55 protein-coding genes and 6 tRNA genes (1 of these 61 running past the window's edge) are annotated in these 56,027 nt (G+C 65.9%); 38 read left to right on the forward strand and 23 right to left on the reverse strand.

Features of this window, described 5'->3' with window-relative positions; translation table 11 throughout:
- The first annotated feature begins 96 nt into the window (after positions 1-96).
- The 16 genes from O0K41_RS07035 to O0K41_RS07110 all read left to right on the forward strand — a co-directional run bounded on the left by O0K41_RS07035 (position 97) and on the right by O0K41_RS07110 (position 18,633).
- Positions 97-687: a hypothetical protein gene (locus O0K41_RS07035; RefSeq protein WP_005412402.1), complete on the forward strand. Its 591-nt coding sequence runs from the start codon at positions 97-99 to the stop codon at positions 685-687.
- A complete protein-coding gene (locus tag O0K41_RS07040; RefSeq protein WP_005412401.1) occupies positions 687-2,819 on the forward strand; it encodes a hypothetical protein in 2,133 nt (710 codons plus the stop codon). Before O0K41_RS07035 ends, O0K41_RS07040 begins: the two co-directional genes overlap by 1 nt.
- Positions 2,816-3,289, forward strand: a complete 474-nt coding sequence (locus tag O0K41_RS07045) for a hypothetical protein (RefSeq protein WP_005412400.1) — start codon at positions 2,816-2,818, stop codon at positions 3,287-3,289. Before O0K41_RS07040 ends, O0K41_RS07045 begins: the two co-directional genes overlap by 4 nt.
- A gap of 32 nt (positions 3,290-3,321) precedes the next feature.
- Entirely contained in the window at positions 3,322-3,720 is a 399-nt protein-coding gene (locus O0K41_RS07050) for a hypothetical protein (protein ID WP_032961812.1), read from the forward strand.
- A gap of 3 nt (positions 3,721-3,723) precedes the next feature.
- On the forward strand, positions 3,724-5,898 hold the full coding sequence (locus tag O0K41_RS07055; protein ID WP_164221372.1) for a hypothetical protein: 2,175 nt from the start codon (positions 3,724-3,726) through the stop codon (positions 5,896-5,898).
- A gap of 69 nt (positions 5,899-5,967) precedes the next feature.
- Complete coding sequence (locus O0K41_RS07060; protein ID WP_234500153.1) at positions 5,968-9,069, forward strand: hypothetical protein; 3,102 nt, start codon at positions 5,968-5,970, stop codon at positions 9,067-9,069.
- A gap of 39 nt (positions 9,070-9,108) precedes the next feature.
- Positions 9,109-11,646 (forward strand): phage tail fiber protein, encoded by a 2,538-nt coding sequence (locus O0K41_RS07065; protein ID WP_005412396.1) that lies wholly within the window; start codon positions 9,109-9,111, stop codon positions 11,644-11,646.
- Positions 11,647-11,671: 25 nt separating this feature from the next.
- Positions 11,672-14,476: a tail fiber domain-containing protein gene (locus tag O0K41_RS07070; RefSeq protein WP_049427184.1), complete on the forward strand. Its 2,805-nt coding sequence runs from the start codon at positions 11,672-11,674 to the stop codon at positions 14,474-14,476.
- Positions 14,476-14,961, forward strand: coding sequence for a hypothetical protein (locus O0K41_RS07075; RefSeq protein ID WP_126411773.1), 486 nt, complete (start codon positions 14,476-14,478; stop codon positions 14,959-14,961). Before O0K41_RS07070 ends, O0K41_RS07075 begins: the two co-directional genes overlap by 1 nt.
- Positions 14,962-14,987: 26 nt before the next feature.
- A complete protein-coding gene (locus tag O0K41_RS07080) occupies positions 14,988-15,257 on the forward strand; it encodes a hypothetical protein (protein ID WP_005412393.1) in 270 nt (89 codons plus the stop codon).
- 17 nt (positions 15,258-15,274) lie between these two features.
- Entirely contained in the window at positions 15,275-15,499 is a 225-nt protein-coding gene (locus O0K41_RS07085) for a hypothetical protein (RefSeq protein WP_005412392.1), read from the forward strand.
- Between the two features lie 8 nt (positions 15,500-15,507).
- Entirely contained in the window at positions 15,508-17,172 is a 1,665-nt protein-coding gene (gene terL / locus O0K41_RS07090; RefSeq protein WP_032961836.1) for a phage terminase large subunit, read from the forward strand.
- A gap of 8 nt (positions 17,173-17,180) precedes the next feature.
- Positions 17,181-17,372, forward strand: coding sequence for an LPXTG cell wall anchor domain-containing protein (locus tag O0K41_RS07095; protein ID WP_005412390.1), 192 nt, complete (start codon positions 17,181-17,183; stop codon positions 17,370-17,372).
- Entirely contained in the window at positions 17,369-17,866 is a 498-nt protein-coding gene (locus O0K41_RS07100) for a hypothetical protein (RefSeq protein WP_065426719.1), read from the forward strand. The genes O0K41_RS07095 and O0K41_RS07100 overlap by 4 nt, the downstream gene beginning before the upstream one ends.
- Positions 17,867-17,875: 9 nt before the next feature.
- Positions 17,876-18,184, forward strand: a complete 309-nt coding sequence (locus tag O0K41_RS07105; protein ID WP_005412388.1) for a hypothetical protein — start codon at positions 17,876-17,878, stop codon at positions 18,182-18,184.
- A complete protein-coding gene (locus O0K41_RS07110) occupies positions 18,181-18,633 on the forward strand; it encodes a hypothetical protein (protein WP_005412387.1) in 453 nt (150 codons plus the stop codon). The genes O0K41_RS07105 and O0K41_RS07110 overlap by 4 nt, the downstream gene beginning before the upstream one ends.
- Before the next feature lie 21 nt (positions 18,634-18,654).
- Here O0K41_RS07110 and O0K41_RS07115 read toward each other — a convergent pair whose 3' ends face one another.
- The 3 genes from O0K41_RS07115 to O0K41_RS07125 all read right to left on the reverse strand — a co-directional run bounded on the left by O0K41_RS07115 (position 18,655) and on the right by O0K41_RS07125 (position 20,022).
- The gene (locus O0K41_RS07115) at positions 18,655-19,041 is read right to left on the reverse strand and encodes a response regulator (protein WP_005409127.1); all 387 of its coding nucleotides are present in this window, start codon (positions 19,039-19,041) and stop codon (positions 18,655-18,657) included.
- A 103-nt stretch (positions 19,042-19,144) separates the two neighbouring features.
- Positions 19,145-19,477 carry a hypothetical protein gene (locus O0K41_RS07120; RefSeq protein WP_043033726.1) on the reverse strand — a complete coding sequence of 111 codons (333 nt, stop codon included), beginning with the start codon at positions 19,475-19,477 and terminating at the stop codon, positions 19,145-19,147.
- Between the two features lie 215 nt (positions 19,478-19,692).
- Positions 19,693-20,022, reverse strand: a complete 330-nt coding sequence (locus O0K41_RS07125; RefSeq protein WP_032961796.1) for a hypothetical protein — start codon at positions 20,020-20,022, stop codon at positions 19,693-19,695.
- Positions 20,023-21,097: 1,075 nt separating this feature from the next.
- Here O0K41_RS07125 and O0K41_RS07130 point away from each other — a divergent pair.
- The 11 genes from O0K41_RS07130 to O0K41_RS07180 all read left to right on the forward strand — a co-directional run bounded on the left by O0K41_RS07130 (position 21,098) and on the right by O0K41_RS07180 (position 26,905).
- Complete coding sequence (locus tag O0K41_RS07130) at positions 21,098-21,259, forward strand: hypothetical protein (RefSeq protein ID WP_154267699.1); 162 nt, start codon at positions 21,098-21,100, stop codon at positions 21,257-21,259.
- A gap of 68 nt (positions 21,260-21,327) precedes the next feature.
- On the forward strand, positions 21,328-21,498 hold the full coding sequence (locus O0K41_RS07135) for a hypothetical protein (protein ID WP_004154558.1): 171 nt from the start codon (positions 21,328-21,330) through the stop codon (positions 21,496-21,498).
- A 64-nt stretch (positions 21,499-21,562) separates the two neighbouring features.
- Positions 21,563-22,162, forward strand: a complete 600-nt coding sequence (locus tag O0K41_RS07140; protein WP_005412385.1) for a hypothetical protein — start codon at positions 21,563-21,565, stop codon at positions 22,160-22,162.
- A 52-nt stretch (positions 22,163-22,214) separates the two neighbouring features.
- On the forward strand, positions 22,215-22,538 hold the full coding sequence (locus O0K41_RS07145; RefSeq protein WP_005412384.1) for a hypothetical protein: 324 nt from the start codon (positions 22,215-22,217) through the stop codon (positions 22,536-22,538).
- Complete coding sequence (locus tag O0K41_RS07150) at positions 22,538-22,978, forward strand: hypothetical protein (protein WP_005412383.1); 441 nt, start codon at positions 22,538-22,540, stop codon at positions 22,976-22,978. The genes O0K41_RS07145 and O0K41_RS07150 overlap by 1 nt, the downstream gene beginning before the upstream one ends.
- The gene (locus O0K41_RS07155) at positions 22,975-23,157 is read left to right on the forward strand and encodes a hypothetical protein (protein WP_032961794.1); all 183 of its coding nucleotides are present in this window, start codon (positions 22,975-22,977) and stop codon (positions 23,155-23,157) included. The genes O0K41_RS07150 and O0K41_RS07155 overlap by 4 nt, the downstream gene beginning before the upstream one ends.
- Positions 23,154-23,414 carry a hypothetical protein gene (locus O0K41_RS07160; RefSeq protein ID WP_032961791.1) on the forward strand — a complete coding sequence of 87 codons (261 nt, stop codon included), beginning with the start codon at positions 23,154-23,156 and terminating at the stop codon, positions 23,412-23,414. Before O0K41_RS07155 ends, O0K41_RS07160 begins: the two co-directional genes overlap by 4 nt.
- Before the next feature lie 63 nt (positions 23,415-23,477).
- A complete protein-coding gene (locus O0K41_RS07165) occupies positions 23,478-24,098 on the forward strand; it encodes an antirestriction protein ArdA (RefSeq protein ID WP_032961789.1) in 621 nt (206 codons plus the stop codon).
- A gap of 241 nt (positions 24,099-24,339) precedes the next feature.
- Positions 24,340-24,480: a hypothetical protein gene (locus O0K41_RS07170; RefSeq protein WP_005412379.1), complete on the forward strand. Its 141-nt coding sequence runs from the start codon at positions 24,340-24,342 to the stop codon at positions 24,478-24,480.
- 739 nt (positions 24,481-25,219) lie between these two features.
- Complete coding sequence (locus tag O0K41_RS07175) at positions 25,220-25,594, forward strand: hypothetical protein (protein WP_005412378.1); 375 nt, start codon at positions 25,220-25,222, stop codon at positions 25,592-25,594.
- A gap of 66 nt (positions 25,595-25,660) precedes the next feature.
- Positions 25,661-26,905, forward strand: coding sequence for a site-specific integrase (locus O0K41_RS07180; RefSeq protein ID WP_049417433.1), 1,245 nt, complete (start codon positions 25,661-25,663; stop codon positions 26,903-26,905).
- Positions 26,906-26,964: 59 nt separating this feature from the next.
- Here O0K41_RS07180 and O0K41_RS07185 read toward each other — a convergent pair.
- The 8 genes from O0K41_RS07185 to O0K41_RS07220 form a co-directional block, all read right to left on the reverse strand.
- Positions 26,965-27,051 (reverse strand) — tRNA-Leu (locus O0K41_RS07185).
- 139 nt (positions 27,052-27,190) lie between these two features.
- On the reverse strand, positions 27,191-27,490 hold the full coding sequence (locus tag O0K41_RS07190; protein WP_049433212.1) for a hypothetical protein: 300 nt from the start codon (positions 27,488-27,490) through the stop codon (positions 27,191-27,193).
- 246 nt (positions 27,491-27,736) lie between these two features.
- Positions 27,737-27,812, reverse strand: a tRNA-Lys gene (locus tag O0K41_RS07195).
- Positions 27,813-28,009: 197 nt separating this feature from the next.
- Positions 28,010-28,085, reverse strand: a tRNA-Lys gene (locus O0K41_RS07200).
- Between the two features lie 78 nt (positions 28,086-28,163).
- Positions 28,164-28,240: transfer RNA gene (locus O0K41_RS07205), tRNA-His, on the reverse strand.
- Between the two features lie 193 nt (positions 28,241-28,433).
- Complete coding sequence (locus O0K41_RS07210; protein ID WP_149500750.1) at positions 28,434-29,171, reverse strand: BPL-N domain-containing protein; 738 nt, start codon at positions 29,169-29,171, stop codon at positions 28,434-28,436.
- Positions 29,172-29,314: 143 nt separating this feature from the next.
- Positions 29,315-29,391, reverse strand: a tRNA-Arg gene (locus O0K41_RS07215).
- Positions 29,392-29,430: 39 nt separating this feature from the next.
- A tRNA-Pro gene (locus O0K41_RS07220) sits at positions 29,431-29,507 on the reverse strand.
- A 180-nt stretch (positions 29,508-29,687) separates the two neighbouring features.
- Between O0K41_RS07220 and O0K41_RS07225 the strand changes: the two genes are divergently transcribed.
- Positions 29,688-30,446: a Bax inhibitor-1/YccA family protein gene (locus O0K41_RS07225; protein WP_164221381.1), complete on the forward strand. Its 759-nt coding sequence runs from the start codon at positions 29,688-29,690 to the stop codon at positions 30,444-30,446.
- Between the two features lie 60 nt (positions 30,447-30,506).
- Here O0K41_RS07225 and O0K41_RS07230 read toward each other — a convergent pair whose 3' ends face one another.
- From O0K41_RS07230 to grxC, 6 genes are all read right to left on the reverse strand, one after another.
- Complete coding sequence (locus O0K41_RS07230; protein WP_099605475.1) at positions 30,507-31,256, reverse strand: sulfite exporter TauE/SafE family protein; 750 nt, start codon at positions 31,254-31,256, stop codon at positions 30,507-30,509.
- 25 nt (positions 31,257-31,281) lie between these two features.
- Positions 31,282-32,190: a LysR family transcriptional regulator gene (locus O0K41_RS07235; protein ID WP_049449907.1), complete on the reverse strand. Its 909-nt coding sequence runs from the start codon at positions 32,188-32,190 to the stop codon at positions 31,282-31,284.
- A gap of 53 nt (positions 32,191-32,243) precedes the next feature.
- Positions 32,244-32,987: a cysteine hydrolase gene (locus O0K41_RS07240; protein WP_164221383.1), complete on the reverse strand. Its 744-nt coding sequence runs from the start codon at positions 32,985-32,987 to the stop codon at positions 32,244-32,246.
- A 245-nt stretch (positions 32,988-33,232) separates the two neighbouring features.
- The gene (locus O0K41_RS07245; RefSeq protein WP_005408261.1) at positions 33,233-34,237 is read right to left on the reverse strand and encodes an isocitrate dehydrogenase; all 1,005 of its coding nucleotides are present in this window, start codon (positions 34,235-34,237) and stop codon (positions 33,233-33,235) included.
- Positions 34,238-34,557: 320 nt separating this feature from the next.
- Positions 34,558-34,950 (reverse strand): carboxymuconolactone decarboxylase family protein, encoded by a 393-nt coding sequence (locus O0K41_RS07250; protein WP_005412372.1) that lies wholly within the window; start codon positions 34,948-34,950, stop codon positions 34,558-34,560.
- Positions 34,947-35,237, reverse strand: coding sequence for a glutaredoxin 3 (grxC, locus tag O0K41_RS07255; protein ID WP_004154541.1), 291 nt, complete (start codon positions 35,235-35,237; stop codon positions 34,947-34,949). The genes O0K41_RS07250 and grxC overlap by 4 nt, the downstream gene beginning before the upstream one ends.
- An 88-nt stretch (positions 35,238-35,325) precedes the next feature.
- Here grxC and O0K41_RS07260 point away from each other — a divergent pair, with 88 nt between their 5' ends.
- The 5 genes from O0K41_RS07260 (at position 35,326) to ppx (ending at position 43,166) form a co-directional block, all read left to right on the forward strand.
- Positions 35,326-37,026, forward strand: coding sequence for a M48 family metalloprotease (locus O0K41_RS07260; RefSeq protein ID WP_171968790.1), 1,701 nt, complete (start codon positions 35,326-35,328; stop codon positions 37,024-37,026).
- A 116-nt stretch (positions 37,027-37,142) separates the two neighbouring features.
- Entirely contained in the window at positions 37,143-37,832 is a 690-nt protein-coding gene (phoB, locus tag O0K41_RS07265) for a phosphate regulon transcriptional regulator PhoB (RefSeq protein WP_005408258.1), read from the forward strand.
- A gap of 106 nt (positions 37,833-37,938) precedes the next feature.
- Positions 37,939-39,270, forward strand: coding sequence for a phosphate regulon sensor histidine kinase PhoR (gene phoR / locus O0K41_RS07270; RefSeq protein WP_005412369.1), 1,332 nt, complete (start codon positions 37,939-37,941; stop codon positions 39,268-39,270).
- 4 nt (positions 39,271-39,274) lie between these two features.
- The gene (gene ppk1 / locus O0K41_RS07275) at positions 39,275-41,362 is read left to right on the forward strand and encodes a polyphosphate kinase 1 (RefSeq protein WP_005408256.1); all 2,088 of its coding nucleotides are present in this window, start codon (positions 39,275-39,277) and stop codon (positions 41,360-41,362) included.
- A 277-nt stretch (positions 41,363-41,639) separates the two neighbouring features.
- On the forward strand, positions 41,640-43,166 hold the full coding sequence (gene ppx, locus O0K41_RS07280) for an exopolyphosphatase (protein ID WP_005408255.1): 1,527 nt from the start codon (positions 41,640-41,642) through the stop codon (positions 43,164-43,166).
- A 77-nt stretch (positions 43,167-43,243) separates the two neighbouring features.
- Here ppx and O0K41_RS07285 read toward each other — a convergent pair whose 3' ends face one another.
- Complete coding sequence (locus tag O0K41_RS07285) at positions 43,244-43,417, reverse strand: hypothetical protein (protein WP_164221385.1); 174 nt, start codon at positions 43,415-43,417, stop codon at positions 43,244-43,246.
- 143 nt (positions 43,418-43,560) lie between these two features.
- On the opposite strand from O0K41_RS07285, the gene O0K41_RS07290 reads away from it, so the two are divergent.
- The 4 genes from O0K41_RS07290 (at position 43,561) to lpxH (ending at position 49,134) form a co-directional block, all read left to right on the forward strand.
- The gene (locus O0K41_RS07290) at positions 43,561-46,485 is read left to right on the forward strand and encodes a TonB-dependent receptor (RefSeq protein WP_099605473.1); all 2,925 of its coding nucleotides are present in this window, start codon (positions 43,561-43,563) and stop codon (positions 46,483-46,485) included.
- Between the two features lie 142 nt (positions 46,486-46,627).
- Positions 46,628-47,773, forward strand: a complete 1,146-nt coding sequence (locus O0K41_RS07295; RefSeq protein WP_164221387.1) for a glycosyltransferase family 1 protein — start codon at positions 46,628-46,630, stop codon at positions 47,771-47,773.
- Complete coding sequence (locus tag O0K41_RS07300) at positions 47,754-48,293, forward strand: phosphatase PAP2 family protein (RefSeq protein ID WP_005408251.1); 540 nt, start codon at positions 47,754-47,756, stop codon at positions 48,291-48,293. Before O0K41_RS07295 ends, O0K41_RS07300 begins: the two co-directional genes overlap by 20 nt.
- Positions 48,294-48,387: 94 nt before the next feature.
- Positions 48,388-49,134, forward strand: coding sequence for a UDP-2,3-diacylglucosamine diphosphatase (gene lpxH, locus O0K41_RS07305; RefSeq protein WP_005408250.1), 747 nt, complete (start codon positions 48,388-48,390; stop codon positions 49,132-49,134).
- Positions 49,135-49,221: 87 nt separating this feature from the next.
- On the opposite strand, the gene O0K41_RS07310 is transcribed toward lpxH, so the two are convergent.
- Positions 49,222-50,475 carry a zinc-dependent metalloprotease gene (locus O0K41_RS07310; protein ID WP_123958243.1) on the reverse strand — a complete coding sequence of 418 codons (1,254 nt, stop codon included), beginning with the start codon at positions 50,473-50,475 and terminating at the stop codon, positions 49,222-49,224.
- Positions 50,476-50,700: 225 nt separating this feature from the next.
- Between O0K41_RS07310 and O0K41_RS07315 the strand changes: the two genes are divergently transcribed.
- Complete coding sequence (locus O0K41_RS07315) at positions 50,701-52,158, forward strand: DUF2235 domain-containing protein (protein ID WP_149500745.1); 1,458 nt, start codon at positions 50,701-50,703, stop codon at positions 52,156-52,158.
- Positions 52,159-52,226: 68 nt separating this feature from the next.
- Here O0K41_RS07315 and O0K41_RS07320 read toward each other — a convergent pair whose 3' ends face one another.
- The 4 genes in view from O0K41_RS07320 to O0K41_RS07335 are tightly spaced (at most 46 nt apart) and all read right to left on the reverse strand, a layout consistent with a single transcriptional unit that may run on beyond the window.
- Positions 52,227-53,051, reverse strand: coding sequence for a ferritin-like domain-containing protein (locus O0K41_RS07320; protein ID WP_111117980.1), 825 nt, complete (start codon positions 53,049-53,051; stop codon positions 52,227-52,229).
- A gap of 9 nt (positions 53,052-53,060) precedes the next feature.
- Complete coding sequence (purF, locus tag O0K41_RS07325; protein ID WP_005408246.1) at positions 53,061-54,527, reverse strand: amidophosphoribosyltransferase; 1,467 nt, start codon at positions 54,525-54,527, stop codon at positions 53,061-53,063.
- Positions 54,528-54,557: 30 nt separating this feature from the next.
- Positions 54,558-55,337 (reverse strand): CvpA family protein, encoded by a 780-nt coding sequence (locus O0K41_RS07330; RefSeq protein WP_164221389.1) that lies wholly within the window; start codon positions 55,335-55,337, stop codon positions 54,558-54,560.
- 46 nt (positions 55,338-55,383) lie between these two features.
- Positions 55,384-56,027, reverse strand: partial view of an SPOR domain-containing protein gene (locus O0K41_RS07335; protein WP_005408244.1) — the 3' portion only. 400 nt of this gene lie beyond the right edge of the window; the window shows 644 of its 1,044 coding nt (coding positions 401-1,044); the start codon falls outside the window, past its right edge — the gene reads right to left on this strand; it ends in the stop codon at positions 55,384-55,386.

The raw sequence follows: 56,027 nt of genomic DNA on the forward strand, positions 1-56,027 counted from the left end.
GGCCCCAGTTTGTAGTCTCGACAACCACAATCTAGCGGGTCGGCCGTGAGCCTCTCCCCTCAGATGGGAGAAGAACCGTTTTTTTGCCCCGAATCCATGAACCTCGAACTCACTCCGACCACGGAACTCGAAGCCGTCAATGTGCTGCTCGGTGCTATCGGCGAAGCGCCGATCAGCGACCTCGAAGCGCTCGGCAACCTGTACGCCTCGCAGGCGCGCGACACCCTCCGCGCGGTGAGCCGCGAGGTCCAAACCGCTGGCTGGTGGTTCAACACCAGCGAGTCGTTCACCTTCACGCTCAACGCGGAAGGCAAGGTGCTGCCGCCGCAGTCGATCCTCAAGCTCGTCCCCGCACGCGGAAGCGAGCCGCTGGTGATCCGAGGCACGCGCCTCATCAACCCGCTCACCCTCGCCGACACGTTCTCGTCGGCCCCCACCGCCGACTTCGTGACCTGGTTCCTCGCCTACGAGGAGCTGCCCGAGTCGGCCCGCCGCTACATCGCCGTGCGCGCTGCGCGTCTGTTCCAGACGAGCGTGCTGGGTAGCGACCAGCTCTACGTGTTCACCGAGAAGCACGAGGAGGAGGCATACCTCATCTTCGCGCAGGAGCACGCCGACTTCACCTACGCCCGCGGCCACAACTTCCTCAGTGGCTCGACGGACGTGTCTGATATTTGGGACCGCTGATGCCGCTAATCACGGGGGACTATCCCTCGTTCCTGGGAGGCGAGTCGCAGCAGGACGATACCGTCCGCTCGCCGAACCAGCTCACCAAGGCGATCAACGCCTGGCTGCATGCCGCAATGGGCGCTGGCAAGCGCCCGCCCGCCGAGTTCGTTGCTGGCCTTGGCGTCACCCTCGATCACGACTGTGCCTTCCACTCCATCGTCCGCGATGAGAACGAGCGCTACATCGTCGCCGTGGGTCACCGCAGCATCCGCGTGTTCGACCACGAGACCGGCAAGGAATACACCGTCAACGCCACGGGCGACGCGCTCAACTACCTGGACACCCAGGGACAGCGTGCGTGGTCGTGCTTCGCGCTGGCGACGTTCTCCGACACCACCTTCATCGTCAACCGGCTGGTAGACGTGAAGCAGAGCGATGAGCTGTCGCCCGGTTCGCTGTACGGATCGGCGCAAACGATGTCCGACCTGCCGAAGCCCGGCGACAAAGGCTCGGCCGTTGTGCCGACCGGCGCGATCTACAACATCATCGGCTCGTCCGAATCGCAATTCGACGACTACTACGTCCAGAAGCAGTCCTCCTCGGTCTACCTGGAGGTCGCCCGGCCGGGCATCAAGCACCGCTTCGATGCCAAGACGATGCCGCACATCCTCAAGCGCATCCCCGATCCAGTGCATGCGGACGGCTTTTGGTTCTCCTTCGGTGGACCGGAGTGGACCGCGCGCCTCGCGGGTGACGAGCAAAGCAACCCGTTCCCGTCCATCGACGGCCAGCGCATCCGCGAGGTGTTCAAGCACCGGGACCGCCTAGGCTTCCTGGCCGGGGAGAACGTGCTGATGTCCGAGGTCTCCGATCCGTTCAACCTCTGGCGCACTTCGGTGACCCAGGTGCTCGACGCCGACCCCATCGACGTGAGCGTCAGCGGGTCTAACGGCGTCACCACGCTCTACCACGCAGTCCCGTTCCAGTCGGCCCTGTTCCTTGCCGCTGCGGGCGGCCAGTTCCTCCTGACCGCCGAGCCGTACCTGGCCGCCAAGAACGTCAAGAGCGATCCGGTCAACAGCTACAGCAGCTCGCCGTACATCCGGCCGAAGCTGATGGGCGAGTCGCTGTACTTCACCGAGGACAGCGGCGCATACGCCAGCGTGCGCGAATACTTCATCGACGACCTGTCGGTGACCGGCGACGCCGCCGACGTGACGGCGCATGTGCCCAAGCTGATGCCGGGCCGCATGCGAGCGATGGCGAGCGCAAGTGGTGCCGACTGCGTGTTCTTCGCTCCTGACGAGCCGACCGACGCGCAGCTCTACGTCTACTTCGTCCGCTGGATCGGCGACGAGAAGCAGCAGTCCGCATGGACGCGCTGGTCAATCTCCGGCGTCGGTCGCATCGTCCACATGCACGCCATCAACGACGTGCTGTACGCCGTCGCGGAAGCCCCAGGCGGCGGCTGCGAGCTGCTCAAGTTCCGCATGGTGCTCAACCAGCACGACACGGATGCCACGGGCGACTACAACTTCCTGCTCGACCGCATGCTGGTGGTGCAGCCCACCTATCAGCAGTTCGGCAACGAGACCTGGATCGACCTGCCCTACATCGTGCCCGATGGCATGACGGTCACCGTCCTCAAGACGGACGACTGGCAAGACCCCGGCGCGTACCTGGACATCACCAAGGCGCGCTGGGACAACGCCCGCACCCGCCTTGCGCTCCCCGGTAACCACACCGAGGGCCGCGTGGTCGTCGGCATGGACTACGAGCACCGCCTCACCCTGACCAAGCCCATCGTTCGCGGTGGGCAGAACCAGGCCGTGCTGGTGGGCCGCACGCAGGTGCGTGACATCGAGGTCGCCTACAAGGATGGCGCGTACTTCGAGCTGGAGGTCGAGCAGCACGGCAATGGCCGCGTCGAGACCTACGTGGCGTCGCACTCCGGTGCGTACACCGCGCGCGTCCTCAACGACTCGGTGTTCCGCACCAGCGCCCCGACGTTCCACTCCGGCTCTCGCCGGTTCCCCGTGCTGGGCGACGCCAACAGCGTCCGCATGCACCTCGTCAACCGCCTGCCGTTCCAGTGCTGGTTCCAGTCAGCACAGTGGCGCGGCATGTTCGTCTCCCGCAGCCGAGTATGACCCTGACCTATCGAAGCCCCACCGCCAGCGACATCCTCCACGTCGCCGAGAACATGCGGCAGGAGGACATCCTGGAGGTGGCGGCTTCGCATGGTCACACCCCGCTCCAGGCGCTCGCATTTGCAGTGACCGCGAGCGACCGCAGTTTCGCCGCGATGCACGACGGTTCCCCCGTGTGCATCTTCGGCTTCAGCCAGCACGCCGAGGGTATCGCCTCGGTTTGGCTGCTGGGCACCGACGCCCTGGTGGCTCCCACGTTCTGCCGCACGTTCCTCCGAGAAGCTCGGCGGATCAGCGACGAGTGGTCGGCCACCTTCGGCACCATCTTCAACTTCGTCGATGTCCACGCCGTCACCACGCGGCGATGGCTCGGCTGGCTTGGCTTCCGCGAGAGCGGCGTCGAGTCCGCCTACGGCTTCGCCAAGACACCCTTCGTCCGAGTAACCAAGACCCCATGTGCAACCCCGTAGCAGTCCAGGTCGGTATCGCCGCAGTCAGCGCGATGGCGACCATGTACGGCCAGGATCAGAACAACAAGGCCATCGAGGAAGCCGCGGAGCGTCAGCAGGAGCAGATCAACGACCAGGCCGCCGAGCGCACCCAACAGCGCATGGAGGAGGCCCGCGCACTGCGATCCGCGATGCGCGCCTCCGCAGCAGAAGCGGCAGTGTCCGGCAACTCGGTCGAGCTGCTGGCGAACGACATCATGGCCCAGGCTGGCCGTGACGTGGCCCTCATCGAGAAGAACCGCAGGAACGGAGTCGTCGAAAGCGGCTCCGAAGCACGCGCTCGTATCCGCACCGGCAATGCCGAGGCGCTGGGCGGCGTGATGCAGTCAGGCGCGAATGCCTACAGCAACATCCAAACCTACAAGCGCTATTCCATTCCCGGAGACGAGTAACCCGTGGCTCGCACGAAACCCCAAGAGATCATCCGCCGCGCGCAGGTGCCGCAGCGTCTCGCCGAGCGCCCCGTTCTGGCGGTGCAGGCTGACCAAGCGTCCTCCGCTGGTGCCGGTGTCCTCTCTCGCACCGCCGCTGCGGTGCTGACGCGCGTCTCGGATTCCGTCAACTCGCAGATGATCTCAAACAGCCGCGAGCAGTACAGCGCCGCGGCGACCCAACGTATGCAGGAGGACGCCGAGGGTACGCCCCGGCAGGCCGAGGACTTCGTTGCCCAGCAGTCGGAGTCATGGCGTCGCGGCTACCTCAAGGCAGACGGCATCATCCGCGTCCGCGACTGGCAGATCGAAGCGGCCAAAGAGATCGCCAAGGCCGAACCCGGCACCGACATCGAGCCGCTCATCAAGGAGCGGATGGCTGCGCTGACGCAGAACCCCGAGTTCCAAGACCCGCAGGTCCGCAAGGCCCTGATGCCGGTCGCCATGCGCGCCGCGCAGCAGGTCCGCCAGCAGTGGCAGGCCGACTCGATGCGGGAAATGCTGGTCCGGCAGAAGGAGTCGCTGACCGCGATCATCCGCGACGGCATCAAGGGCGGCACGTTCCTCACTTCCGAGGGCATGAACGGCCTGTACGCGATGCTGGACCAGGAGGAGTACGCCTATCTCAACAAGCGCGACGTGGACGAACTCTACGTCGAGGCCGCCAAGGAGGAGCTGGCCGCAGGCAACCGCGATCCTCAGTCGATCCTGGCGTTCCTGGAGCAGGACCGCGGCGACGGCCAGCCCGGCTTGATGAACACCGAGCACGGCGACGAGCTGCGCGCGGCGGCTGCCGCTGGTGCCCGCGTGATCGCACACCGCGAGGACGAGGCACGCAAGCAGGCGATGGCCGAGGCAGAGTGGACGCTCCAGGGCCTCGCGGATCGCGGCCAGCTCACCCACAAGACCATCGACACCTGGGCCAGTAAATTCGGCCTGAGCGGTGGCGACCTCCAGTCCTTCAAGCGATACTGGAACAACCAGCAGGAGCAGACGCTTCGCCGCTGGGAGCAGGAAGCGAAGGAGCGCGCCCGAGAGGAGCGCATCCGCAAGCTGGTAGCCGGGGGCAATCCCTACGAGATCAGCGACGCCGACCTCAAGAAGCAGGCCGGTAAGGAGTGGGAGGAAACCCCGCAGGCCGCACGCGGCCAGGTGCTCCAGAAGTGGGCACGGCAGGGCATCGTCATCCCCCAGCTCGAACGCATCCTCAAGCGCGCTGACCCGGCGTTCCAGGAGAACTTCCAGAACGCCGCGACGCTGTACGAACAGCTCCGCAAGGTCTCGCCCAAGTACGCCGATACGGTCGCTGGCGGCGAGGCTGCCGCAATGCTGGACCAGTACCTCTACGACACCCGGCGCAGCGGTCAGTCTCACCAGGAGGCCGCTCGCGTCCTGACGCAACCGAAGCGGGAAGTCGAGGAGGCCCGCTCGGTCATCAACGACACCTGGAAGTCCGGCATCAAGGACTACCTGGAGATCGACGGCAAGCCGCGTGACCCGCGTGAGCTGCACCGCATCCGCCAGGAAGCCGAGCGCATCGCCTCGCGTGGCGGAGTGTCCGGCGAAGCTGCCATCCGTGCAGCGGTCGGTCAGATCGACGCCCAGCGCACGACCGTCAACGGCCGCCGCGTGCCAAACATCGGCATGCCGCAGGGTGCCGAGCCAGCGGTAGACGAGCTGATCCAGACGGTCGCGCGCAAGCTCGGCCGCGACCCGGATGAGCTGTCGGCCCTGCCCAATCCCCGCAATCCGGGGCAGTGGCAGATCGTCGGCCCCGACAACTGGCTGATCCCTGACCCGGACACCGGCCGCGCCATCGGTTTCGACCCGCGTGCCATCGCGGCACAGCACCAGCGCTGGAAGGGAGACCTTGCGGAATCCCAGGCGCGTCGTCGGGTCGAGCAGCGCACCACCTGGGCGGACCAGTCCCGGAACATCCGCGACCTGCGCTCGCAGTCGGCGACCACGGAAGTCCCTGCGGCCATCGCCAAGCGCGACGCCAGCGCCGCCGAGGCTCCCGCCTTCGAGCTGCCCAAGTTCGACCTCACCAAGCCGCTGGTTCCCAAGGCGGGCACCAAGCAAACCACCACCACCCCGGCAGTCCCCGAGGACTTCCTGGAGTACCTGACGAGGAAGTAAGACCGCATGTTTGAATCCCTACCCGGCGCAGACGAGAACATCGTCAAGCCGGCAACCCAGCAGCCCATCGTGCAAGCCGTGCGCGAGCGCAAGGAGCAGCGAGAGGCCGCGGAGCGCCGGAAGGATCAGACGACCGTATGGGACGGATGGGGCGCTGCCCAGGCAAAGGGCGGCATCGGCTTCATCGACCGCTTCATCACCGAGCTGGGCTACGAGCCGCAGCAGGGCTATCGCATTCCCGCAGACGCGCGCAAGCGCTGGGAGTCGATGGGCCTGCGCCCGGAGCAGTGGGAGCTGTTCGGCCGGGCCACGTCCGACGAGCACCTCTCCTATCTGGAATCCGTGGCCTTTATGAATCAGATGGCGGACGACGACCTGGCGCAGTTCGGCCTGGGCGGACAGATCGCCCTCGGCTTCACCGACCCGGTGGCAACCGGCCTCGATCTCGCCACGGGCGGCCTGGGGTACGCAGCCAAGGCCGGACGCCTCGCCAACGCGGTGCGTTCCGGTCTACAGGCTGCGGGCACCTCCGCGCTGATGTCGGCCGCAACCTCCACCTACGACCCCGAGCAGACGCTCGCGGATGGCGTGCAGAGCGCCGCCCTGTCGTTCGCGTTCGGTGGTGCCCTCGGCGCTCGCCGGGGTGCCCTGTTCGACGGCGAGGTGAAGCCTGACGTGGTGAAGCGGCTGGCCGGTGACGACTCGCTGTCCGCCGCCCGCGTGGCAGGCACCGCCGCCAACGACCTCACGCCAGGCGTCCTCCCGCTGCGCAACGAGAGCGCATTCGAGCAGGAGTTCACCGACAAGGCGCTGGTCAACGCGCACATCACGCCCCACTTCGCCACCGTCCGCCGCGACCTTGCTGCCCGCATGGGTAGCGCCAAGTCGCCGCTGGTGCGCGAGGCGGGCCGCCTGCTGTTCCGCGATGGCGTCGGCTACACCGATCGCTCCGTCGCGGTCCAGGAGTCCACCAGCGAGTTCGCCAAGCGCCACCTGGCCGTCATGGAGACGGAATGGCGGAGCGGAGTGAACGCCGCATGGGACGCCTACAAGCAACGGACAGGCACCCATTGGTGGAACTTCTCCGAGCGCGCAAAGTTCAACGAGGAGGTCGGCCGTGCCGTGCGCGGTGCGCCTGACGTATCACCGGAAGCCGCCAAGGCGGCCGGCAGCGTCGCCAAGGCGATGCGCGATGCGCTCAAGCTGGCGCAGGACAGCAACCTCGACGGCTTCGCCAACGTGGCGCAGAACGGCAGCTACCTGCCGCGCTACTGGAGTGGCAAGGGCTTCAAGCGCCTGTTCGGCGAGATGCAGCTTCACCAGGACGACGTGATCGAGCAGCTCATCAAGCCCGCCATGCGTCGCGCCTGGGAGGCCACCACCGACGAAGGCGACGAGATCGACGACGAGCTGCTCGGGGCGGTTGCACGCTCCTACCTCAAGCGCGCCCAAGCGAACTTCGAGGGCGACGGGATGGACCTGCTGGTCCGCCCGCTGGACAGCGATTCGGTCGAGGAGATCGGCAACATGCTGACCGAGGCGGGCGTCTCGCCCGTGCGGTCGCAAGAGCTACTGTCCAAGCTGGAGCGCAAGACCTACGAGTCGGGCAAGCTCGACCGCGCGAAGAAGCGCATCGACCTCGACGAGACCTACTCCACCACCATCCGCAACGAGGCTGGCGAGGACGTGCAGGTCTCGATGGCCGACCTGTTCGACAACGACGTGGACTCGGTGATGACCCGCTACATGCGCGAGATCACCGGCTGGTCGGCGCTGTCGTCGAAGGCTGGCATCAAGAACCGCGCACAGCTCGACCGCTTCGTGTCGAAGCTCAAGAGCGACGCCCGCAAGTCCGGCGACGACGTGAAGGACATCGAGCGCCTGATCGACATCGGCCTCAAGTCCACCTTCGGCCGCAGCACCGAACTCGATCCCGCCAGCCGAGGCGCACGCTACGCGCGGTTCCTGCGCAACTGGAACTTCGCCCGCGTGATGAACCAGGTCGGCTTCTCGCTGTTCGCCGAGCTTGGCCCGACCATCGCGCATGCCGGTCTCCGCAACTTCTGGAACTCCGTGGGTGCCGCCCGCGACTTCCTGGTGCGCGGCGCTGACGGCAAGCTGTCCTCGCAGGAGGCGCGCGTCATGGAGCGGCTGTTCGCACCCGGCACCGACTGGCTGCGCAACCCGCCGTTCCTGCGCCTGGACGAGGATGCGCTAGTGCCGCAGACGTTCAACGTCAAGCACGGCGAGAAGATCGACAACGCGATGAACATGGCGACGCACGTCACCTCGGTCGCATCCGGCATGGCCCCGATCAACACGATGCTCCAACGCATCGCCGGTCGCGCCACGCTGCTGCGGCTGCTGGACATGGCGAACGCCAAGAAGCTGTCGGACGCCGAAGTGGCCCGCCTGCGCACCTGGGGCCTCGACGAGAAGGCCCAGGCCGACGTGTTCGGCTACCTCAAAGGCAAGCGGCAGATCGAGCAGATCGACCCGGACAAGCTGCCGTTCCAGACGCGCGAGCGCATGGCGGCCTTCCTGTTCCGCGTGACGCGACACCAGGTTCTCGAAGGTGACGCCTCGGACAGCATCGAGCTGATGCACTCCACCACCGGCCGCATCGTCACGCAGTTCCGCAGCTTCATGGTCAACAGCTACACCCGCCACTTCCTGAACTCCGTCCACCACTACGACGACTGGCGCACCTACGCGATGGTCGTGCTGTCCACTTCGGCAGCAGGCATGGGCTGGGCGGCTCGCACGTACATCAACACTGCGGGCAACCCCGAACAGCGGAAGAAGCAGCTGACGCAGGAGAACTTCTACAAGAACGCTGTCGCGCAATCGAGCTGGTCGAACGTGATCCCCGCGGTCACCGACGCCGTGTGGGCGGACGCCTTGGGTAACGACCCGGTGTTCGCCAACAACCGCTCGACCGGCCTGGAGAACGGCGTGATGGGCATCCCGTCCATCGACCTGTTCAACAAGGTCTACGGCAGCACGCGGATGATCGGTTCGGCCATCCGCGACGATGAGGAGATCACCGAGAAGCAGATGCGCGACTTCTGGAAGATTTGGTGGTTCAACAACATGACGGGCGTCCGCAACATCGCGGATCAAGCCCTACAGCAGTTCCCTGACCGCAAGGACGGGACTGATCGACCGTAACCAGGAGGCCCTTCGGGGCCTCCACCTTTTTGAGGACGCATGATCGAACTATCGCGCGGCCTTTCCTTCGTGCTCTACACCTACGAGGGAGGCCCTACGCGGTTCACCGTGCCGTTCCCGTACATCGCCCGCGAACACATCCGGGCGTTCGTCGGTGAACCGGACGCGGCCCGCGCTGTCTCCGTGTCGTGGGTGGACGCCAGCACCATCGAGATTCCGTCGCAGGATGGCGTGCTCGACGCACCCTACACTGTGACCATCCGGCGATTCACGCCGATTGACGCCCTCCTGGTCAACTACAAGGAAGGCGCAAACCTCCCGGCGCGCGACTTGTCCAAGTCGTTCCGCCAACTGCTGTACGCACACCAGGAACTCGCCGAGTTCGGTGGTGGCAGCGGCCTCCCCGGTGGCGGCCCCGGTAACCCCGGTGGCGACCCGGACCTCAACGCAATCATCGAGCAGCTCCTCCGCTCGCCAGCACTGCAAGACCTGCTGACCCGCATCGACCTTATCGACGTGAACGCCGAGGCGATCCTGGAGGAAATCATGCGCTCGCACGAGTTCTTCGACGTGCAGCGCGACTATGGCGACAAGATCAGCACGGCCACCCACGAGATCGGACTGCTGACCGAAGGCAACAAGGTCATCGCGCAGCAGATCATCGACCTGTTCGCGCGGGTGGACTACGGCGAGCAAAGTAGCCAGGCACGATTCCTGGAGGTCAATCGCGCCATCGCTGACGAGCGCTCCGCGCGCGTCGAGGCGATCACCGAGCTGCAAGGCCAGGTGGTCGAGAACGGCAAGACGATCTCCGCAGCGCTCAACCAGCGCATCGACGAGGTGGAGAGCACCACCGAAGCGGCGCGTGCGGCCACCGAGCAGCGCCTCGGCGCAGAGATCGAGGACAGCGCGGCGCAGGTCCGCACCGCGGTCATGGCCGAGGTTGACGCAACCAAGGCCCGCGTGTCCGACGTTGAGACGGCAGTAGTCCGCCACGGCGAGAACATCGCTGGCCTGGCCGAGACCACCGAAGCCCTGACGGACGCCGAGGGTGCCAACACGGCATTCCGACAGCAGATGGCGGCCAGCTACGGCGCGAACGTGCCGCAGGGGATTGCCAATGAGATCGACGGCCAGGTGTCGGCGGTTTCGGCCGCCTTCGAGCAGCGCATCGACACCGAAGCGTCCGCGCGCGAAGCCCTGGCTTCCCAGGTATCCACGCTGGAGACCAGCACCGCGCCGACGATCTTCTCGGACGCGCAGCCCTCCCCGCCCGCTGGCGGCTTCAAGGTTCCGACCTTTTGGGTCAAGACCGTGCAGACCGGCGCGTACCTGACGCAGATTTGGGATGGCACCGGCTGGCGCAAGGCCGACCTGGATGTCACCTCTCCGACCGGCGCGCTGGTGCAGCAGCTCAACACCACCAAGATCACCGCCGAGCAGGCACAGGCCATCGCGGCCACGCAGGTCCAGGCGTTCAAGGACGGCGACTTCGCCACCATCCGGCAGGAGTTCAACGTGGTCGCCGGGCAGCACTCCGGCATGTACGGTCAGTGGCAGGCCAACTACTCGGTCAAGATCAACGCGGGCACCATCAACGGCGTCCCCGTGGTCGCCGGTATCGCCCTCTCCGCCAACCCGCAGACCGGCAGCGACTTCATCGTCACCGCGGATCGCTTCGCCTTCGTCCACCCGCAGTACACCTCGGGCGGCACCTTGGCGAGCATCAAGTATCCGTTCGTGATCGGCACTGTCGGCGGCCAGTCCACCGTGGGCATCCAGGGTGCGCTGGTGGTGGACGGGACGATCACTGCGGACAAGATCAGGGTGAACTCCCTGGCCGCGCTCACGGCAAACGCAGGCACGATCAACGGCGGCACGTTCAAGACCCACACCCTCGACGGCAACGGCAACATCGTCAACGCTGCCGAGTTCCGCGTGGAAATCTCCAACCTCGGCGACTGGCCCCTGTGGGTCGGCTCCGGCGCGAAGAACGCCAACAACGCGGTGTTCTACGTGGACCGCAACGGCGGCGCGTTCTTCCGAGGCCGCGTCAATGCTCCCAACATCGTTGGGCAGTTCCAGTCGGCGACCGGCGTGTGGTGGACCGGGGCAACGAGCCTCTGCTACCAGGCGGGCAACAACTTCATCCCGCTCGGCGATTGGGTGGCGATCCACGAGTTCTGGCTCGGCGCTCCGGTGCTGGCTGGCGAGGGTCATACGCCCTCCGTGTCGGTGACCGTCACCGCGAACACGCGCGTCTACGGGCTGCACGTCATCTTGGAGGAGCTGCGCGACTCTGTGTGGGTCGTCATCGCCTCGCACGAGCCGCCGATGTACCGCGCGTTGATTCAGCAGATGGGCGGCGACGGCAACACCTTCACCGCGTCCAACTTCTACACCTACGAGCAGTCGGTGACGCTCTCGGCGTCCGGCGCATGGACAGGCGGTGCCCGCGCATTCCGCGTGCGGTGCCGCGCATCCAGCCCGCCTCCGCAGGTCCACGGCTACGACGCCCCGGCCTACCCGAACTACCTCATCACGTCGATTGGCGGCTTCGCCTTCGGCATCCGATAACCCTCAGAGAGAACCCAAGCACCGCATGAGCACTACCCCCGGCTACGTCTCCAACGCCGAGCTGGCCTCGCGCCTCTCGACGCTGGTAGACCGCTGGAACCGGCGCGAGAATCAGATGATCGCGCTGCTGACTCAGGAGGAAGGCACCGTCGTCGTGACGGACGGCCTGGGCAACAACCACACCCTCCTCTCGTTCCCGCAGCTCCAGAAGGACGTGGCCGGGCTGACCGACGAGCTGACCGGCTCGGTCGTGCAGGTGCGCGACCTGGTGTCCGTGGCAACCGGCATGGCGAACGCCGCGCAGGCGTCCGCAGATGACGCCTCTGGCTTCGCCGACGCTGCCGAAGCATCCGCCGTGCGCGCTGCGGAATCCGCCGCGAGCATCGACGACGACGTGCAGGCCACCGCCGACGCGGCGACCTTCGCTGCTGCCAAGGCGGCCGAGGCTTCCGACAGCGCGACCGAGGCGGCAAGCTCCGCAGTGGACGCCGCCGCTTCGGCGACGGCCTCGGCCACCTCGGCGCTGGCTTCGGCTGGCTCCGCAAGCCAGGCGGGCACGTCGGCCACCGCAGCGGGTCAGGCGCGTTCCGACGCGCAAGCAGCGGCGACTGCTGCCGCCACGTCACGGGATCAGGCGCAGACCATCCTGGGCTATGCGACCGACGCGGCCGACCGCGCGGAAGCTGACGCCACCGCTGCCGCAGCATCGGCTGCCGCAGCCGCCGACAGCGCGACCGCCGCAGCGACCTCGGTCACTCAGGCGACCACCCAGGCCAACCGGGCGGAAGCCCAGGCGTCCGCCGCGGCGACCAAGGCTGGCGAGGCTGCTGGCTCGGCGACCACCGCAGCCGGTCATGCCTCCGCTGCGTCCGGCTCGGCGTCTGCCGCCTCGATCTCGGCGCAGACCGCATCGTCGGCCAAGGCCGCTGCCGAGGCTGCCCGCGACAAGGCTGGCCTGTACGCGAACGCGCCGCAGGGCACCGAGGTCTCGCCGGGCGAGTTCTCGGCGAAGCATTGGGCCGCCCAGGCGCAGGCTGCCGTCACTGGCTCGCTGGTCTACATGGGATCGTGGGATGCCGGCACTGGTGCGTTCCCGGCCAACCCGGTGAAGGGTCACTTCTACAAGGTGGTCGGCGAAGGCACTGTGGGCGACATCCACTGGCGAGTCGGCGACCAGGCGCTCTACGGCGCTACCTGGGAGAAGATCGACAACACCGATCAGGTCACCAGCGTCGCCGGTAAGCAGGGCGACGTGACCCTCGTGGCTGGCGACATCGGCGGCCTGGGCGCGCTGGCGACCCGCGACGACGTGGACTTCAACACCCACGTCACCGGGAAGCCGACGACCTACCCGCCGAGCACCCACACGCACACCAAGGCGCAGGTCGGCCTCGACAAGGTGGACAATACCGCCGACCTCGACAAGCCGATCAGCACCGCGACGCAGACGGCGCTCGACGGCAAGGCGGCGGCGACGCACACGCACACCATCGCCAACGTGACCGGCCTCCAGTCCGCGCTCGACGGCAAAGCGGCGGCGTCCCACTCGCACACCATCGCAAACGTAACCGGGCTGCAAGCGGCGCTCGACGGGAAGTCGGCAATCGGCCACACGCATACCGCCGCCGAGATCGCCAACGTCGTCAACGTGACCGACGATCAGTCCATCGGTGGCGTCAAGACGTTCGCCTCCGGGCAGATTCGTGTGCAGGGATTTGGCGGCGAGGCCACGTCCGGCGTCATGTACCTGGGGTCGCTGGATCGCTATGTGTACGTGCCGCCAGCTGCGAACTCGCTGGAGTTCCGATTCGGCGATGGCACGGGTGGCGTCGCGTCCCTCAACGCTGGCGGCACCGTCTGGACCTCGGCGAACTTCAACCCGGCAGGAAAGGCCGACGCCGGTCACACGCACACCATCGCAAACGTCAGCGGCCTCCAGTCCGCACTGGACGGCAAGGCGAGCCTGGGTGGCGCAACCTTCACCGGGCAGGTCACTCTGGCCTATGGCGCGCCGCTGCGGTTGACCGGCATGGGTGCAGCGGGAACCGCGTACATCCACGGAACGAACGGCGCTGGCGATGACGTTTGCTCGATCACCCGCGTGAACACGAACAGCTGGTACAACCTGTACTGGAACGGTGCTGCGAACATTGCGGGCCGCCTGACGGTCGGCGATCAGATTTACCTCAACGCTGGCTGGTTCCGCTCCCAGCAGTCCGGCACCGGCTGGTACTCGGAAGCGCACGGCGGCGGCATCTGGATGCAGGACAGCACCTGGGTTCGCACCTACGGCGGCAAGGGATTCCTTATCGCTGGCCCAGGCGGTAGCGGTGGCGACCTCCGTTTGGAGAGCTACTCGCCAACCATCACCTGTTACGACTCCGACAACGGGACCACGCACTGGCTCCATTGCAACGACAACAACCACGGCTTCCTCGCCAGCAACGCCTTCTCGTGGTGCGCCTACCGCGACGGCAGCAACAATTGGGTCGCCACGGGCAACATCGTCGCCTATGCGTCCGATGCGCGTCTAAAGAAGAACATCGTGGACGCCTCGGCCTCCAAGGTGGCCGACTTCTTCGACCGCTTCCGTGTACGCGAGTTCGATTGGGATGCCAAGGCAATCGCCGAGCTGAATCCCACGTTCCACCCGAGCGCGGATCACGAGGTCGGCGGCATCGCGCAGGAGGCCGAGGAGGTCTACTCGTTGATGGTCGCCACGCACGCAAACGGCATCAAGACGATCCAGTGGGAGAAGGCTATTCCCTTCCTTATCGCTGAGGTGCAGGCGCTGCGTAAGCGCGTCGCGGACCTTGGGGGAGGTGCCTGATGGCCCTCCCCGGCTCCGGCCCTATCTCCTGGGAAATGATCCGCGCCGAGTTTGGCGGCGGCTACCCGATCTACGCGGACCAGTATTACCGAGGACGTGGATTGGTGCCCGACGTTCCGGCCAACTACGGCGTCCCCACGAGCGGCCCGATCTACGCCTCGCAGTTCTACAACGCGGTCAAGGCGACGCCGTTCCAAGCATCGCTGTCGCCGAGCTACCTGATGGGTAACTGGCCTCAGTCCACCAACGGCACGGTCAGCGAGTCGTTCAGCGTTTATTGCTCGGGCGGCACCGGCAACTACTCCGTGGTCTCCCGCTCCGTCACAGGCGGCGCGTCGATCTCCGGCAGCGGCCTCGGTGGCACTGTGACCGCCTCTGGGCGGAACACCTCCCGCATGGGGCAGTTCACAGTCGTCGTCACCGATGGCGTCACGCAGATCACCCTGACCGGCAACTACGAGTACAGCTTCGGTCGTCCGCTCTAACGCATCCACCACCTACAAGAGACCTAATGCACGATGAAGTGAAGCTGGTCGGCGCTCTCGCGGGCGTCGGCCTCATCGTGGGCATCGCAAAGATGCTCACGTCGAACGATCCGATCACCTGGAAGCAGGCGCTCGGCCGCGCAATCCTCTCTGGCGCTACCGGCCTTGCCGCTGGTGCCATCGTCATTTTCATCCCCGGCGTCTCCTTCGTCGCCCAGGTCGCGCTCGCGTGCATCCTGGCGTCGCTCGGCACGTCCGCGCTGGAGACCGTACTGAACCGCGTCGTCAACAAGTGACCGCCCCCAAGGATGCCTTGGAGCGACTGCACGCCGCAGTCGCTGACAAGCTCGCCGACACCATCGACTCGATGGAGTCGGACGCGAAGGGCCTGGCCTCGATCCTCAACGTGGCCCGGCAGTTTCTCAAGGACAACGGCATCGACGTTGCGGCCACGCCGCCCGGCTCACCGCTGGGCAAGCTGGCCGACAAGGTGTCCGAGTTCCCGTTCGATCCCGCTGAGGATGGGCGGCTGAACTGATGGAGGGCATGACGAGCCTCCACGTTCGTCACCCTTTCGAGGACTTCCGCAACTTCGCCTGGTACGTCTGGAAGGAGCTGGGGCTACCAAGCCCCACTCCGATCCAGTACGACATCTGCGAGTTCCTGAAAACCGGCCCGCGCCGTCGCGTCATCATGGCGTACCGCGGCGTCGGCAAGTCCTGGGTGACGGCCGCCTACGTCTGCTGGCTCCTCTGGAAAGACCCCCAGCACAAGATCATGGTGGTCTCGGCATCGAAGGAACGCGCCGATGCGTTCTCGGTGTTCGTCAAGCGCCTGATCGAAACCCTGCCTGAGCTGCAACACCTGCGCCCGCGTCCTGACCAGCGCAACTCGAACCTGGCGTTCGATGTCGGTCCCGCGCAGCCCGATCAGTCGCCCTCGGTGAAGTCGGTCGGCATCAACGGCCAGCTCACCGGCTCCCGCGCCGACACCATCATCGCGGACGACATCGAAGTCCCAAAGAACTCCATGACCGTCGTGCAGCGCGAGAAGCTCGCCGAGCTGGTCAAGGAGTTCGACGCGGTGCTCAAGCCTGGCGGCGAGATCATCTACCTCGGCACTCCGCAGACCGAGGAGTCGCTCTACAACAAGCTGCCCGAGCGCGGCTACGTCATCCGCATCTGGCCTGCGCGCTACCCGAAGGACACCAAGCACCGTCAGGTGTACGGCGACCGCCTCGCGCCGATGATCGCCGATGCGTTCGACGCGAACCCCAAGCTCGCCTGGAAGAACTGCGAGAGCGTCCGCTTCTCCGATGAGGACTTGATGGAGCGCGAGGCGTCCTACGGACGCTCCGGCTTCATGCTCCAGTTCATGCTCGATGCGTCGCTGTCCGACGCCGAGAAGTACCCGCTCAAGCTGTCCGACCTGATCGTGATGGACGTGGACCGCGAGGTCGCTCCGATCCGCGTGGTCTACAGCAGCGGCCCGGAGTACATCGTCAGCGACATCCCGTCCGTGGGCTTCACTGGCGACCGCCTGTACCGGCCCATGTACCTCGCCTCGGAAATGGAGGAGTTCACCGGCAAGGTACTCGCCATCGACCCCTCGGGCCGAGGTGGCGACGAAACCGGCTACGCGGTCGTCGGCATGCTTCGCGGCATGCTCTACGCGCGCCGCGCTGGTGCGACCAAGGGCGGCTACGACGACGACACGCTGGAGACCCTGGCGCACATCGCGCGCGCCGAGAAGGTCTCCGCAGTCCTCATTGAGGCGAACTTCGGTGACGGCATGTTCGCCAAGATGCTCTCCGGCGTCCTGGCGCGCGTGTACCCGTGCTCCATCGAGGAGGTGAAGCACTACGGCACCTCGAAGGAGAACCGAATCATCGACGTGCTGGAGCCGGTGCTGAACCAGCACCGCCTGGTGGTCGATGCCTCGATCATCCGCGCCGATCAGAAGTCCGAACAGAAGTACCAGCTGTGCTACCAGCTGACGCGCATCACGCGCGACCGCGGCGCACTGCGCCACGACGACCGCCTCGAAGCGCTGGCGATGGCCGTGAAGTATTGGGCCGACCAGCTCTCCCGAGACGTGTCCAAGGAGGAGCAGCGCTACCTGGAGGAGCTGCTCGACCGCGAGTACGCCTCCTTCATCCAGTCCGTGACCGGCCGCATGCCGTCACCCGACAACTACCTCGACATCCTGTAGGAGACCCAATGTCCAACACGCTCGCTGCGTGGCTGATGGCGCTCGCCGCCGCTGGCCTGCTGTACCTGTTCCTGCGCCGCAAGAACGACGACGACAACGACGGCCCGAGCGCACCCGCGCCGGTAACGCCGTGCGACTGCAACCACGCTCCCTGCTGCCACACCCAGGGCGGCCAGTCGAACCCCTACGCGCCGGTATGACCGACGCAAAGCTGCCGAGCCTCGTGGAGGTCAGGGACAACCTGATCCCCGCGGCGGCCCGGCTGCTCCCCGGCGTGGCCTTCACTCCCGAAGCGAAGGTCATGCTGCTCGCCATTGGTCTCCAGGAATCTCGCTTCGAGCACCGCAGGCAGATCAAAGGCCCCGCACGCGGCTTCTGGCAGTTCGAGGCGGGCGGCGGCACCGCAGGTGTACTCCGTCACCCGGCGACCTCCGCACGCGCCTCACAGCTCGTCTCCGCGCGTCTGGAGCGTCCCTCGACCGCTGCGGTCAACGAGGCGCTCGCCTCCGACGACGTGCTCGCCTGTGCGTTCGCTCGCCTGCTGCTGTTCACCGATCCGCGTCCGCTGCCCGCCCTGGGTAACCCCCAGGCCGCATGGGACTACTACGTCCGCAACTGGCGGCCGGGCAAGCCGCACCGTGACACCTGGGACGCGCTCTACGCGAAGGCCCTGGCAACCATCCGCAACACCTAACCGGAACCCATGAACTTCAAGACCATCTACAACCGCGCCAGCGAGCGCCTGGTGCGCGCCTACGAGCGCGCTAAGGGGTACGTAGCGCTACGCATTGCCCTCGCCTCGCAGTGGCTCCTGGAGCGCCTGCGCGAGACCTCCCGTCGCACCTACACCGGCTGGCTGTTCGTCGTCGTGTTCCTGGCGCTGCCCTACGTCGTCCTCGGCGGCCTGTGGGAGCACCTGCGGAATGCCGCGGAGCGCCTGTGGGATGACGTGAACGACATCGAGTGGGCTGCGTTCACCCCGAGCTACTGGCGGGAGCACATCAAGCAGTGACCACGCTGGCCTTTGACGGCCGGCTCGTTGCTATCGACTCGCAGGTCACCGCTGGTGATCTGCGGTACGAGGAGGAGAAGTTCTACCGCACCACCGACACCACCGGGCGCGACCTGGTGGTGTTCGGCGCGGGCACCACTTCCCACATCCAGCGAGCCGTGCGCGAGCTGTCGGAGGGATTCGACGAACTGACCAAGGGCGAGTACACGATCCTCGTGGTCGGCCTGCGGGACAACCCGGTGGCCTTCTACCACGACGGTCTCCCTCTCGACCTCCGGCGCGACTTCCTCGTCGCCGGTAGTGGTGGTGCGATTGCCCTGGCCGCCATGAAGGCAGGCCACAACGCGACCGAAGCAGTCCTCATGGCCTGCTCGACGGACCTCTACAGCGGTCCTCCGGTGCAGACCTACGACACGGTTACAAAGCGTTTCCTAAAACGCCGGACCTGAACTACTGGCGCATGGACGCGCCTAAACAGGAATGCCGATTTGGCGAGTCCTATCAAGGGCGCTCATGAGTTCTTTGATGCGGTACGGCTTCGGGAGAAAGGTCGCCCACTGGTGAGCGTCAGGGAGCTGCGGGTTCGGCACCCCGGACGCGAACATGTAGGGAATTCGGTGCGACAGCAGGTAATCGGCGACGGACATTGATGCTCCGTCCTGCGTCTGGATGTCTAAGATCGCCGCGTGAAATGCTTTCGCCTCTATGCGGTCGAATGCATCGGCAGCGGAGGCGACCACATCGACCTCGTAACCCTGCATCGCCAGGATTTCCTTCAACATCCCTGAGAGGTCAGGATCATCTTCCATGACCAACAACGAGCCGAGCCGACCCTGGCTGTATGCATCCGTAGCCATCGCGCGTTCTCCCACGCCTACGTTCCCCAAACGGTTCGTACCGTACACGACGGCCAGTTAAAAGACAGGAAACGACTCTACCTGAAAGTGAACAGTTCAGCTATCACGCCAATTCTTCATCCTTGAACCACCACATTACAGCCAAGACGACAAACCAAACGATCAGCGGGACGCCAATCGTGAATTCCACGAGTAGGCCTCTCATGTGCTCGTGCTGCGCGGCCTCAGTCAGTGCAGAATCCAGAATTGGCACCGCATCGGCCACCACGCTGTACGAGGTCGTGTCATCGTTTATGACCTCGCGGGTACGTTCGACCAGCTCCCGTGCTGCTCGAAGCTTCGCGTGCTGATATGCGGCGGGCACTCCAGCACAGACCAGCGAGAGGACAGTGACCAGCGCCGCCAAGCGAATGAGGAGGGTATTGAGCGATGCCATAGATGCTCGTTGTAATGTCTATGCCAACCGCTAAGTTTATTCGACCACGGAGCACTGGGAGGGCTTGACAAGGGTGCTATCATAGTAAGACCTAAGTATTACTCTAGCAGGACTATAGAGTTCTATTCATTGGTATTCACCATCAAGTAGAGCTACAGTTCTCCTATGCACTCCTGGGGTGTTCCTCTGTCCTCCTTGGGTGCCACTGCGGCGGACTAGACCTCCGTCCCATCCTTGATGACCCATAGCACCACGCCCGCACCAATCCAAGCGAGCGCCGGGATGCCCAAAGCGAGCTGGAGAAACAGGTTGCGGGAATTGCGGTTGCTGATGAGGTCATTCGTCGCGGCGTCAAACGTCCGCACCGCCTCATCAACCAACACCTGCGGCGAGGCGTCGTTCTCGATGATCTGCTCGTTCCAGGAACGCAACTCCTCAGCGCTCCTTACGCCGGTCTGAAAGTACGCGGCAGGGAGTCCTGCGAGCACTAAGGCCAGGACGGTGATCGCGGTAGCGGTTCTTATCGTGTATCGGCGGGCGTACATAACGTCTCCTCGAAGTGACAGAGGTGGTCGAAAGGTTTGCGGCAAATTTCCGAAGGAGTATCCAACTACTTGGAACGGCGCGATCACCCCCCGTAGGGGGTCGCCCCCTGTAGCGTAAGGCACGATGCGCCCCCTTCGCGTCACCTGCGGCGTCACCACCTCGGCTAACCTACTGATTCCAAAGGTGAACCACCGGATTAGGTATCCAGTGCCTAGGCAATCCCATGCGATACCTGGGCAACCTGCGGACATCCGCGCTCAAACGTTCGCGCCCCTGTCTGTCCCTATCTGTCTTTTTGCCCTGACCGCCACGCGCCCACCTCGGCACCACCTCGGCACACCTGCCGACCACCTCGGCACACCCTGCCCGGCCTATGCCCACCTGCCGCCCACCACGGCCAGCCAATGCGCCACCACGGCCCACGCAAGGCCCGCCACGGGCACCCCTACCGCCCCGCCTATAGAAGCTCCCCACGCGCGCGCTAGGCGCTCCCTGCGACCATCCAAAATCGTTGCCATCGGGGTATTGACAGCCATGCGGGGATTGATCTAATCTATACCCGTCGCCAGCAACACGGCGGCAGCGGAAAAGGCGGCGACAGACGTGCGACCGATGGATCGACAGCACCTAGAGCTTATCCCGCCAGCACTGAGGACTAGCCCCAAAGGCCCCTAAGCGCACCGCAGGTAACGTCCGGCTCAACCATCCCCCTACCGGGAGTGATTGACAAACCGGGAGCAAAAGGGCATAATGCCCACCATCGAACAACGGCCGCAGGGTGCGGTCGGGACAGTAGGAAAGGGGCAGGCAGGAGCGCCGCCCACGGCAGAACGCGGGGAGCTGGGAACACTAGCCGCGCCGGGAAGTGTAAGGGCCGATGAAGGCCGCCACGGATACCGGGTCACCGCCAGAAAGAGCGGGGCCATCTGTACGGGATTCCTAGGCGAGCTGGAGGCGCTCCCGGAAGCTGGCGACGGTCAGATTCCATGCCTTACGAGCATGAGTCTGACCGCCAAAGCGCCCCTACCGTTGTGATGGGGCGTTTTGGTGGTCCGATTCACTGGAGAGCAACCCATGACGATGATCCCGTTTGATATGACCGCCCGCGACTACTACGTGGCCGGTTGCATCCGCCGCGGCATCCGCGAGCACCGCGCCCGACTCAACGAGCGGGAGCGCCAGGCACACAAGAACCGCACCCAAGTTGCGCCTTGTCCATCCCCCGTTGTCATCTGATCCCCTTTCGTCAACCCGGTTTTCCACACCCCGCCGACGTGTGACGGCGGGTCTTTTTTGGAGCTACCATGAGCACCAATGGACCACTGGAGGACTTGCAAGTGCGCAAGCTCACCGCTGAGATTCGCAAGATCAACCGCGAGAGCGACAAGCTGATGATGGAGACCCGGTGGTATCCGCTGGTGGTCGCCACGGCCTTTGTGGCTGGCATCGTCACGCTGACCAAGCTGTTCCTCTAACAGCGCCCTACCCCAATCCCCCGAAGCCGCCGCAAGGCGGCTTTTTTGTTGCCCGGAGAAAGCTATGAACAAAATTCCTTCCGCCCTGATCGCCGCCGCTCTGCATGTGGCCCCCAAGAATGACGTTCGCTTCTACTTGAATGGCGTGCTGATTGAGTCGCACGCCGATGGTGCGATCATCGTTGCTACAGACGGCCACCGCATGCTTGTGGTGCGTACCAGCCTGCCGTGGGACATTGGCAAGATCATCGTGCCGCGCAATGCGTGCGAGCTGGTCGCCAAGATGAAGGGCGATGTCTATTTCAGCGCCGTGGGCGATGCCAGCCGGTTCAAGGCGGAGCGCGGAGGCCAGGCCATTGAGTTTGCTGCCGTTGATGGAACCTACCCGGACTGGCGTGCTGCGGTGTCCAAGCCGAACGAACTCAAGCTGTCCGGATTCGCGCCTGCCGTCCTCGAAGGCGTAGTGAAGGCGGCCGGTGTAATTTGCAAGGCATTCGGCGGCAAGGCCACTTCACTGATTCCGGTGACTGGCGGCGACGTGGCGGCCATGTTCGGTATTGGCGGCATCACCGATCCGAGCATCAGGTGCGCGTCTTTGATCGTCATGCCAATGCGCGACTCGTCATACCCGGAAGCCCTGTGCAGCGACGCGCTCCGCGCTTAACCCGAACCCATCAGCCGCCGCAAGGCGGCTTTTTTGTTGCCCGGAGAAAGCCATGAACCTCGACAACTACGCCCCCGAGAGCGCGAAGCGCATAGCCGTGGCGCTGGTGGATGCCGCCCTCGCCGCTGGTTACTCGCTCGGCGTCTACGACGGCGAAGAAACCACGGTGCGGCACAGCCGCGACCGGCAAGAAGTGTTGGAGGCCCTCGCCTCTACCGACCACGATCACCTGCGGTTCTACCGCCCGGACGCAACAAAGGCGGGGTTTGTGCTCCTGATTTGGGAGAACGGGGACGACGCCGCGAGCGACTGGAGCGACAACGACGAGACCAACGCGCTGGTGATGCCGGTGCTGCGCGGGCTGGGGGTGCTGTGATGGAACTGCGCACCTACGGAACCCGCAACGTGTTCCTGGCACAGCCGGGGCGCTATCACGAACAACTGGCGGCGACCGCGATGACGCCGCAGCAAGCCGAGGAGTTCGCCACCGTGGTCAACCGCGCAATCAGGGATACCGACTTCGACCCCATCGACCTCGCGCAGCTGGCGAGCGGGTGGACGTGGCCCGAGCCGATGAGCACCGCGCCGCTGGGCATTGAGGACTCCGAATTTCTTGTCGAGGTGGCGCGCATGCTGCACCGCCTCTGGCAGGAGGTCGGCGAGCAGTGGAGCGGCGTTTGGGCCTACGACATCGCCGACCCGCTGGGCGGGTGGCTGTCGAGGAACGGCATCAACCACGAGACCGCCGATGGCGTGGCCCGCGCCGAGCAGCAGGCCCGCGCATGGATCGCCGAGGGCATGGGAGCCGCGCGATGAGCTACCGCGAGGAGGACATCTTGTTCGAGACCGAAAAGGCATGGGTGCTGCGCAAGGGGCCGAACCATTTTGAGGTCTACAAAATCGGCCTCACCCACTCGACACGCCACGGCATTTTTCACAACATCCCCGGCGCACTGGATCGCGCCATCGAACACGCAAAGGGCCTGTCGCAATGAGCAATGACAACGAGCTGGCTGTACCTGCCGGTGACAAGCTGGTCACCCTGGGCGACCGATCGGTCTCCTACGGTCCCCGCCAAGAGTTCGACGGGAGCGTCGAGCCTTGCGCACCGATGGCCGCGCAGTTTTGGGGCGTCTACCGCTGGGCCGGTAAGGACCGCTGGTGGTGGATTGCCGACGTGGCCGACGAGGACACCGCCCGCGCAGTGGCCGCCGCCTACCTGCTGAACGTCAAGCCCGATTGGGCGCACTGACCGATAACCACCCCTGATCCCGAGGCCCGCCTAGTGCGGGCCTTCGCATTTCTGGAGCACACCATGCAAATCTACGTTGCCTGCCTTGCCTCATATAACGCTGGCGTCCTGCACGGCGAGTGGATCGACTTGGAGGGACGCGACGCCGACGACGTGCGCGATGAGATTGCCCGCATCCTGCGCGAGTCGCCGCACCCGAACGTGACCGTTGATTGCCCGGATTGCGGCGGTACTGGAACCACATACGTCCCCCGAGTATTCGGCGGGGCGGAATGCACGGCGTGTGGCGGAAGCGGCAAGGTCGCCAGCGCCGAGGAGTGGGCCGTCCACGACTACGACGACGTGTTCGGGGATACCTGGGGCGAGCACCCCGACCTGGACAAGCTGTGCGCATTGCAAGAGCGGCTGGACGAGTTGCACAACGACACCGAACGCGCTGCCTACACGGCCTTCTGCGACCACGAGGGCCTCGACGATGTGACCGTGGAGCAGTTCCACGAAGCCTACGTGGGCCAGTTCGATAGCTGGGCCGACTTTGCCGAGAACTATGTGGACGAATCGGGGCTTCTCCACGGCGTGCCCGACGCCCTCTCCCGCTACTTCGACTACGAGAGCTATGGCCGCGACATTCGGCTCAACGGTGACGCGTTTGAGGTGAGCGGCTTCTACTTCTGGAGCCGCTAACGCCGCTTCCGCAAGACCCTGCGCCAATACAGGTATGTGCGATGCGCCGGCACCGAGCTAGTCCACACCCATACGACTAGGTGAAGGGCCGTAATGGCGACTTCTACGCGGGGGTCAATCATCGAACGGTCCTTGGGGTCGGGAGTGGCGATCACGCCCTTCAGCCCTAATCATAAGGCCAATCTCGATATTTGGCACTCATTGTTCCATTTGTAGCACTTGCATAACAGGAGACTTACATATGCGTAACGCAGATTTCACCGCAAACTCGACCCTGGTGATCGTCAACGTGGCCCTCCGCGTCCACCAGTTCGGCCCGTTCTTGGTATTCGAGCGGGAGGTTTTGGTCCTGCATGAACGGACCTACGAGGTGCCCGAATGATTCGGACCATCAATTTCGACCATAACGAGAAGCGCGGCGCTCTCCGCGCGATGCTCGGCCTACTCAACGAGCGCGTCCAGTTCTCGGTCGTCCCCGAGGACTGTGGCTGGCGGGTGTCGTATCCGGTCCCACCCGCGGCCCCAACGGAGACCCCGCGGCCATGACTTCACTGCACCAGTCGGGATCAATCTCTCCCGTGGTACTTGATTCCTACGGACGCGCCATCATTGTGGCCTGTAGTCTGCCCGACGGCAGCGTCATGCTGTCGGGCTGCGCATCCGCAGACGACCAGGGGGGCGTTCTCAGTCTATGAGTACGGTGAGACGGACAATAGCCAGCGCGGTAGTCCGCGTAGGGCAAGGACTGTTTTTTGCATCCGTGGTCGGGGCCATTGTGACCCTGGCGGCGATGCTGGCACTACCGTTCTTAAAACACTGAAACGTAAGACCTTTTTGTGGAGCGCAGCCGGGGGTGGCGGCGCATTACAACGCCGTGAGCAGGGGACAGGACGGCCCCTTCGCAGGGCAGAAGTACCTGGACCTGTTCGTGAAAGCCTTTGGATATGAGATCGGAATCGACCCCTCCCCCACGCCTTGGCAGCGTGGTTTCTGGATGGACAAAATTGGCAAGAATGCCATCAACATTGGCTTGGGCCTTGTAATCCTTACATTGCGGCTCCAAGATAGACCCTGATGGTTTCCCAAGGGGGAACCATCCCCTTACGGAAAATGAGCGCACCATGAATCTCTCGCAGAAAGAACTGACGGCCATTCTCACAACCGCACTGTCAGCCTTCCGGGAAGAGATCGACGAGGACATCACCGCCACCCGCATCCTCACCCTACTCGCCGTTGTGGACGAGCCGGGCATTCAGCAGGTGGACCTTGAGCGCGTCCTCGGCGGACTCTCTCCCTCCGCAGTGAGCCGCAATGTGCTCGACCTGTCGTCTATCAAGCGTAACCGCGAGCCGGGGCCTGACTTCCTAGAGCAGCGCCCTGATCCCGCCTACCGTAAGCGCAACCTGATCTTCCCGACGACCAAGGCGCTGCACTGGCTGGCTTCGCTCGCAGAACGTGTCAACCGCAAGGTGACGGCGCGCGTCGCAGCCGCCTAACCCCCAACACCCCGTTGTGCCCCGAGGCCCGCCTAGTGCGGGCCTTTTTCATTTCTGGAGATACACATGGCCCTTCGCCTCAAAGGGACCGCGCCCAAGCCGGGTGCGCCCGATAAGCGCTACTACATGCTCGACGTGCAGGAGGGATACCGGCGCGTGCGCTTGTCCACCGGCACCCGCGACCGCGTGGCAGCCGAGCGCAAGGAGCAGGCGGTCCTCGACGCCCTGCGCGACGACCCCGAGATTGCAGAGGACGCGCTGCGGGAGCTGATTCGGGGCAAGTCCCGGTCGGTGCAGATGGCCGTGGCGAAGGCCAAGGTCCGCCAGCGCACCCTCAAGGACGCGATGGACGACGCGCTGGACGACCGCAACTTTTGGGGCAAGCTCCGGTCCATCGACACCGTGCGTACCAACTGCAAGGTGGTCCAGAGCTACCTGGGCGAGGAAACGCCCATCAACGACATCACGCAGGCCGCGGTCAACGACATGGCGCAGCGCATGCTCGCCGACAAGGCGGCTCCCGCCACCGTGAACCGCAAGATGCAGTGCCTCCTTGCCCTACTGAAACGCGAGAGGAAGGCCGGCCGGTTCTTGGGAGAGCTGCCCGAGTACAGCTTGGCCGACGAGAGGGACAACGCACGCACGTTCGTCCTGAACGTTGAGGACGAGGAATTGATCCTGGCGCGGCTGCTGGAGTGGGACACGCTCCCGAACGGCCCTGCCGGAGGGCACCCACGGGTGCGCGACGGGGCGGACTACCGCGACCTGTTCGTGTGCCTCGCCGACCTGGGCTGCCGCATGAGCCAGGCCATCGGCATCCGGTGGTCCGAAGTAGTCGATCAGGGCGGAAGGCTCCACGTCCGCTTCTGGCGGCACGCTACGCTCAAGAAGGGGCGTCCCCGCACCCTACCCTGCACCGCCCGTGTCGCCGAGGTTCTACAGCGGCGCAAGGACGCCCTGGCGGCCACATCGGACGGCCCCTTCACGATGCTCAATCGCACGCGCGCCGACCGGCTGTGGCAATGGGCCATCAAGGGGACACATCTCGCTTCCGAGAAGGAGTGCGTACCGCATGCGCTCCGCCATACGTGCGCCACTCGGCTGCTGCTGGCGACCGGCAACATCAAGCTCGTGCAGGAGTGGCTCGGACACCGCGACATCCAGACCACCTCAGCGGTCTACGCGAAGGTACTGGCCGAGCAATCGCTCCAAGGCATGTCTGCACTGGAGCAGTTCCGCCTCCCAGCCGCCTCGAACGGAACAGGTGACGTTCCGAGACAGGGATCAATTGCCAAAGCGGGAATCCAATAGGACAACTGACCGTCGCCAGCTTATTTTTCAATCACTTAGGCAATCTGTGCTCGGCCAGATGGTGCGAAAGGCGGGACTCGAACCCGCACGAGGTCACCCTCACTGGAACCTAAATCCAGGGCGTCTACCAATTCCGCCACTTTCGCGTGGCCGGCACAGGCGTTCATTGTCGCAGGCGCCGGCTGGAATCGGAAGGCCTGCACAAAACTGAACATGACAGGCGGGCACATCGTCCGCGCCAAAGGCCGTCCCGAAAGTCAGGCGACCGTTCGGGACGGCAGCCACTCAGTGTTTCGCCGCGGCAGGGGGCGCAGATGCGTCAGCGCCCTGCCCAGCCGCATCCACCTTGCGGATGTCCACGCCACCATCATCGGTGCGACGCAGGTCCACAGCCTCGCTGGCGGCCCCACCCTCCGCCAGCGATGCCGGCTGCGCGACTCCGGCGATCGGGCGCGCCGGAACGGCCCCGGTGCCCGCATCGCGCTCGACCGTCTTCGCCGGGTCACTGCCAGGTGCGCAGGCCATCAGCGCCAGCAACGCGAAAGGAACCCACGCCATCCGGCACAGTCGGTTGATATCGGTCATCAGCTTCTTCCTTCTTACATGCGCCCTCGGCGCGGAAGATCCATTGGGTGCGATGAAAGAGGCAATGCGGTGAGAAGCAGCGCACAGCATTGAGAACACTGATGACGCACATGCCCCTGGTTTCAGCACCGCTTCAGTAGATCCGCGCCATGCGCCGCTTCAGTAGATCCACGCCATGCGTGGATGAAGCGCAACCCGGCAAACAGGCAAGAAAAAAGCCACTTGGCGAACCAAGTGGCTTTCGTCTGGTGGGCTGTCAAGGATTCGAACCTTGGACCTATTGATTAAGAGTCAACTGCTCTACCAACTGAGCTAACAGCCCGAAATCGGGGCGCGAATTATGACCCGATCCGCTCGGTGGGTGCAAGCACTTTTTTCAACATCGTTGAAACCAGCGCTGCAGTCCCGTTGCCGCTGCAGAGCCCCGCCAGGCGGAGCGCTTCAGCGCGTGATCCATCGAAATGACGGGCTCACACTTATAAGAAAAAAGCCACCTGGCGTACCAGGTGGCTTCTGTCTTGGTGGGCCGTCAAGGATTCGAACCTTGGACCTATTGATTAAGAGTCAACTGCTCTACCAACTGAGCTAACGGCCCGTGAAACTCAGACGCACATTGTAGCGTGCATTCTGTTTATTGCAATACCGCTCCGGCGCGCCGATACGGTTGAAACAGTGGGGTGGCTGAGGGGATTCGAACCCCCGACCACCGGAATCACAATCCGGTACTCTAACCAACTGAGCTACAGCCACCACTGAAACTTCTGCTCCCCTGCCGATGCTGCCAGCAGTGGAACCTGATGCGTTGCGACCGGGTGGGACCAGAAGGCCGTCCCCTGAAGCGAGTCCGGCATTTTCCGGGAGTCGCGAAGGAATTGCAAGCATTTCTTAACATTGATGTGCCGGTCGCCATTCCGGCCCGCGTCGCGCTGCGCACGCGCCCGCCTCAGCGCCGATCCTCATCCAGCAGTGACTTGAACAGATCGGCCGACGGCATCTGCGAAAGCGGGATTTCCGCCATCTTGAACCACTGCGTCGGCGCTTCCGGATGGGGTCCCGACAGCACCACCCTGCCCTTCCCGTGGCGATACGACGCAGCCGCAATGTCGCCATTGGTGTAGCGGGAAATCACCTTGAACCCTTGGTCGCGTGGCGCCTTGGGCAGGTAGGGACCGTCCTGGAAGTACACCGTCTGGCGACGCCCGTCCCAGACGACGGGAATCACGGCATCGTCTTCATCCTGTACCGGGAATCCCGGCCTGCCGGCCTCGGCGTCCAGGTCCTGCGCCAGCAGGCCCAGATGCGATGCACCGGCCAGGTAGGCCCCCATGCATAGGCCGATGTAGGTTCCGCCTGCATCGACGAAACGACGGATGACTGCCACCCCCTCTTCGCCCACCGCCGCCATCGCGGCGTCGATGTCCTGCCCGCCCCCCGGCTGCACATAGGCCCGGTAGCGCGACGTGGCCAGCGAATCGACATCGACGGCCTCGCCCGGGCCGACGAATACCACGTGATAGTCCGGACGCGAACGATGGATGGCCTGTTCGACGGCCGCCGAACACCCTGGGCAACCGGCCTCGCCGCGGTAGACCGCAATCACGGGGGCGTTGGCGGACGCCTGCACGGCAAGCCCCAGGCCCATCGCCAGCAGCAGACAGCGCGATCGCGCAACGGTGTTCATCAAGGGATGGCTCAGCGCAGTCACCCCGGCATGGGGCAGGCCGACTATGCCTCGGCCACGACGGACCAGATTGAATGCGCGCCAACACAGCGCAGGACCAGGCAGAGGCCGGTAACAACAGGACCTGCAGGAGATGGGTGAAATGGCGCGCCCGACAGGAATCGAACCTGTAACCGCCGGCTTAGAAGGCCGGTGCTCTATCCAGTTGAGCTACGGGCGCCCGGACCGGAACGGTGTCCAATCCGACGTGATGTGGGATTGGTCGGGGTAGAGGGATTCGAACCCCCGACATCCTGCTCCCAAAGCAGGCGCGCTACCAGACTGCGCTATACCCCGGTCTTGCAATCCCCTCGGGCCAGGCCCGGGGAGCTGGTCATTGTGGCCAAGCGCATCATGAACTGTCAACGCGGGCGACTCGAACCCGACGCCTGGCACGGCACCACGTGCAGCCATCGGCTATGCTCCCGGTCATCGGCCGGATGGCCGTCCAGCCCCTCATCCGCACGGAGAACACGCATGCGCAGCGGCAACCCGGCTCTTTCCGAGTCGACCTTCCTCGACCTCGCCAGCGGCTCGGTGGTGACCAGCCCCGACCAGGTGATGACCCTCAACGGCACCGCCAACAAGACCGGCATCCTGCTGTTGTTGACCGTGCTGACCGCGGCGTTCGCCTGGAGCCAGGCGGTCGACGAGTACGGCCAGATTTCCGGCAGCGCGAGCCTGTACGCCATCGGTGGCGCGATCGGCGGCCTGGTGCTGGCATTGATCACCATCTTCAAGAAGGAATGGTCGCCGGTCACCGCGCCGATGTACGCGCTGGTCGAAGGCCTGTTCCTGGGCGCCGTGTCGGCGCTGTTCAACATGAAATACCCGGGTATCGTGTTCCAGGCCGTACTGCTGACCTTCGGCACCCTGGCCGCCCTGCTGGTCGCGTACCGCAGCGGCGTGATCAAGGCCACCGAGAACTTCAAGATGGGCGTGGTCGCCGCCACCGGCGGCATCGCCCTGCTCTACCTGGCATCGTTCGTGCTGGGCTTTTTCAACATCAACGTGCCGGTGATCCATGACTCCAGCTGGCTGGCCATCGCTTTCAGCCTGTTCGTGGTGGTCGTGGCCGCATTGAACCTTGTACTGGACTTCGACTTCATCGAGACCGGCGTGGCCCAGCGCGCGCCGAAGTACATGGAGTGGTATGGCGCATTCGGCCTGATGGTGACCCTGGTCTGGCTGTATGTGGAGTTCCTGCGCCTGCTGTCGAAGATCCAGCAGCGCTGAGTCGGAACATGCCATAGACGACAAAGGGCGCCTCTCGTGGCGCCCTTTTTCGTTCCTCCCTCAGCGCGCCAGCAGCGTCGGCAGCGACGAAGCCAGCAACGCAATGCCTGATGCGGTCAGCAGGCCCAGTACGACCTGCCTGAAGCGCAGCTCGCTGATGCCGATGTAGACGCGCGCGCCCAGCAGGGTCGGCACCAGCATGGCTGGCGCCACGATGGCGAAGTACGGGAGCATCTGCCGGCTCACCAGGCCACTGCCGACATAGGTGGCCATGGTCACCGCCAGCATGGCCAGATTGAAGTTCTGGATGACCGCGCGCTGCTCGTGCTTGCCGAAGCCGCGCAGCGTGCTCCACAACGTCGGCACCGGCCCGGCGAAGCCGCCGATGCCGCTGAGCACGCCACCGGCCATGCCAGCAATCGCATCACCGATACGGCCGCCAACGCGGACCGGAGGCAACGAGCGCGCCATCAGCATCACCGGGCACCACAACGCCAGGAAGCCGCCCAAAAGCGCCTTGAACCAGTCCATGTCCAGCTGCGGCAGCACCATCACGCCCAGCGGGACGCCGGCCAACCCACCCAGCACGAACGGCAGCAGCAGGCGCAGGTTGAAACCGCGGCGCACGGTGAACACCGCGACCAGCTGGCCGACCAGCGCGCCGAACACCGACAGCGTGGCCGCCAGTCGCGGCTCCAGCCCCCATGCCCAGAACGACATCGCCACCATGCCAAAGGCGAAGCCCGACAGACCCTGCACGAATCCGGCGACGATCGCGCCCAGTGCGACCAGCAGATACACCGACTCCATCACCACCTCGGCTGCAACCGCGCGACTACCCTGCCGCGCCCACCTGTGCAGCGTAGTGCGCCGCAAGGTGCTCGACCAGCGCACGCACTTTCGGCGCCAGCGCACGTGCATGCGGATACAGCGCGAAGTAGTGCCGCTGTCCGGCGTGCCAGGCCGGCAGCACACGGATCAAACGACCGGCGCGTAGGTCTTCCTGCACCGTCAGTGCGGTGAACAGGCTGATGCCCATGCCAGCCAACGCGGCGGCGTACAACGCCGGCGTCGCATCCACCCGCAGGCGTTGCCCGGCCTCGACGCTCGCACTGGCACCGCGCGGCCCCTGCAACTGCCAGGGCGGCATTGACGGCGTGGGACTGAAGCCCAGCAGCGTGTGCTGCGCGAGATCCGATGCCTGACGCGGCAGGCCATGACGCGCCAGGTAGGCTGGCGCGGCCACCAGGATGCGAGGGCAGCTGGCCAGTTCACGTGCGACCAGCTGGCTGTCCGGCAACGCATGCGCGATGCGCAGGGCCAGGTCAAACGCACCACCGACGACATCGACCAGCTGATCATCGGCCGACAGATCCAACGAGACGTGCGGGTAACGCTGCAGGAACGACGGCAACCAATGCGGCAACTCCTGGCTGGCCACGACCTGCGGCACGCTGATGCGTACGCTGCCACTGGGTTGCGCCTGCCCGGCGCGGGCACGGTCGTCCGCCTCCTGCAGGCGGTCCAGCAGCGTTGCCGCCTCGCGGTAGTAGTCGCGCCCGGCCTCGGTCAATGACAGCCTGCGGCTGTTGCGATCGAGCAACCGCACCTGCAGATGCTCTTCCAGCTGCCGCAGCTGCCGTGACATCGCCGAGTGGGTGGTCCCCAGGCGTTCAGCGGCCGCGGTGAAACTGCCCGCGTCAACGATGGCGCGCAGCGCACGCAGGGCGGCGAAGTGATCCATCGGCAAGTGGCTCCACGTGGCGGGGCCCACGGCATGCGGGCCCCACCAGCTTATCAAGCGCCGTCGCTGGCCTTGCGCACCGGCAGCGCCAGGATCGCGTCGGTGCTCATGACATCACCGAAGGCGTCTTCGATCTGCGCCAGCGAGGCGTCATGCAGCGCGCGATGAGCGATGCGCTGGCCACCGGCCAGGTCCAGGTCGCGGCTGGCGCTGGCATCGGACGATACGATCACCCGGTAGCCGCGCGGAGCCGCCGCCGCGTCGCGCGCAGCACCGACCACACAGGCATGGGTCTGCAGGCCGGTGACGATCAGCGTGTCGATACCGGCATCCTTCAGCACCGTGTCGAGCACCGAGGCCGAGTTCCCAGCGAACACGCTGACGTTGTCCTTCTGCACCACGGTCTCACCCTTGCGCGGCTGCAGATCGCGATGGAAAGCGGCATTGACGCTGCCCTGCGCGAACAGCGGTGCGCCGGCCGGCAACACGTGCTGCACATGGATCACGCGGATGCCGTGGGCATCGGCGAACTCGACCACCCGCTTGGCCTGGCGCAGTGCGGCCACGCCATCGGGAATGACCATGCGGCCACCGGCATAGCCCTGTGCGGCCTTGGCATCGAAGTACTCGTTCTGGAAGTCGATCACCAGCACGGCGGTCTTCGCCGCATCCAGCGAGGCCGCGACCGGCGCGCCCGCCATATGGCGGATGGTGGGATGGGCCGGCTCGGCAGCAGTGACCGGCACGGTGGTGGCCATGCCGATCAAGCCGGCCAGGCCGAAGGTGGTGAGATTCATGGAGCGACGCCTGTGCAGTGGAAAGTGGGCACAGGATGAGGAGCGGATGGCGCACGAACCAGCCGTGCAACAGCACATGATCTGTGCGAGATGCGCACAGACAACCCCCTGTAGAGCCACCCCATGGGTGGCTGCGGACCAAAGCCACGCCATCCACGCATGGCGTGGATCTACGAGTCAGCCCACAACGCAACGGGGCGCCCGAAGGCGCCCCGCTGTGGATCCAACCGAGGTCGACCGGCCGCTTACAGGCGGCTGGCGATGGCCTGGGCAAAGCTCATGGTGGTGCCGGTACCGCCCAGGTCGCCGGTCAGCGAATCCTTGGCTTCCATGGTGGCCACGATGGCCTTGCGCAGGCGCTCGGCGTTTTCCGGCTGGCCGATATGGTCCAGCATCTGCGCGGCTGCCAGCAGCAGCGCACACGGATTGGCCTTGCCCTGGCCGGCGATGTCCGGCGCGGTGCCGTGCACGGCTTCGAAGATCGCCGCGTCCTTGCCGATGTTGGCACCCGGGGCCAGGCCCAGGCCGCCGACGAGGCCGGCGCACAGGTCGGAGATGATGTCGCCGAACAGGTTGGTCGTAACGATCACGTCGAACTGTTCCGGACGCATCACCAGCTGCATGCAGCAGTTGTCGACGATCATTTCCTGGAACTCGATCTCCGGGTACTGCGCGGCCACTTCACGGGCGACGTTCAGGAACAGGCCCGAGGTCGACTTGATGATGTTGGCCTTGTGCACAGCGGTGACCTTCTTGCGGCCGGTGCTCTTGGCCAGCTCGAAGGCGTAGCGCACGATGCGCTCGGAGCCCTTGCGGGTGATGCGGGTGCCGGAGAAGGCGGTTTCGCCGTCGGCCGACACTTCCTGGCCTTCGGCCAGGTACGCACCTTCGGTGTTCTCACGAACGGTGATCAGGTCGACGTTGTCGAAACGCGACTTGGTGTTCGGGAAGGTGTGGGCCGGACGCACGTTGGCGTACAGGTCGAAATGGCGGCGCAGGCTGACGTTGATCGAGGTGAAGCCACCACCGACCGGGGTGGTCAGCGGGCTCTTCAGCGCGACCTTGTTGCGCGCGATCGATTCCAGGGTCACCGCCGGCATCAGGTCGCCGTGCTTTTCCAGGGCCACCAGGCCGGCGTCGGCGTCTTCGTACTCCAGGCCAGTCTTGAGCTGGTCGAGCACGAACAGGGTGGCGTCCATGATTTCCGGGCCAATGCCGTCGCCGCGGATGACCGTAATTTTCTGCGTCATTGATCGATGTTCCGAACAGGGGGAAAAACGCCGTCCGGACGTGCCCGGAAACGCCGGCGCAAAGGAAGTTTCACCCGCAATTATGCCTTAGCCGGGGGCGGCTACCCAAGTAGACCATGGTCCTGACCCCGGCAAAGGCAGAATTGCCCGCGCATTCTTCCTCTACCCCCGCCTGTCGGCGCGCCCCTTCAACAAGAAGGGGCTCCTGGGCTGCTGGATCGCGGGACAGGCCCCCTCGCGGGCCCGGTAGTGCCGGCCGCTGGCCGGCAATCTCGGCCAGGTCGAGTTCAGGCGATGCCGGCCAGCGGCCGGCACTACCCTCAGTGCTCGTGCGCTGCCGGAGCGCTGGCGCCGCCTTCCAGCTGGTCGAGGAAGTCGACCGCGCGGCGCAGGTGCGGGATCACGATGGAACCGCCGACCACCAGGCCGACCGAGAAGGTCTCGAAGAACTCTTCACGGGTCACGCCGGCGTCCTTGCACTGGGCGACGTGGTAGCTGATGCAGTCGTCGCAGCGCAGCACCATCGAGGCCACCAGGCCCAGCAGTTCCTTGGTCTTCACGTCCAGCGCGCCGGCCTGGTAGGTCTGCGTGTCCAGTGCGAAGAAGCGCCGCACCACCTGGTTCGGTTCGCCCAGGATGCGTTCGTTCATGCGCTTGCGGAAGTCGGTGAATTCGGCGATGCGGTCCTTGCTGCCGTCGTCGGCCGCGCTCATGCCTGGCCCTGCCCGGCCAGCAGCGGCTCGAGCTTGCCTTCACGGTGCAGGGCCATCATGTCGTCGTAGCCGCCCACGTGGACGTCGCCGACGAAGATCTGCGGCACGCTGGTGCGGCGGGTCAGTGCCATCATCTTCTCGCGCTCGGCCGGGTCCAGGTCGATGCGGACCTCGGTCCACTGCTGGCCCTTGCTCTTCAGGAAGTTCTTGGCGGCCACGCAATACGGGCAGACGGCGGTGGAATAGATGGTGATGGCGGGGGCGCCGCCGGCGGTCTGGGCTGTCACGGGAAACTCCACGATGGATCGACGGTCTACATATGGTACCGGTGCGCTGGAAATTCCACGCCACCGCCGCAACACTGTGGGTTAACGAATGGTTGCCCCCTGCCCTGCCACGCTTGGCGCGCCCTGCCCGAGGACCTTCCGCTTGCGAGCCCTGCTGCTGACTACCGCCGTTACCCTGGCCCTGGCCATGCCGCTGGCCCAGGCCCAGGAGAAGCTGCCCGACATCGGCTCCTCGGCCGGCGAGCTGCTGACCCCGGCGCGCCAGGCCGAGTACGGCGCGATGATGCTGCGCGAGCTGCGCAACTATGGCTACCTGCTGGATGACCCGCTGGTCAACGACTGGCTGCAGACCATGGGCACCCGGCTTGGCTCCAACAGCGACCAGCCGCGCCAGCCCTACACGTTCTTCGTGATGAAGGACCGCCAGATCAACGCCTTCGCCACGCTGGGCGGCTATATCGGGGTCAATGCCGGCCTGGTGCTGACCGCCGAGCGCGAGGACGAGGTGGCTGCAGTGCTGTCGCACGAAATCGCCCACGTCACCCAGCAGCACGTGCTGCGCGGGGTCGAACGCGCCCAGCGCGACCAGATACCGATCCTGCTCGGCATGCTGGCGGCGGTGGTGGCCGCGCAGGCCAGCAACAGCACCTCCTCCGGCAACGCGACGATGGCCGCGATCAGCTCCGGCATGGGCCTGATGCAGCAGCGGCAGATCAACTACACCCGCTCCAACGAATCGGAGGCCGACCGCCTCGGCATCCGCACCCTGTCGCGCAGCGGCTACGACGTGGATGCCATGGCCGGCTTCTTCGAGCGCATGTCGGCGGCGATGCGCGGCAACGAGGGCGGCTACAGCGTGCCCGAGTTCCTGCGCACCCATCCGGTCAACATCACCCGCATCAGCGAGGCCAAGGCCCGCGCCGAGCAGATGAAGAAGGACACGGTGCTGCTGACCACCAGCACCCCCAGCGGCGAACGCAAGGAGCGGGTGAATCCGGCCGACCCGGGCCTGGCCGAGCCGCTGCTGCGCGGAAACAACCCCTTGCTGCCCAGCAGCGTGCTGCGCGTTCCGGTCGGCCAGCTGGCCCGTGGCGCCAGCGGCGACTTCGAGTGGGCACGCGAGCGCCTGCGCGTGCTGAGCGCCGATTCCACCGCCGAGCTGGAGCGCGAATACGCGGACATGGCCAAGCGGCAGAAGGACGGTCTCAACGACGCCCAGCGCTATGGCCAGGCGCTGGCGGTCATGCGCGGCGGCCGCAGCGGTGCCACGCAGGCCCGGCAGACCCTGGCCAGCCTGCTGCAGACCCGCCCGGACAACCTGTGGCTGGCACTGGGGCTGGGCGAGGCCGAATCGCGTGCCGGGCTGGGCGCGCAGGCCAACACCCGTTTCGAGCAGCTGCTGCGCGAGCACCCCAACAGCCGGCCCGTGGCCCTGACCTACGCCGAGATCCTGAACGAACAGGGCACCCGCGAGGCGGGCCAGCGCGCGCAGGCCATGCTGCGGCCCCTGCTGTCGCAAAGTGGTAACGATCCGGTCTTCCAGCAGCGATACGCCCGCGCCAGCGAGCTGGCCGGTGACAGCGTGCGCGCGAGCGAGGCCTATGCCGAGGCCGCCTTCCTCAGCGGCCGCCCGGAGCAATCGCTGATGCAGCTGCAGGCCCTCAAGCGCAACCCGGCGCTGGACTACGTGGGCCGGGCGCGGGTGGATGCGCGCATCGAGGCGATCACCCCCACCGTGCTGGAGCTGCGCCGCCAGGGCGTGCAGGACCCGGACCTGGACCGCCGCTGAGTGCTGCGTGACCGGTCGATGGCAATCCCGACCGGTTCCGGCTAGGCAGTCACAAACATGTCATCAAACCGTAGTCTACTGGCACCACTCCAGTAACCGAGCCCTACGGTGTCCTCGTGCAGAAACGCATCCTGATCGTCGATGACGAGCCCGCGATCCGTGAAATGGTCGCCTTCGCCCTGCGCAAGGGCGATTACGAGCCGGTCCACGCCGGCGATGCCCGTGAGGCCCAGACCGCCATCGCCGATCGCGTCCCCGACCTGATCCTGCTGGACTGGATGCTGCCCGGCACCAGCGGCCTGGACCTGGCCCGCCGCTGGCGCAAGGAAACGCTGACCCGCGAAGTGCCGATCATCATGCTGACCGCCCGCGGTGAAGAGAACGACCGCGTAGGTGGCCTTGAAGCCGGCGTCGACGACTATGTGGTCAAGCCGTTCTCGGCGCGCGAACTGCTGGCCCGCATCCGTGCGGTCATGCGCCGCGCCCGCGAAGACGACGAGGACGGCAGCGTGGCCGTCGGCCCGATCCGCATCGACGGCGCCGCCCATCGCGTGTTCGCCAACGACCAGCCGGTGCCGATCGGCCCGACCGAGTACCGCCTGCTGCACTTCTTCATGACCCACCCCGAGCGCGTCTACACCCGCGCCCAGCTGCTGGACCATGTATGGGGCGGCAGCGTGTACGTGGAGGAGCGCACCATCGACGTGCACATCCGCCGCCTGCGCAAGACGCTGGAACCGTTCAACGCCGAGAACATGGTGCAGACCGTGCGCGGCGCCGGCTACCGCTTCTCCACCGCGACCTGAGTCTCGTCGTGCCGACGCCGCGCACCCGCGGGTGCCGGTGCCGGCAACTCTGCTATAACCCTCGGTTCACCCCAGTGAACCGCCGCACTTCAACGACGAGATCGCAATGCCCCGCCACATCCGCTCTGCCTGGTTGAAGACCCTGGCCACCGTTGCCGCGGTACTGCTGTTCTCCGGACTGGTGGGGTGGTTCACGGGTCACCTGTGGCTGTGCATCGCACTGGGCGCGCTGGCCACCCTGGCCTGGCATTACTGGCGGCTGCGCAGCGTGCTGCGCCGGCTGACCGCGCGCCAGCGCTGGGACACCGCCGAGGAAGGCACCGGCGTCTGGAACGAGCTGGACCGCCTGCTGTACCGCAACCAGGTGGAAATGCGCGTTCGCAAGCGCCGCCTGCTCGACATGCTGCGCAGCTACCGCGCCGCTGCCGCCGCGCTGCCCGATGCCGTGGTGGTGCTGGACCGCAACAGCCAGCGCGTGCAGTGGTTCAACGAGGCGGCCACCGCCCTGCTTGGCCTGCATCATCCGGGCGACCTCGGCGAGGCGCTGGTCGAACGCCTGCAGCCGATGCCGCTGGCGCACTGGCTGGCCGGCGGCCGCAACGCCGAGCCGATCCTGGACGTGCCCTCACCGGTCGATCCTGCGATCCGCCTGAACCTGCGACTGATTCCGTATTCTTCGGACTACTGGCTGCTGATCGCCCGCGACGTCAGCAAGCTGCTGCGCCTGGAACAGGTGCGCCGCGACTTCGTCGCCAACGTTTCACACGAACTGCGCACGCCGCTCACCGTGGTCCACGGTTACCTGGACATGATGGACCCGGAGGATTTCCCGGGCACCGGTCCGATGCTGGAAGAAATGCGCAAGCAGAGCCAGCGCATGGCCCAGCTGGTGGAAGACCTGCTGACCCTGTCGCGGCTGGAATCGCAGGAGCACAGCGAGGAAGAGACCGTCGCCATGCAGCCGATGCTGGCCACACTACGCCGCGAGGCCGAAGCGCACAGCCAGGGCCGCCACCAGATCAGCATCGACGATCTGGCCGGCGTCGACCTGCAGGGTTCCACCAAGGAGCTGCACAGCGCCTTCTCCAACCTGGTCACCAATGCGGTGCGCTATACGCCGGCCGGTGGCCGCATCGCCGTGGAGTTCCGCCGCGAAGGCGATGGCGCGGTGCTGGCGGTGCGCGATTCCGGTTACGGCATCCCGGCTTCCCACCTGCCACGCCTGACCGAACGTTTCTACCGTGTCTCCAGCAGCCGCTCCCGCGAAAGCGGCGGTACCGGCCTGGGCCTGTCCATCGTCAAGCACATCCTCGGCCTGCACCACGCGCGGCTGGAGATTGAAAGCGAGGTCGGCAAGGGCTCGGTGTTTTCCTGCCATTTCGATGCCGACCACGTGCGCCCGCGCGAGTCCGCCCCCCTGACTTCCATCGAAGAATGACGCCATGAGCAGCCTCGGATCCCTCCCCCTCCCCGTGAGCCCGGACAACGATCCGTTGCGCGACCCGGCGCTCTACATCAACCGCGAACTGTCGCAGCTGGATTTCAACTTCCGCGTGCTGGCGCAGGCGATGGATCCGCAGGTGCCGCTGCTGGAGCGCCTGCGCTTCATGTGCATCTCCTGCACCAACCTGGACGAGTTCTTCGAGATCCGCGCCGCCGCCGTCCGCCACGCGCAGGAATTCGGCCTGCCACCGGCACCGGACGGGATGAGTCCGCAGGCGATCCTCAACGCCATCCACGACCGCGCGGCACAACTGGTCGACCAGCAGTACCGCTGCTGGAACGAGACGCTGCGCCCGGCGCTGATGGAGGCCGGCATCGGCGTGCTCGGCCGCCACTCCTGGACCGATCGGCAGAGGCGCTGGCTGCGCGCCTATTTCCGCAACGAGATCATGCCGGTGCTGTCGCCGCTGGGCCTGGACCCGGTGCACCCGTTCCCGAAGATCCTCAACAAGTCGCTGAACATCGTGGTGGTGCTGAAGGGTACCGACGCGTTCGGCCGCGCCGGCCATCTGGCCATCGTGCGTGCGCCACGCTCGCTGCCGCGCATCATCCAGCTGCCGGAGAAGCTCGGCGGGTCGCAGAATTTCGTGTTCCTGTCCTCGGTGCTGTCCACCTTCGTCGATGAGCTGTTCCCGGGCATGGAAGTCCAGGGAGCCTACCAGTTCCGCGTCACCCGCAATTCCGAGCTGGTGGTGGACGAGGAGGAGGTGGAGAACCTGGCGCTGGCACTGCGCGACGAACTGGTCGATCGCGGCTACCGGCCGGCGGTGCGGCTGGAAATCGCGCAGGACATGCCGCGCGAGATCGTGCGTACCCTGCTGCAGAACTTCGGCCTGACCGAGAACGCGGTGTACCGCATCGACGGCCCGGTCAACCTCAACCGCATCATCCAGTTGTACGACCTGATCGCACAGCCGGACCTGAAGTACCCGCCAATGACCCCGCGCACGCTGCGCGACAGCGACGGCATCTTCGAGACCGCGGCGCGCCAGGACCTGCTGCTGCACCACCCGTTCGATGCTTTCACCGCGGTGCTGGACCTGATCCGGCAGGCGGCGATCGACCCCAACGTGCTGGCAATCAAGCAGACCCTGTACCGCACCGGCAAGGATTCGCTGATTGTCGATGCGCTGATCCAGGCTGCGCGCAACGGCAAGGACGTGACCGTGGTCGTTGAACTGCGCGCACGCTTCGACGAAGAGGCAAACCTGGGCCTGGCCGATCGCCTGCAGGAAGCGGGCGTGCAGGTGGTGTACGGCGTGGTCGGCTACAAGACCCACGCCAAGATGCTGCTGATCGTGCGCCGCGAGGGCCGCAAGCTGCGCCGCTATGTACATCTGGGCACCGGCAACTACCACAGCGGCACCGCCCGCGCGTACACCGACATCAGCCTGATCACCGCCGATGCGGACATCGGCAACGACGTGCACCTGCTGTTCCAGCAGCTGTCCGGGCTGGCCTCGAAGATGAAGCTCAAGCGCCTGCTGCAGTCGCCCTTCACCCTGCACACCGGCATCCTCGGCCGCATCGAGCGTGAAACGCGCATCGCCGCCGCCGGCCGCCCCGCGCGGATCATCGCCAAGATGAACGCGTTGAACGAACCGCAGGTGGTGCGCGCGCTGTACGCCGCCTCGCAGGCCGGCGTGCAGATCGACCTGATCATCCGCGGCGCCTGCACCCTGCGCCCGGGTGTGCCGGGCATCTCGGACAACATCCGCGTGCGCTCGATCGTCGGCCGCTTCCTGGAGCACAGCCGCGTCTACTGGTTCGGCAACGACGGCGCACCGGAGATGTACTGCGCCAGCGCCGACTGGCTGGAGCGCAACCTGCTGCGCCGGGTCGAGACCTGCTTCCCGATCCTCGACCCGGAGCTGGCCAAGCGGGTCTACCGCGAGGTGCTGCAGAACTATCTGGACGACAACCTCAACGCCTGGGAACTGGATGCCGACGGCATCTACCACAAGCGTGCCCCGGCGCACGACGAAGCCCCGCATTCTGCGCAGATGGCATTGATGCAGGGCCTCTGACCCGGTGTGTCGACCAAGGTCGACACCTACCAAGAGCAGTAGGCACCGATTTTGGGCGGGATAGGATCAGTGCCGACCAACGGTCGGCACCCACCATCAGATCGCAGAAATCTGTCAAAGGCGGGGTGGGTCCGCCATCCCACGGATACCCCGCTTTTGACGTTGACGGTGACGTTGCCTCTGCGGGTGCAGGGCGCAGCCCTGCCGCACTCCCCTCTTCCAAAATGTGAAGGCCGCGCGGTGACGAGCACACCGCCCCTTCGGCTAACATTCGCCCATGCCGCATACCACTACGACTCCGCCCGCATTGCAGGATGGCGACCTGCTGGCCGCCATCGACCTTGGCTCCAACAGTTTCCACATGGTCATCGCGCGCTACACGCTCGGCCAGCTGCGGGTGATCGACCGCCTGCGCGAGACCGTGCGCATGGCCGATGGCCTGGATGGCAAAGGTGGGCTCTCTTCCGCCGCACGGCAGCGCGCGCTGGAATGCCTGGCCCGTTTCGGCCAGCGCATCCGCAATGTGCCGCCGCACCGGGTACGCGCGCTGGCCACCAACACCGTACGCCAGCTGCGCTCGCCGCAGTCGTTCCTGGTCCCGGCCGAAACCGCGCTGGGGCATGCCATTGAAGTGGTCAGTGGCCGCGAAGAAGCGCGCCTGATCTACCTCGGCGTGGCCCACGCGCAACCGCCCAAGCCTGGCCAGCGCCGGCTGGTCATCGACATCGGCGGCGGCTCCACCGAATTCATCATCGGCATGGGCATGCAGACCCTGGAGCGTGAAAGCCTGCAGGCCGGCTGCATCGCCAGCACCCGCCGCTTCTTCCCCGGCGGCAAGCTGAGCAAGAAGCGCTGGAAGGACGCGCTGGCCGAGATCGGCCGCGAGTTCCAGCCCTTTGCCAGCAAGTACCGCGCACTGGGCTGGCAGGAAGCGCTCGGATCTTCGGGCACGCACAAGGCAATCAGCGAGATCTGCGCGACGATGAAGCTGAGCAAGGGCGCGATCACCGCCGAGGCCCTGCCCCAGCTGCGCGACGAGCTGCTGAAGGCCAAGAAGATCGACGACATCCAGTTGCCGGGCCTGTCCAGCGACCGCCGCCCGATCATCGCCGGCGGCATCCTGGTGCTGGAGGCCGCCTTCCAGGCCCTGGGCCTGCAGAAGCTGCTGGTCAGCAAGGCGGCGATGCGCGAAGGCATCCTGTACGACATCGTCGGCCGTGCCGGTGAGAACGACCTGCGCGACGAATCGGTGGCCGCGCTCAGCCAGCGCTACGGCATCGACACGGTACAGGCCGACCGCGTGCAGGACACCGCGCTGTCGCTGCTGGAGCAGGTGCAGGAACGCTGGAAACTCGATGCCGACGACGCACGCATGCTCGGCTGGGCCGCGCGCCTGCACGAGCTGGGCCTGATGATTGCCCACAGCGGCTACCACGTGCATGGCAGCTACGTGCTGGAACACTCGGACATCGCCGGCTTCTCGCGGCAGGAGCAGCAGATGCTGGCCGCACTGGTACGCAGCCATCGCCGCAGCGTGACCAAGACCGCGTTCGACGCCCTGCCCGAGCGCCTGCTGCTGACTGCACGCCGGTTGGCCGCCCTGCTGCGCCTGGCGGTACTGCTCAACCGCGCCCACGAGGACGATCCGCTGCCGGCATTGGAATTGACCGCGGACGACAACCGCCTGTCGCTGATCGTGCCGCAGGCCTTCATCGATGCGCGCCCGCTGCTCCGCGCCGACCTGATCGGCGAGACCGACGGCATCGCCGGGCTGGGCATCCAGTTCCGGCCGTTCGTGGCCTGATCCCTACGGCCAGGGCGGCACGTCATGACGCGTCGCCATAGGCCTGTTCCGCGCGTGTTCGACAAGCTGTTGAAGCTCTACGACCACGGCCCTTCGGAGCCGTGGTCTTTTCTGTTTCCGCGCAGGTTGTCGCTGCCTGCAATTGCCATGACGCTTTCAGTCCAGAGTCGGGACGAGGGTGCATCGTCCATCGCTCCGCCGTCGATCAGATCAATCGATTGATTCACTTCCGGTTTGTGCGGAAGCGTCATGCCGCTCCATGGCGATTTCGTCCTTTCCCCATACCTCTCCCTCTCCTCCTTCACTAGGTTCGAACAACCACCGCCTGCGGTGGCGTTGGCGCGGCCCGCTTGGCTGCGCACCGAAGACTTCGAAGACTGAGAGAGAGACACCCATGACCATCCGTATTCCCGCACTGGGGCTGGCGATCCGTCGTGCGCTTGCAATCACGGCGACCACAACCCTGGCCGTTCCAGCGCTCGCGCAGCAGGCACCGGAAGCCACCACGCTGGACCGCATCGAAATCACCGGCTCACGCATCCGCCAGGTCGACCTGGAAACCGCACAGCCGGTGCTGACCGTCAGCCGCGCCGACATCGAGCGACAGGGCTTCAACTCCGTTGCCGACATCCTGCAGAACCTGACCGCGACCGGCAGCCCGGCATTGAGCCGCGCCAGCCCGTTGAGCGCCGGCGAAGCCGCCGGCGGCAGCTACGTGAACATGCGTGGCCTCGGTGCGCAGCGCACCCTGGTGCTGGTCAACGGCAAGCGGCTGGGCATGACCACTTCGGGTTTTCAGGACATCTCCAGCATTCCTGCCGCTGCGGTGGAACGCATGGAAGTGCTCAAGGACGGTGCCTCGGCCATCTACGGGTCCGACGCGATGGCCGGCGTGGTGAACATCATCACCCGGCGCAACGTTCAGGGTGTAACCGCCAACGTCTACCACGGCCAATACAGTGAAGGCGACGGTGCCCGTACCCAGTACGACGTGGTTGCCGGCTGGTCCAATGACCGTGCTTCCATCAGCGTTGCTGCCGAGCATGTCGAAGAAAAGGGCGTCTGGGCCAGGGACCGCGGCTTCAGTGCCTATACCTATACCGACGGCCACGCGGATGACGGCTGGACCACGGTCGGCCAGTGGGGTCGCATCACCGGCTTCAAGGGCCCCGGCTGCAGCAACAGCCGGGGCTGCAGCTATTCGCTCGACCGTGGCAGCCAGCCGGGCGGGCCGGACAGCTTCCACCTCAGCGACAACACACCGTTCACCGGCGATGTCAGCAACAGCAACGAGCAGATGCATCTGCAGACGCCGATCAAGCGCGATTCGATCTTCGTCGATGCGCGCGTGGAGCTGAACGACCAGGTCCGTTTCAACACCCAGCTGGCCTACAACCGGCGCATCACCACTCGCCAGATTGCCGGCTATCCCTTCCAGTCCGGCCCAGCCGGCATCACCCCGATGTCGGCCGACAGCTGGTTCAATCCGTTCGGCAGCCATCACGGCTACGACACGCCCAGCGATGTGCACTGGAACCGTCGTACCTGGGAGATTCCTCGCGTCAGCACCAGCGATCTGACCACCTGGCAGGCCGTCGCGGCACTCGAGGGCAACTTCGAATTCGGCGGTCGCGACTTCGACTGGGAAGCGGGTTACCAGTACAACCGCAGTGAGCTGACCCAACGTGCCACCGGCAACCTGCACAAGCAGCGCGTGGCCGATGCCACCGGTCCTTCGTTCTACAACCCGGCAACCGGCAAGGTCGAATGCGGAACGCCGGATGCGCCGATCGCAGGCTGCAAACCCTGGAACCCGCTGGTTCCGTATGGCCAGGACGATCCCTATGGCCTGACCGGCAACACGGAGCTCCAGGACTGGCTATTCCCGGAAGAACTCACCCGCGGCCGCACCACCACCCGCAACCTGTTCGCCAACCTCAGCGGCAGCCTTGCCAGCCTGCCCGCCGGTGAGCTGGGCTTCGCCGTGGGGGCCGAGAGCCGCCGCGAGGACGGCCGCTTCATCCCCGATGCACTTGCGCAGACCGGTGCTACCACCAACCTGGCGGCAGGCCCCACCGGTGGTGGCTACCGCGTCGACGAAGCCTACCTGGAACTTAGCGTGCCGGTGCTGCGCGAGCTCGCCGGCGCCCGCGAACTGACCCTCAGCGCGGCGACGCGGTACTCGGACTACTCCACCTTCGGCGGAACCCTCAACAGCAAGTTCGGCTTCACCTGGAAGCCGATCGATCAGCTGCTGGTCCGCGGCACCTGGGCACAGGGCTTCCGTGCGCCGACCATCGCCAACCTGTACGGCGGCGGCTCGGAGACGTTCACCACCGGCTTCCGCGATCCCTGCGATACGGTCCATGGCGCAGCCGCGAGCAGTGCCGAGGTCCGCGCGCGCTGTGCTGCCGACATCGCCAACGCCGACACCTACCGCCAGCTCGGCCAGGGCAATGAACCCATCACCGGCAGCAGTGGGCAGACGCCCCTGCCCTTCACCAACGGCTCCAATCCCGACCTGCAGCCGGAAACTTCGACCAGCCGCACTCTGGGCCTGGTCTGGAGCCCGACGTTCGCCGAGGGGCTTCACATCGCACTGGACTGGTGGAAGATCCGCATCGACAACACCATCGTTTCCGACCATCCCAACGACATCCTCCGCGACTGCTACGAGCTGGGTATTGCCGAGCGCTGCAGCAGCTTCACCCGCGACCCGGAGCTGGGCATCGTCAACAAACTCAACTTCGGCAACCGCAACAGCGGCTTCCGCCAGGCAGAAGGCTACGACCTGGAGATCGGCCACAAGGTCGAAACCCGCTGGGGCAGGTTGAGCGCTGACTGGAAGTCCACCTATGTGGTCAACGCCGAAGAGAAGACCACCAACGAAGCCGGCGTACCGGCCATCCCCAGCAATGGCATTGCCACCAACGGCGGCATCGGCTTCCGCGTGCGCTCCAACGCGTCGCTGGGCTGGGAGCATGGCAATCTCGGCCTGACCTGGGGCCTGCGTTACTTCTCCGCCGTCAAGGAACGCTGCCTGGGTGCGGAGGATTATCCGAACGAGTGTTCCCACCCCGACCAGCGCGCGCCGTGGTTCAGCGGTACGCGCGACTACAACCGTCGTGGATCGGTCACCTTCCATGACGTGCAGGCGCGCTACAGCCTGCCGTGGGACGCCACCGTTTCGATCGGCGCCAACAACGTCTTTGGCCGCCAGGGCCCGGCCATGTACAGCCAGCCGAGTGCCAACTTCTCCTACTACGGTGGCTTCGACATCGGCCGTTTCATCTACATGAAATACCAGCAGCGCTTCTGATCCACGCACCACGCACGGTGCCCACCACGGCCCTTCGGGGCCGTGATGGCGTACGCTTTCGGCCGCGTCATCTGCCGGTCGCAAAGCGGTCACATCGGCTACATCGCCAGGCCCGAGCATGCCGGAAACCCGGAGGCCCGCCATGCGCTATGCCATCGTCACCGAGACCTATCCGCCGGAAGTGAACGGCGTTGCCCTCACCGTGCAGGGGCTGGAGCAGGGACTGCGCAATTCCGGCCATGAGATCGACCTGATCCGGCCCCGCCAGGCCAACGAAGCGCTGGACTCCGCACCGGGCACCCTGTTGGTTCCCGGCGCCGCCCTGCCGCGCTACCCCGGCCTGCGCTTCGGCATGCCGGCACCGATCCGGCTCGGTCGCCATTGGCAGCAGCAACGCCCGGATGCCGTCTATGTCGCCACCGAAGGCCCACTGGGCTGGTCGGCGGTGCGCACCGCACGGCGCTTCGGCATCCCGGTGGCCAGTGGCTTCCACACCCGCTTCGACGAGTACCTGCCCGACTACGGCGTGGCCTGGCTGCAGGCCGCCGCGATGCGCTGGATGCGCCGCTTCCACAACCAGGCCGATGCAACCCTGGTACCTACCCGCGAACTGCAGCAGTTCCTCGGCGAACAGGGCTTCGAACGCGTGCGCCTGCTGGCGCGCGCGGTCGACAGCCAGCAGTTCGATCCGAACCGCCGTGACCCTGCCCTGCGCGAAGAGTGGGGCGTGGACGGCAACGGCCTGGTGGCGATCTACGTCGGCCGCATCGCCGCGGAAAAGAACCTCGGCCTGGCGGTGAAGGCCTTCCGTCGGTTGCAGCAGATCCGTCCGAAGGCCCGCTTCGTGTGGGTGGGCGATGGCCCGGCCCGCGAAAAGCTGGCGCATGAAAATCCCGACTTCATCTTCTGCGGCGTCCAGCGTGGCGATGCGCTTGCACGTCATTTCGCCAGCGGCGATCTGTTCCTGTTCCCCAGCCGCAGCGAGACCTTCGGCAACGTGACCCTTGAAAGCATGGCCAGCGGTGTGGCAACGGTGGCCTTCGACTATGGCGCGGCGCGCGAGTACCTGCGCAATGGCGAGAATGGCGCTGCAGTGGACAACGACGAGCAGTTCATCGACGCGGCCGTGCAACTGGCCGCGGATGACGCGCAGCGCCACGTGCTGGGCAGCAACGCCGCACGCGCCATGAAGCGCCTGCATCCGCAGCAGGTGGTGGCGGAATTCGACGCCCTGCTGGCCGAACTGGCCCAGTCGCGGAGGACCGGCCATGCGCACAACGCGGCTTGAACTGCTGGCCGACCGCGAAGCGCGCCTGTGCCGGCGGGCCAACCACTACTGCCGCCGCCGCCGTGTGCGCCGCCTGTTCGCGGTCATCAGCCGGCTCGGTGATGGCGTGTTCTGGTATGTGCTGATGGGCGCCCTGGTGCTGCTTGATGGCTTCGACGGCCTGCGCGCATCGGTGCACATGGCCGCCACCGGCCTGGCCGCGCTGTTGCTGTACAAGGGCCTCAAGCGCTGGACCCGGCGCCCGCGCCCGTATGCCGCCGACCTGCGCATCCGTGCCTGGGTGGCACCGCTGGACGAGTTCAGCTTCCCCTCCGGGCATACCCTGCACGCGGTGTCGTTCACCATCGTGGCGCTGGCCTATTACCCGTGGCTGGCGCCACTGCTGGTGCCGTTCACCGCGGGCGTGGCGCTGTCGCGGGTGGTACTCGGCCTGCACTACCCGTCCGATGTGCTGGCCGCCACCGGCATCGCCATCGGGCTGGCCTCGGCCAGCCTGGCCTGGTTACCGTTGCCGGTGTAGCCCCCGGGGTCAGATCCGTTTTCCTTCGGGGAGGGATCTGATCCCCACGATGCCGGCGGCGCTACCGTCATCGTTGATGCCCTAGAATGCCCGCATGACCACGTTGTTCATTTCCGACCTGCACCTGGACCCCAGCCGTCCGGAGATCACCGACCTGTTCCTGCGCTTCCTGCGCGAGCAGGCGCCCGGCGCCGATGCGCTGTACATCCTCGGCGACCTGTTCGAAGCCTGGATCGGTGACGACACTCCCTCGCCCGCCGCCGACGCGGTGGCCGATGCACTGAAGGTGCTGTCCGACAGCGGCGTGCCGGTGTACTTCATCCGCGGCAACCGTGACTTCCTGCTTGGCGAGGACTACGCGCGCCGTGCCGGCCTGCGCATCCTGCCCGACCCGTGCATGATCGACCTCTACGGTCGCCCGGTGCTGCTGCAGCACGGTGACCTGCTGTGCACCGATGACATTCCCTACCAGCAGTTCCGTGCACAGACGCGTGACCCGGTGTTCCAGGCACAGTTCCTGTCACAGCCGCTGGCAGCGCGTATCGCGTTCGCGCAGAAGGCGCGCGAAGCCAGCCAGGCCCGCCAGTCGGAAATGAAGCAGGGTGATCGCGCGCAGTTCGAGACCGTCACCGACGTGGCGCCGTCCGAAGTCGATGCCACGTTCGCGCGCCATGGCGTGGACACGATGATCCATGGCCACACCCACCGCCCGGCGATCCATTCGCTGCAGGCCGGTGGCCGTGCCTGCACCCGCATCGTGCTGGGTGACTGGTACGAGCAGGGATCGGTGCTGCGCGTGGATGCCGGCGGCTGGTCGCTGGATACGCTCGCGCGCGAATGATGGGTCCGAAGGTGCCAACCAAGGTTGGCATCTACCCGGGCAGATGCACGTGCCCGGGTAGACGCCACCCCTGGTCGGCGCTTGGCCTCAGCGGAAGGCCGCGATGGTGGCCTTGGTATTGACCAGCACGCGCTGGTTGTCGGCGGTACTGGCATTGCCCATCGGGATGCCGTTGTAGCTGATGTTCGGGTTCGACCAATAGTTCAGGCGCGGGCAGCTGCGGGTGCAGTTGTAGGCCATGATCGTGCGCCAGCCGGTGCCGGTGGACGGTTCATAGCGATAGCCATGGCCATAGGCGTACGGCGAGGTGCTCGAGTCGGTCGCGATATCATGCCGCGCGCTCTGCAGGTGGCCGATCTCGTGTGCGAAGGAGTAGTAGCCGGTCGCGCAATCCCAGTACACCGCCGCGAAAGCGGTCGATGCCGTCGAGCCGATGCCCGAGGCCAGGCCGCAGTACGCGGTGTTGTTGATCAGCAGCACGCCCACGTCGGCCGCCGTGTTGTTGCGGCTGGTGTGGATGCTGTCCATGTAGCCGTCACTGGTGCCGCGGAAGCGCGCCAGATCGGTATCGAAGCTGCCGGACTCGGTGTAACTGGTGGTCTCGTAACCGGCCAGCTGCATGGTGATTCCAACGTTGCTGTTGACGTAACCCTGGTTGGACTCGGCCACCGCCAGCTGCACCAGCGACTGCATGTTGCCGCCATAGGCAGTGACCGCCGCATTGGTCGCCACCACCAGCACGCGGATGGTCGCCGGCGTTCCCGACGAGGCCTGCGCGATGCCGATGTGGTCGTTGTCGGCCATCGGGATCTTCGGCAGCTGGTTGTAGTCAGCCGGATGATCGGCTGGCATCCTCGATTCGTCGACCTCGACCAGCACGTGGCGGTTACCCAGTGGACGCAGGCGATAAAGCTTGCCGTCCTTGCGGATCGAACCGGTGATGGTGTCGCCCGAACGTACCAGGATCAACGAATTGCCCGGATCGTCCTGGCCGCTGGAGGTGGCGGCGGTCAACCGGTCGGACGGCGAACGGAACTGGCCGTACCAGATGCTGCCACCATCGGGCAGCGCCTCGACCTTGCTGCGCACCGCCTGCACCCGTTTGCCGAGCAGCTCGAATTCCAGCTGCGGCTGCGCCGTAGCCGCCGCGTCGACACGCACTTCCTGCACCGTCGCCGTGGACGGGGTGGCCAGCAGCTTGCCGAGTGCAGGCTCGCTGTTGGCCGATGCCCGGCTGATGACCGTCACCGGTTCGAACAACGGTGCCGCATGCGCGGCTGCCACCACCGACAAACCCAACACCAGGCCACCTGCCGCTTTGCCAATCGATCTGGACAACATTGCGTCGCTCCTTGAATGATGTGAACAGCGTTGATGCAGCACGCCCGGGTTTGCCGGGTTTGGCCATATGGCCTGCGCGGGTCGTGTGAATTCAATAGAAGATGGGAATGAAAATCAGGAACTGTGATCGACCGCATCTGCGTTAAGTAAGGTCAAAAGCGTCACTACACTTCGCCAATACACCGCTTTCGCGCTACCGTGACGCGGCCACGACGGGGAATGCACATGGCACCAGCGAAGGACACGGACGAAGATGTCGGCTTGCTGCGGATCGGCCTGTTCTTCGACGGCACCCGCAACAACGCACACAACCTGGCGCGCGGCCGTCCGCAGGTTCCGCAGCCTCGCCCGGCGCAGCTGCGCGCGGACGATGATTCGACCTACCAGAGCCGGCTGACCAGCAGCTACGACAACGGCCTGACCAACATCGCGCGCCTGCAGCAGCTGTATCCGGACAGCCGCCGTGATGCGATGGCCGCTCCCTCGCTGTCGATCTATGTCGAAGGCGTGGGTACCCGCGATGATGCCGACGACGATCTGATCGGGCTGGCCTTCGGCATCGGTGCCAGTGGCGTTCGCGCGAAAGTGCAGCGCGCGCTGCAGGTGCTGCTTCCGGCCGCACTGTCGGGACTATCCGCACGCTGGCAGCGACCGCTGCATGGCGTGCAGCTGGACCTGTTCGGTTATTCACGCGGTGCTGCTGCCGCACGTGACATCGCCAACCAACTGCAGGGCTGGGACGGCGTGCGCTGGCGCCAGCTGCTGCAGGCCGCCGGCCTGTCCTGCACTGCGAACTTCGCCCCGGCCACGCCGGTGCTGCGCTTCATCGGGCTGTTCGACTCCGTTGTCGCAGTCAATGGCGGCCGCGCCGATGAGCGGCCGCAGCTGGCCCTGCACAGCGGCATCGCCGGTCGCGTCGTGCAGCTCACTGCACGCGATGAACATCGCCAGCACTATCCGTTGACCAGCGTGGCACCGCCGTTTGCCGAGATCGCCCTACCCGGCGTACACGCGAATATCGGCGGTGGCTACAACCAGCTGGAAGAAGGTCCCAAGCTGCTCAGCCGCCCGCGTCGGCAACAGTTGCGCCGCCCCGCGGTTGCCGACTACCAGGTCCCTCCACTGGCGTTGCTGCGGGCCACCACGGTCTACGCTGAAACGCAGGCCGATGCCGAACGCTGGCGCCAGCAGTTGGGCGTGGGTGAGAAGGAGGTCTGGGTGGATGTCTGGCACCAGTGGCAGCAGCAGCGTCGCGCCGGCAGCCGCAGCGTGCTGTTGTCACCGGTGCTGTATGTGACCGCCGCGGTGGTGCTGCGTCGGCGCATCGACTGGCGTTACCAGCTGATCGCACTGCAGGTGATGCAGCAGCAGGCCATCGACGCCGGCGTGCAATGGACCGCCAATGCCGCCGAGGTTCCTGGCTGGGAGCTGCCGTCCGCCCTGCAGCCGATCGCACGGCGCCTGGTGGCCGGACAGCCGCTGACGCAGACACAGGAGGCGCTGCTGCGCCGGCGTTACCTGATGCAGTCGGCGCACTGGAACTTCGATGCACTGGGCGACACCGCACTGACCTACGCCGCCGATGCCGGCGTCAGCGAACTACCCTACCGGCCGGGTCCCGGCCTGTTCTACATCAACCGGCCGACGGTGGATGGCAAGCGCGCGGTATTGCCGAACGCCTGAGAAAAGGGGACGGAGGGGATCAAGTCGTTTGTGCCACAAACGACTTGATCCCCTCCGTCCCCTTTTCTTCAACCGGCCTGTTCGACCAGGTTGGCGAGCTCATCCGCGTCGAAACCGGCCAGCAGGCGCGCTTCCATGTTGAACGGTCCGTGCAGGTAGCCGCCGGCGTACTCCACCAGCAGTTCCTTGAAACGTGCACGCGGTTCGACGCCGGCGCGGTCGCAGTACCAGCGGTACCAGCGCGAACCGGCAGCCACATGTGCCACTTCCTCGCGCAGGATCACTTCCAGCACATCGGCGGTCTCGCCATCACCGACATTGCGCAGTTTCTCGATCATGCCGGGCGTCACGTCCAGGCCGCGCGCTTCCAGCACGCGCGGCACCAGCGCCATGCGTGCCAGGCCATCGTGCGCGGTCTTTTCGCACATTTCCCACAGGCCGTTGTGCGCGGGGAAGTCGGCGTAGTCGTGGCCATGCACCTGCAGGCGCTCCCGCAGCAGCATGAAGTGCCGCGATTCGTCGTCGGCACAGCTGACCCAGTCGGCATGGAACGCCGGCGGCAGGCCGCGGAAGCGGTACACCGCGTCCCAGGCCAGGTCGATCGCGTTGAGTTCGATATGCGCGATGGCGTGGATGAAGGCAGCCCGTCCTTCCACACCGCCCAGTCCGCGCCGCGGCACTTCGCGCGGATGCACCAGCACCAGCTGCGCCGGCCGGCCCGGCATGCGGATCGGCTCTGGCGGTGGCGCGTCGGCAGCCACCTTCAGGCGGCCGGCACGGAACGCAGCGGCGTAGGCCTGGGTCAGCGCAACCTTGCGCAGCGGGTCGGCTTCGGCCAGGCACTGCTGCGCTGCGCGCAGCAGGTCGCCAGCAACGTCGGGCACGTCAACCACGCCTGGTCCTCAGGCGCGGCGCTTGTGCTTGGCGTCGTCCGAACGCAGCTGCTGGATGCGCTCGAAGTAGCCCGGTTCAATGCCGGTCGGGTAGTGGCCGTTGAAGCAGGACGAATCGAAGTTGCGCAGCGCCGGATTGCCCTCGCTCACTGCCGCTTCCATGTCTTCCAGGTCCTGGTAGATCAGCCAGTCGCAGCCCAGGTGGGCTTCGATCTCTTCCACGGTGCGGTTGTGCGCGACCAGTTCCTCGGCCGCCGGCATGTCGATGCCGTAGATGTTCGGGTAGCGCACCGGCGGCGCGGCGCTGGCCAGGTAGACCTTGCGCGCGCCCGCGTCACGGGCCATCTGCACGATCTGCTGGCTGGTGGTGCCACGCACGATCGAATCGTCCACCAGCAGCACCACGCGGTTGCGGAACTCCAGGTGGATCGGGTTGAGCTTGCGACGCACCGACTTCACGCGTTCGCCCTGCCCCGGCATGATGAAGGTACGGCCGATGTAGCGGTTCTTGATGAAGCCTTCGCGGTATTTCACGCCGAGCACGTTGGAGATCTCAAGCGCAGCGTCGCGCGAGGTATCCGGGATCGGGATGATGGTGTCGATGTCGTGGTCCGGGCGCAGGCGCAGGATCTTCTCGCCCAGCTTGATGCCCATGCGCATGCGCGCCTTGTGCACCGACACGTTGTCGATCATCGAATCCGGGCGTGCGAAATACACGTATTCGAAGATGCACGGGGTGTGCTCGGCCGGCTCGGCGCAGATCTCCGAGAACAGCTCGCCACGCGCGGTGATCACCAGCGCTTCGCCCGGCTGCACATCGCGCACGCGCTGGAAGCCCAGCACGTCCAGCGCGGCCGACTCGGACGCCACGATGTACTCGTCGCCCTCGGCATGGCTGCGCTTGCCCAACACCAGCGGACGGATGCCATGCGGGTCGCGGAAGGCGACCAGGCCCAGGCCCAGCACCACGCTGACCACTGCATAGCCACCCTTGCAGCGGCGGTGCACGCCAGCCACCGCGCGGATCGCGGCTTCCGGGCTCAGCTGGCGCTGCTGCTCCAGTTCGTAGGCGAACACGTTCAGCAGCACTTCGCTGTCCGAATCGGTGTTGACGTTGCGGCGGTCCTGTTCGAACACCTGCTGGCGCAGCGCCTCGGTATTGATCAGGTTGCCGTTGTGGGCCAGCGCGATGCCGTACGGCGAATTGACGTAGAACGGCTGCGCCTCGTCCATGCCTTCCGAACCGGCAGTCGGGTAACGCACGTGGGCGATGCCGACGCTGCCTTCCAGGGTGGACATGGTGCGGGCATCGAACACATCGCGGACCAGGCCGGTGGCCTTCTGCACACGCAGGCGGCTGCCGTTGGCGGTGGCGATGCCCGCCGCGTCCTGGCCACGGTGCTGGAGGACGGTCAAGCCGTCATACAACTGCCCGGCGACGTTCTGGTTGCCGACGATTCCGACGATGCCACACATGGTGCGAGGTCTCCGCTGGGCTGTGCCCAATTACAAGGAAGGTGGCCGTACCTGGCCGCGGTGGTCGCCGCGCCTGCGGTCGACATTGGCCGGATCGCCCGGCTCGATACTGTCCGGCAGTGCTGGGGCGTCCGGACGCACTTCGGCCGGATCGTAGGAATCGCCCTGTTCCGCTTTCGCAGGCCGCAGCCATCCGCTGCCTGCCACTACCTGGTTGAGGATGCCATTATCGCCTGCCGCGCCCGGCTTTCCCAACCCGGCGCCTGCGTTCTTGCCCAACTCCATCAATGCAGATGGGGACAGCGCGTCGGTCGGCAAGGCCTTGGGCAGCAGATCGGCCCCGGGAACCTCCCAGTGCGGCAGCTTGCTGTTCATCCAGGCAACGGTGGGGTTCAGCAGCGGGCGCACCGCCGAGCGCTGCCAGGAGGGCTCGGCAGTCAACGGGGTGAAACTGCCCAGCAGCAGCAGGATCGCGGCGATCAGGCCGCCCCGCACGGCGCCCAGCGCCCCGCCCAGCAGGCGGTCCAGGCTGGTCAGCATGCTGCGGTGGACCAGAGCCTTGATGACCATGCCGATCACCGCGACCACGATCATCACGCCGATGCCGACCCCCAGGTAGCCACCGACGAAGTGTTCGCCACCGGGGGCCGCCGGGGCGGCCCACCAATGGGCGGCGTCATTGCCGAAGGCGAAGGCCGCCCACGCGGCCAGCAGCCACGACAGGGTGCCGATGACGATTCCCACGAAGCCGCGCAGCATCCCCAGCAGGGTGGAGGCGGCGATCACGATCAGCAGCACCACGTCGATCATGGCGCCCCGCTCCTTCGGCGGCGCTGGCAACGAGGCTGCGCGTGGGTCATGGGTGCGGTCGGACCATGCCGGCCACGCCGACCTTGGCGGCAACCTGCGCCTTCAGCTGCTCGGCATCGCCACGGTTGGCCACCGGCCCGACGCGGACGCGATGCAGGGTGCCCTTTTCGGTGCGCACCTGCTCGACAAAAGCACTGAAGCCGGCGGCGCGGACCTTGTCGCGCAGGGCGTTGGCATCGTTGGCCTGGCCGAACGCGCCCAGCTGCACGGCAAAGCCGACGCCGCTGGCGGCCGGTGCTGCCGGCGTGGCCGGGGCCGTTGCCGGCTTGCTGGCGGTGGCCTCCGGCTTCGGCTCGGGCTTCGGGGTTTCGGGCTTCGGCGCCGGCTTCGGCGGCTCGGGCTTGGCCGCCGGAGTGGTCGTTGCAGTCGGCGTACTCGGCGGCAGGCTTTCACTGCGCACCGGGTTGCTGCTGGCCGACGGCGCGGTGGCGGCGGATGGGGTACTGGCGCTCGGCGTAGCCGGTGCCGGGGTGGCTGCCACCGGGGCGCTGCTGTCCGCTGCGGCATCCAGGGTGATCACTTCGGCCTTCACATCGGCACGGATCTTCACCGCCTGCAGGCGGGCGGCCTCGGCCTGTGCTCGGTCGGCGTACGGCCCCACGCGCACGCGCCATGCCTGGCGGCCGTTGA

It is taken from the genome of Stenotrophomonas sp. Sm2128 (assembly GCF_030985535.1).
Lineage (GTDB): Bacteria > Pseudomonadota > Gammaproteobacteria > Xanthomonadales > Xanthomonadaceae > Stenotrophomonas > Stenotrophomonas maltophilia.

What these genes read in the sequence shown, in the direction of transcription:
- O0K41_RS07035 (WP_005412402.1), top strand. Translation starts at nt 97, where the DNA reads ATGAACCTCGAACTCACTCCGACCACGGAACTCGAAGCCGTCAATGTG.
- O0K41_RS07040 (WP_005412401.1), top strand. Translation starts at nt 687, where the DNA reads ATGCCGCTAATCACGGGGGACTATCCCTCGTTCCTGGGAGGCGAGTCG.
- O0K41_RS07045 (WP_005412400.1), top strand. Translation starts at nt 2,816, where the DNA reads ATGACCCTGACCTATCGAAGCCCCACCGCCAGCGACATCCTCCACGTC.
- O0K41_RS07050 (WP_032961812.1), top strand. Translation starts at nt 3,322, where the DNA reads ATGGCGACCATGTACGGCCAGGATCAGAACAACAAGGCCATCGAGGAA.
- O0K41_RS07065 (WP_005412396.1), top strand. Translation starts at nt 9,109, where the DNA reads ATGATCGAACTATCGCGCGGCCTTTCCTTCGTGCTCTACACCTACGAG.
- O0K41_RS07070 (WP_049427184.1), top strand. Translation starts at nt 11,672, where the DNA reads ATGAGCACTACCCCCGGCTACGTCTCCAACGCCGAGCTGGCCTCGCGC.
- O0K41_RS07075 (WP_126411773.1), top strand. Translation starts at nt 14,476, where the DNA reads ATGGCCCTCCCCGGCTCCGGCCCTATCTCCTGGGAAATGATCCGCGCC.
- O0K41_RS07080 (WP_005412393.1), top strand. Translation starts at nt 14,988, where the DNA reads ATGCACGATGAAGTGAAGCTGGTCGGCGCTCTCGCGGGCGTCGGCCTC.
- terL (WP_032961836.1), top strand. Translation starts at nt 15,508, where the DNA reads ATGACGAGCCTCCACGTTCGTCACCCTTTCGAGGACTTCCGCAACTTC.
- O0K41_RS07095 (WP_005412390.1), top strand. Translation starts at nt 17,181, where the DNA reads ATGTCCAACACGCTCGCTGCGTGGCTGATGGCGCTCGCCGCCGCTGGC.
- O0K41_RS07100 (WP_065426719.1), top strand. Translation starts at nt 17,369, where the DNA reads ATGACCGACGCAAAGCTGCCGAGCCTCGTGGAGGTCAGGGACAACCTG.
- O0K41_RS07105 (WP_005412388.1), top strand. Translation starts at nt 17,876, where the DNA reads ATGAACTTCAAGACCATCTACAACCGCGCCAGCGAGCGCCTGGTGCGC.
- O0K41_RS07115 (WP_005409127.1), bottom strand. Translation starts at nt 19,041, where the DNA reads ATGGCTACGGATGCATACAGCCAGGGTCGGCTCGGCTCGTTGTTGGTC.
- O0K41_RS07120 (WP_043033726.1), bottom strand. Translation starts at nt 19,477, where the DNA reads ATGGCATCGCTCAATACCCTCCTCATTCGCTTGGCGGCGCTGGTCACT.
- O0K41_RS07125 (WP_032961796.1), bottom strand. Translation starts at nt 20,022, where the DNA reads ATGTACGCCCGCCGATACACGATAAGAACCGCTACCGCGATCACCGTC.
- O0K41_RS07130 (WP_154267699.1), top strand. Translation starts at nt 21,098, where the DNA reads ATGACGATGATCCCGTTTGATATGACCGCCCGCGACTACTACGTGGCC.
- O0K41_RS07135 (WP_004154558.1), top strand. Translation starts at nt 21,328, where the DNA reads ATGAGCACCAATGGACCACTGGAGGACTTGCAAGTGCGCAAGCTCACC.
- O0K41_RS07140 (WP_005412385.1), top strand. Translation starts at nt 21,563, where the DNA reads ATGAACAAAATTCCTTCCGCCCTGATCGCCGCCGCTCTGCATGTGGCC.
- O0K41_RS07145 (WP_005412384.1), top strand. Translation starts at nt 22,215, where the DNA reads ATGAACCTCGACAACTACGCCCCCGAGAGCGCGAAGCGCATAGCCGTG.
- O0K41_RS07150 (WP_005412383.1), top strand. Translation starts at nt 22,538, where the DNA reads ATGGAACTGCGCACCTACGGAACCCGCAACGTGTTCCTGGCACAGCCG.
- O0K41_RS07155 (WP_032961794.1), top strand. Translation starts at nt 22,975, where the DNA reads ATGAGCTACCGCGAGGAGGACATCTTGTTCGAGACCGAAAAGGCATGG.
- O0K41_RS07160 (WP_032961791.1), top strand. Translation starts at nt 23,154, where the DNA reads ATGAGCAATGACAACGAGCTGGCTGTACCTGCCGGTGACAAGCTGGTC.
- O0K41_RS07165 (WP_032961789.1), top strand. Translation starts at nt 23,478, where the DNA reads ATGCAAATCTACGTTGCCTGCCTTGCCTCATATAACGCTGGCGTCCTG.
- O0K41_RS07170 (WP_005412379.1), top strand. Translation starts at nt 24,340, where the DNA reads ATGCGTAACGCAGATTTCACCGCAAACTCGACCCTGGTGATCGTCAAC.
- O0K41_RS07175 (WP_005412378.1), top strand. Translation starts at nt 25,220, where the DNA reads ATGAATCTCTCGCAGAAAGAACTGACGGCCATTCTCACAACCGCACTG.
- O0K41_RS07180 (WP_049417433.1), top strand. Translation starts at nt 25,661, where the DNA reads ATGGCCCTTCGCCTCAAAGGGACCGCGCCCAAGCCGGGTGCGCCCGAT.
- O0K41_RS07190 (WP_049433212.1), bottom strand. Translation starts at nt 27,490, where the DNA reads ATGACCGATATCAACCGACTGTGCCGGATGGCGTGGGTTCCTTTCGCG.
- O0K41_RS07210 (WP_149500750.1), bottom strand. Translation starts at nt 29,171, where the DNA reads ATGAACACCGTTGCGCGATCGCGCTGTCTGCTGCTGGCGATGGGCCTG.
- O0K41_RS07225 (WP_164221381.1), top strand. Translation starts at nt 29,688, where the DNA reads ATGCGCAGCGGCAACCCGGCTCTTTCCGAGTCGACCTTCCTCGACCTC.
- O0K41_RS07230 (WP_099605475.1), bottom strand. Translation starts at nt 31,256, where the DNA reads ATGGAGTCGGTGTATCTGCTGGTCGCACTGGGCGCGATCGTCGCCGGA.
- O0K41_RS07235 (WP_049449907.1), bottom strand. Translation starts at nt 32,190, where the DNA reads ATGGATCACTTCGCCGCCCTGCGTGCGCTGCGCGCCATCGTTGACGCG.
- O0K41_RS07240 (WP_164221383.1), bottom strand. Translation starts at nt 32,987, where the DNA reads ATGAATCTCACCACCTTCGGCCTGGCCGGCTTGATCGGCATGGCCACC.
- O0K41_RS07245 (WP_005408261.1), bottom strand. Translation starts at nt 34,237, where the DNA reads ATGACGCAGAAAATTACGGTCATCCGCGGCGACGGCATTGGCCCGGAA.
- O0K41_RS07250 (WP_005412372.1), bottom strand. Translation starts at nt 34,950, where the DNA reads ATGAGCGCGGCCGACGACGGCAGCAAGGACCGCATCGCCGAATTCACC.
- O0K41_RS07260 (WP_171968790.1), top strand. Translation starts at nt 35,326, where the DNA reads ATGGTTGCCCCCTGCCCTGCCACGCTTGGCGCGCCCTGCCCGAGGACC.
- phoR (WP_005412369.1), top strand. Translation starts at nt 37,939, where the DNA reads ATGCCCCGCCACATCCGCTCTGCCTGGTTGAAGACCCTGGCCACCGTT.
- ppk1 (WP_005408256.1), top strand. Translation starts at nt 39,275, where the DNA reads ATGAGCAGCCTCGGATCCCTCCCCCTCCCCGTGAGCCCGGACAACGAT.
- ppx (WP_005408255.1), top strand. Translation starts at nt 41,640, where the DNA reads ATGCCGCATACCACTACGACTCCGCCCGCATTGCAGGATGGCGACCTG.
- O0K41_RS07285 (WP_164221385.1), bottom strand. Translation starts at nt 43,417, where the DNA reads ATGACGCTTCCGCACAAACCGGAAGTGAATCAATCGATTGATCTGATC.
- O0K41_RS07290 (WP_099605473.1), top strand. Translation starts at nt 43,561, where the DNA reads ATGACCATCCGTATTCCCGCACTGGGGCTGGCGATCCGTCGTGCGCTT.
- O0K41_RS07295 (WP_164221387.1), top strand. Translation starts at nt 46,628, where the DNA reads ATGCGCTATGCCATCGTCACCGAGACCTATCCGCCGGAAGTGAACGGC.
- O0K41_RS07300 (WP_005408251.1), top strand. Translation starts at nt 47,754, where the DNA reads ATGCGCACAACGCGGCTTGAACTGCTGGCCGACCGCGAAGCGCGCCTG.
- lpxH (WP_005408250.1), top strand. Translation starts at nt 48,388, where the DNA reads ATGACCACGTTGTTCATTTCCGACCTGCACCTGGACCCCAGCCGTCCG.
- O0K41_RS07310 (WP_123958243.1), bottom strand. Translation starts at nt 50,475, where the DNA reads ATGTTGTCCAGATCGATTGGCAAAGCGGCAGGTGGCCTGGTGTTGGGT.
- O0K41_RS07315 (WP_149500745.1), top strand. Translation starts at nt 50,701, where the DNA reads ATGGCACCAGCGAAGGACACGGACGAAGATGTCGGCTTGCTGCGGATC.
- purF (WP_005408246.1), bottom strand. Translation starts at nt 54,527, where the DNA reads ATGTGTGGCATCGTCGGAATCGTCGGCAACCAGAACGTCGCCGGGCAG.
- O0K41_RS07330 (WP_164221389.1), bottom strand. Translation starts at nt 55,337, where the DNA reads ATGATCGACGTGGTGCTGCTGATCGTGATCGCCGCCTCCACCCTGCTG.